The following is a 57671-nucleotide window of genomic DNA, read 5'->3' as shown; positions in this document are numbered from 1 at the left end:
TCAGTGCTGTCACTGTTTCAGTTCTCTGCGCATTAACGGGATGTGACTACATTGAAGAAGGCAAGCCAGAAAGTAGTTTATTGAAACAACAAGAAGAACATAACAATAAAATTGATCTACTTGAAAAACAACAAGCACAGCTAAAGAGTCAACTGGAAACTATTCAAAAACAACAAACTGGCATAATAAGCAGTACAAAGACTTTAACTCACGTAATTAAATCCGTTAAAGATCAACAAAACACTTTTATTTTTACCGAGTTTAACCCAGCAAAAACGAAGTATTTCATCCTGAACAATGGTTCGGTGGCTTTAGCGGGTCGAGTGTTATCCATTGACGCCACAGAGAATGGCAGTGTTATTCATATTTCACTGGTCAACTTATTAAGTACACCTATCTCAAATATTGGTTTTAATGCGACATGGGGTGGTGAAAAACCTGTCGATGCCAAAGAGTTTGCCCGGTGGCAACAATTACTTTTCAACACATCAATGAAATCCACATTGAAATTATTACCAGGTCAATGGCAAGACATTAATTTGACCCTGAAGGGTGTATCGCCCAATAACCTGGGATATCTGAAGTTAGCCATCAACATGGAAAATATTCAGTTCGACAATCTTCCCTCTGCTGAAAATCGGCAGAAAAGAAGCAAAAAATAAATGCAGTTAGTACGCTTATAACAAGGAATAGCGAGCATCATTAATGAACAAAATATTTAAAGTTATCTGGAACCCTGCGACAGGGAATTATACTGTTACCAGCGAAACGGCAAAAAGCCGTGGCAAGAAATCTGGGCGCAGTAAGCTGTTAATTTCTGCGCTGGTTGCGGGTGGAATGTTGTCGTCGTTTGGGGCATTGGCGAATGCCGGGAATGACAACGGTCAGGGTGTTGATTACGGTAGTGGATCAGCTGGCGACGGCTGGGTTGCTATAGGCAAAGGGGCGAAAGCAAATACTTTTATGAACACCAGTGGTTCCATTACTGCTGTGGGTTATGACGCTATAGCTGAAGGCCAATATAGCTCTGCCATCGGGTCAAAAACCCATGCGATTGGCGGTGCATCAATGGCCTTTGGGGTTAGTGCAATATCAGAAGGCGATAGAAGTATAGCACTGGGTGCCTCTTCGTATTCATTGGGCCAATACTCAATGGCCCTCGGCCGTTATTCAAAAGCATTGGGTAAATTGTCTATTGCTATGGGGGACTCTTCCAAAGCGGAAGGAGCAAACGCCATTGCCCTGGGAAATGCCACTAAAGCTACTGAGATTATGAGTATTGCTCTTGGCGACACCGCCAATGCGTCAAAAGCGTATTCAATGGCGCTGGGAGCAAGTAGCGTCGCATCTGAAGAAAACGCAATTGCCCTGGGGCGTAGCAGTGTAGCTAGCGGTACTGACAGCCTCGCATTTGGCAGACAATCACTTGCCAGCGCAGCGAACGCTATTGCGATAGGTGCTGAGACCGAAGCCGCTGAAAATGCAACTGCTATTGGCAATAATGCGAAGGCAAAAGGGACTAATAGCATGGCAATGGGGTTCGGAAGCCTTGCCGATAAAGTCAATACTATCGCATTAGGAAATGGCAGCCAGGCTCTGGCAGATAATGCAATCGCCATAGGCCAGGGCAACAAAGCTGATGGCGTGGATGCCATCGCTCTGGGTAATGGTAGCCAGTCGAGAGGCTTAAACACCATTGCCTTAGGCACAGCCAGTAATGCAACTGGTGATAAGAGTCTTGCGCTTGGTAGTAATAGCAGTGCCAACGGTATTAACTCTGTCGCGCTGGGCGCAGATTCCATTGCGGATTTAGACAATACCGTCTCTGTCGGCAATAGTTCATTAAAACGCAAGATCGTTAATGTGAAAAATGGCGCGATCAAGTCTGACAGTTACGATGCCATTAATGGTTCACAGCTTTATGCCATTAGCGACTCGGTAGCAAAAAGGCTTGGAGGAGGGGCTGCAGTAGATGTTGATGACGGTACTGTTACAGCACCAACCTACAATTTAAAAAATGGTAGCAAAAATAACGTAGGGGCTGCGCTCGCTGTACTTGATGAAAACACCCTGCAATGGGACCAAACCAAAGGCAAATACAGCGCTGCTCATGGTACTAGTAGCCCAACTGCCAGCGTAATCACCGATGTTGCGGATGGCACGATTTCAGCCTCCAGTAAGGATGCGGTTAACGGTTCCCAACTGAAAGCTACCAATGACGATGTCGAAGCCAATACCGCCAATATCGCTACTAATACCAGCAACATTGCCACGAATACGGCAAATATTGCCACCAATACCACCAATATCACCAACCTGACGGATTCCGTTGGTGACCTTCAGGCTGATGCCCTGCTCTGGAACGAAACTAAAAAGGCATTCAGTGCAGCTCACGGCCAGGATACCACCAGCAAAATCACCAACGTTAAAGATGGCGACCTGACGACTGGCAGCACCGATGCCGTTAACGGCTCTCAGCTGAAAACCACCAACGATGCCGTGGCGACGAATACCACCAATATCGCCACTAACACCACCAACATCTCTAATCTGACTGAGACGGTGACTAATCTTGGTGAGGATGCGCTGAAATGGGATAAGGACAATGGTGTCTTCACTGCAGCTCATGGCAACAATACCGCCAGCAAAATCACCAATATCCTGGACGGCACAGTCACTGCAACCAGTTCCGATGCCATTAACGGTAGCCAGCTTTATGACTTAAGCAGCAATATCGCCACCTACTTCGGCGGCAATGCTTCTGTGAATACTGACGGTGTGTTTACCGGTCCAACCTACAAAATCGGTGAAACAAATTATTATAACGTCGGCGATGCACTGGCTGCGATTAACTCCTCATTTAGCACGTCTCTCGGCGATGCTCTGCTTTGGGATGCCACCGCAGGTAAATTCAGTGCCAAACACGGTACTAATGGTGACGCAAGCGTGATCACTGATGTCGCAGATGGTGAAATTTCAGACTCCAGTTCTGACGCAGTAAACGGCTCACAACTCCACGGCGTGAGCAGTTATGTTGTTGATGCGCTGGGAGGTGGTGCCGAAGTCAATGCAGACGGCACCATCACTGCGCCGACGTACACCATTGCTAATGCTGATTACGATAATGTCGGTGATGCCCTGAATGCTATCGATACCACTCTTGACGACGCTCTGCTCTGGGATGCGGACGCCGGTGAAAATGGTGCATTTAGCGCCGCTCACGGAAAAGATAAAACTGCCAGTGTAATCACTAACGTCGCTAACGGTGCAATCTCTGCTGCCAGCAGCGACGCGATTAACGGCTCACAACTCTATACCACCAATAAGTACATCGCTGATGCGCTGGGTGGTGACGCAGAAGTCAACGCTGACGGCACCATCACCGCACCGACTTACACCATTGCGAACGCCGAGTACAACAACGTCGGTGACGCCCTGGATGCGCTTGATGATAACGCCTTGCTGTGGGATGAGACTGCCAATGGCGGTGCTGGAGCCTACAATGCCAGCCATGACGGTAAAGCCAGCATCATCACTAATGTCGCTAATGGCAGTATTAGTGAGGACAGTACCGATGCAGTGAACGGTTCTCAGTTGAATGCGACGAATATGATGATTGAGCAGAACACCCAAATTATCAATCAGCTCGCTGGTAACACCGACGCAACCTATATCCAAGAAAACGGTGCGGGTATTAACTATGTGCGTACTAACGACGACGGCTTAGCGTTCAACGACGCCAGCGCACAGGGTGTTGGCGCTACAGCTATAGGTTATAACTCTGTCGCCAAAGGCGATAGCAGCGTAGCTATTGGTCAGGGCAGCTACAGCGACGTTGATACGGGTATCGCCCTGGGTAGCAGCTCTGTTTCCAGCCGAGTGATTGCAAAAGGCTCCCGTGACACCAGCATAACGGAAAATGGCGTTGTTATTGGTTACGACACCACGGATGGCGAACTGCTCGGTGCATTGTCTATCGGTGATGACGGTAAATATCGTCAAATCATCAACGTAGCCGATGGTTCCGAAGCCCATGACGCCGTTACGGTTCGTCAATTGCAGAATGCGATTGGTGCGGTCGCAACCACGCCGACTAAATACTTCCACGCTAATTCAACGGAAGAAGATTCACTGGCAGTGGGAACTGACTCGCTGGCAATGGGTGCGAAAACCATCGTGAATGGCGATAAAGGTATTGGTATCGGTTATGGTGCCTACGTGGACGCGAATGCACTTAACGGCATTGCCATTGGTAGCAATGCGCAAGTCATTCATGTCAACAGTATTGCGATAGGTAATGGTTCTACGACCACTCGTGGCGCTCAAACCAATTATACCGCCTACAACATGGACGCACCGCAGAACTCTGTCGGTGAATTCTCAGTCGGTAGTGCGGATGGTCAACGTCAGATCACTAACGTCGCAGCAGGTTCGGCTGATACCGATGCGGTCAACGTGGGTCAGTTGAAAGTAACGGATGCGCAGGTTTCCCAGAATACCCAGAGCATTACTAACCTGAACAATCAGGTCACTAATCTGGATACTCGCGTTACTAATATCGAAAACGGTATTGGCGATATCGTCACCACCGGTAGCACCAAGTACTTCAAGACCAATACCGATGGTGTAGATGCCAGCGCGCAGGGTAAAGATAGCGTCGCGATTGGTTCTGGCTCCATTGCTGCCGCGGATAACAGCGTCGCACTGGGTACAGGGTCTGTGGCAACCGAAGAAAATACGATCTCTGTAGGCTCATCTACTAATCAACGTCGTATCACCAACGTAGCCGCAGGTAAAAACGACACCGATGCTGTTAACGTGGCACAGTTGAAGTCTTCCGAAGCTGGCGGTGTGCGTTACGACACCAAAGCTGATGGTTCTATCGACTATAGCAATATCACCCTCGGTGGCGGCAACGGCGGTACGACTCGTATCAGCAACGTCTCCGCTGGCGTCAACAACAACGACGCGGTGAATTACGCGCAGTTGAAGCAAAGCGTGCAGGAAACGAAGCAATACACCGATCAGCGAATGGTTGAGATGGATAACAAACTGTCTAAAACTGAAAGCAAGTTGAGCGGTGGTATCGCTTCTGCAATGGCAATGACCGGTCTGCCGCAGGCTTACACTCCAGGTGCCAGCATGGCCTCTATTGGTGGCGGTACTTACAACGGTGAATCGGCAGTTGCTTTAGGTGTATCGATGGTGAGCGCCAATGGTCGTTGGGTCTACAAATTACAAGGTAGTACCAATAGCCAGGGTGAATACTCCGCCGCACTCGGTGCCGGTATTCAGTGGTAATGATCCATTAAGTTAGTGTGACTAAGGGCAAACGCCAAATTGCCTGATGCGTTACGCGCATCAGGCAAGATAAGGCGCTCCGGGTCAACAATCTAAGGGCAATTCTCTGATGAGGATTGCCCTTTTCTTTACCAGACATCTCCCCCCACAAGAATTGGCCCTACCAATTCTTCGCTTATCTGACCTCTGGTTCACAATTCCCCAATTAAAACTCACATCAATATTGCCAATACATAACATTTAGTTAACCATTCATTGTCATTATCCCTACACAACACAATTGGCAGTGCCACTTTTACACAACGTGTGACAAGGAGATGAGCAACAGACTCATTACACGATGTGCGTGGACTCCAGGAGACCTGCAATGAATCTCTGGCAACAAAACTACGATCCCGCCGGGAATATCTGGCTTTCCAGTCTGATAGCATCGCTTCCCATCCTGTTTTTCTTCTTTGCGCTGATTAAGCTCAAACTGAAAGGATACGTCGCCGCCTCATGGACGGTAGCAATCGCCCTTGCCGTGGCTTTGCTGTTCTATAAAATGCCGGTCGCTAACGCGCTGGCCTCGGTGGTTTATGGCTTCTTCTATGGTTTGTGGCCCATCGCGTGGATCATTATTGCAGCAGTGTTCGTCTATAAGATCTCGGTGAAAACCGGGCAGTTTGACATCATTCGCTCGTCTATTCTTTCGATAACCCCTGACCAGCGTCTGCAAATGCTGATCGTCGGTTTCTGTTTCGGCGCTTTCCTTGAAGGAGCCGCAGGCTTTGGCGCACCGGTAGCAATTACCGCCGCATTGCTGGTCGGCCTGGGTTTTAAACCGCTGTACGCCGCCGGACTGTGCCTGATTGTTAACACCGCGCCAGTGGCATTTGGCGCGATGGGCATTCCAATCCTGGTTGCCGGACAAGTAACAGGCATCGACAGCTTTGAGATTGGCCAGATGGTGGGGCGGCAGCTACCGTTTATGACCATTATCGTGCTGTTCTGGATCATGGCGATTATGGACGGCTGGCGCGGTATCAAGGAGACGTGGCCTGCGGTCGTGGTTGCGGGCGGCTCGTTTGCCATCGCTCAGTACCTTAGCTCTAACTTCATTGGGCCGGAGCTGCCGGACATTATCTCTTCGCTGGTATCACTGCTCTGCCTGACGCTGTTCCTCAAACGCTGGCAGCCAGTGCGCGTATTCCGTTTTGGTGATTTGGGGGCGTCACAGGTTGATATGACGCTGGCCCACACCGGTTACACTGCGGGTCAGGTGTTACGTGCCTGGACACCGTTCCTGTTCCTGACAGCTACCGTAACACTGTGGAGTATCCCGCCGTTTAAAGCCCTGTTCGCATCGGGTGGTGCGCTGTATGAGTGGGTGATCAACATTCCGGTGCCGTACCTCGATAAACTGGTTGCCCGTATGCCACCAGTGGTCAGCGAGGCTACAGCCTATGCCGCCGTGTTTAAGTTTGACTGGTTCTCTGCCACCGGCACCGCCATTCTGTTTGCTGCACTGCTCTCGATTGTCTGGCTGAAGATGAAACCGTCTGACGCTATCAGCACCTTCGGCAGCACGCTGAAAGAACTGGCTCTACCCATCTACTCCATCGGCATGGTGCTGGCGTTCGCCTTTATCTCGAACTATTCCGGACTGTCATCAACACTGGCACTGGCACTGGCGCACACCGGTCATGCATTCACCTTCTTCTCGCCGTTCCTCGGCTGGCTGGGGGTATTCCTGACCGGGTCGGATACCTCATCTAACGCCCTGTTCGCCGCGCTGCAAGCCACCGCAGCACAACAAATTGGCGTCTCTGATCTGTTGCTGGTTGCCGCCAATACCACCGGTGGCGTCACCGGTAAGATGATCTCCCCGCAATCTATCGCTATCGCCTGTGCGGCGGTAGGCCTGGTGGGCAAAGAGTCTGATTTGTTCCGCTTTACTGTCAAACACAGCCTGATCTTCACCTGTATGGTGGGCGTGATCACCACGCTTCAGGCTTATGTCTTAACGTGGATGATTCCTTAATGATTGTTTTACCCAGACGCCTGTCAGACGAGGTTGCCGATCGTGTGCGGGCGCTGATTGATGAAAAAAACCTGGAAGCGGGCATGAAGTTGCCCGCTGAGCGCCAACTGGCGATGCAACTCGGCGTATCACGTAATTCACTACGCGAGGCGCTGGCAAAACTGGTGAGCGAAGGCGTGCTGCTCAGTCGACGCGGCGGCGGGACGTTTATTCGCTGGCGTCATGACACATGGTCGGAGCAAAACATCGTCCAGCCGCTAAAAACGCTGATGGCCGATGATCCGGATTACAGTTTCGATATTCTGGAAGCCCGCTACGCCATTGAAGCCAGCACCGCATGGCATGCGGCAATGCGCGCCACACCTGGCGACAAAGAAAAGATTCAGCTTTGCTTTGAAGCAACGCTAAGTGAAGACCCGGATATCGCCTCACAAGCGGACGTTCGTTTTCATCTGGCGATTGCCGAAGCCTCACATAACATCGTGCTGCTGCAAACCATGCGCGGTTTCTTCGATGTCCTGCAATCCTCAGTGAAGCATAGCCGTCAGCGGATGTATCTGGTGCCACCGGTTTTTTCACAACTGACCGAACAACATCAGGCTGTCATTGACGCCATTTTTGCTGGTGATGCCGACGGGGCGCGTAAAGCAATGATGACGCACCTTAGTTTTGTTCACACCACCATGAAACGATTCGATGAAGATCAGGCTCGCCACGCACGGATTACCCGCCTGCCCGGTGAGCATTATGAGCATTCGAGGGAGAAAAACGCATGATTATTTCCGCAGCCAGCGATTATCGCGCCGCAGCGCAACGCATTCTGCCGCCGTTCCTGTTCCACTATATGGATGGTGGTGCATATTCTGAATACACGCTGCGCCGCAACGTGGAAGATTTGTCAGAAGTGGCACTGCGCCAGCGTATTCTGAAAAACATGTCTGACTTAAGCCTGGAAACGACGCTGTTTAATGAGAAATTGTCGATGCCGGTAGCACTGGCACCGGTGGGTTTGTGTGGCATGTATGCGCGTCGTGGCGAAGTTCAGGCAGCCAAAGCGGCGGACGCGCATGGCATTCCGTTTACTCTCTCGACGGTTTCCGTTTGCCCGATTGAAGAAGTCGCGCCAGCCATCAAGCGCCCAATGTGGTTCCAGCTTTATGTACTGCGCGATCGCGGCTTTATGCGTAACGCGCTGGAGCGAGCAAAAGCAGCGGGTTGTTCGACGCTGGTTTTCACCGTGGATATGCCGACACCGGGCGCACGCTACCGTGATGCGCATTCAGGTATGAGCGGCCCAAATGCGGCAATGCGCCGCTACTTGCAGGCGGTGACGCATCCGCAATGGGCGTGGGATGTGGGCCTGAACGGTCGTCCACATGATTTAGGTAATATCTCAGCTTATCTCGGCAAACCGACCGGACTGGAAGATTACATCGGCTGGCTGGGGAATAACTTCGATCCGTCCATCTCATGGAAAGACCTTGAGTGGATCCGCGATTTCTGGGATGGCCCGATGGTGATCAAAGGGATCCTCGATCCGGAAGATGCGCGCGATGCAGTACGTTTTGGTGCTGATGGAATTGTGGTTTCTAACCACGGTGGCCGCCAGCTGGACGGTGTACTCTCTTCCGCTCGTGCGTTGCCCGCTATTGCAGATGCGGTGAAAGGTGATATCGCCATTCTGGCGGATAGCGGAATTCGTAACGGGCTTGATGTCGTGCGTATGATTGCGCTCGGTGCCGACACCGTACTTCTGGGTCGTGCTTTCCTGTATGCGCTGGCAACAGCGGGCCAGGCGGGTGTAGCTAACCTGCTAAATCTGATCGAGAAAGAGATGAAAGTGGCAATGACGCTGACTGGCGCGAAATCGATCAGCGAAATTACGCAAGATTCGCTGGTGCAGGGGCTGGGTAAAGAGTTGCCTGCGGCACTGGCCCCGATGGCGAAAGGGAATGCGGCATAGTCGTTTGCGCCCCCTCCCCCTAACCCTCTCCCTCAGGGAGCTGTCTCTTGATCAGATCTCCTGATCAAGAGACAGGGGGAGGCCGGGGTGAGGGGAAAAGGCCGCACTGCTCACCAATTTTCTGCTATCCTGCCCCCGCACTAAGGGGGCAGTATGCTAAACATCGTACTTTACGAACCAGAAATTCCGCCAAATACTGGCAACATCATCCGTCTTTGCGCTAATACCGGCTTTCGTCTGCATATCATCGAACCGATGGGATTTGCCTGGGACGATAAGCGCCTGCGCCGCGCGGGGCTGGACTATCACGAGTTTACCGCCGTTACGCGTCATCATGACTTTCGCGCGTTCCTCGAAGCAGAAAATCCCCAGCGCCTGTTTGCCCTCACCACGAAAGGTACGCCTGCTCACAGCGCCGTAAGCTATCAGGATGGCGATTATCTGATGTTCGGCCCGGAAACACGCGGCCTGCCAGCGAGCATTCTTGATGCCCTGCCCGCTGAACAAAAAATTCGCATTCCGATGGTGCCGGACAGCCGCAGCATGAACCTGTCCAATGCGGTGTCAGTTGTGGTGTATGAAGCCTGGCGGCAGCTGGGATATCCGGGAGCGTTGTTGAGAGATTAGTTACTGTATGCCGGATAGATGATTACATCGCATCCGGCACGATCACAGGACATTAGATCCCATCCCCATACTCAAATGTATGGTTAATACCGTTGAAATGCTGGTCCATATCCATTGATGGCTTATCGCTGTCTGGTTTACCGACAATACGAGCCGGAACGCCAGCGGCGGTTGTATGCGGCGGCACCGGTTGCAGCACCACGGAACCTGCGCCAATCTTCGCGCCGCGACCAACTTCAATATTGCCGAGGATTTTCGCGCCCGCGCCAATCATCACACCTTCACGAATTTTCGGGTGACGGTCACCACCAGATTTACCCGTACCGCCAAGCGTCACAGATTGCAGAATCGATACGTCGTTTTCAATTACCGCCGTTTCACCCACAACGATGCCCGTGGCGTGGTCGAGCATAATGCCACGGCCAATTTTTGCTGCCGGGTGAATATCGACCTGGAACGTCACAGAAACCTGGTTTTGCAGAAAGATTGCCAATGCGCGACGCCCCTGATTCCACAACCAGTGACCGATGCGATAGGCCTGCAAGGCATGAAAACCCTTCAGGTATAACAACGGGGTTGAGTATTTATCGACTGCCGGGTCGCGGGTACGCACCGCCTGAATATCACAGGCCGCAGAGGCGATCATTTCCGGGTCAGCGGCGTAGGCTTCTTCCACCACTTCACGGATAGCAATAGCAGGCATAATTGGCGATGACAGCTTGTTCGCCAGCATGTAGCTCAGTGCACTTCCAAGGTTTTCGTGCTTGAGTAGCGTCGCGTGGTAAAAACTGGCCAGCATTGGCTCACAGTCCGCCAGCGTTCTGGCTTCGGCTTTAATATTGTTCCAGACAATTTCCAGTTCTTCACACGACATTGCTTACTCCACACGATGAGATAATGACCGGCCCGTTCTGCGCGGGCCGGGTCATAGCGGTAACAAAGGTTCCCTGGGGTTAGTGGCTGCTGCGCTCGTCCTTGCGTGCACGACCTAATAACGTCAATGCTGCCTCGCGCGCGTTTTTTCCGCAATATAATACTTGATAAATTTCCTCGGTTATTGGCATTTCAACGCCGAAGCGATGCGCCAGTTCGCGGACTTCTTTCGTATTGCGGTAGCCTTCCACCACCTGACCAATCTTCTCCTGCGCGCTTTGTACATCCATGCCCTGACCGAGCATCATGCCAAAACGGCGGTTACGCGACTGGTTGTCGGTACAGGTAAGCACCAGATCGCCAAGCCCCGCCATGCCCATAAAGGTGGCAGGATCGGCACCCAGCGCCGCACCAAGACGCGACATTTCAGCCAGCCCACGGGTGATCAGCGCCGTACGCGCATTCGCACCAAAACCGATACCGTCGGACATCCCCGCGCCAATGGCAATGACGTTTTTCACCGCACCGCCAAGCTGCACACCGATGAAATCCGGGTTGCTGTAAACGCGGAAACTTTTGCCACAGTGCAGCAATTGTTGGAGATCATCGGCAAAGGTCTGGTCGGTAGAGGCCAACGAAATAGCCGTCGGTAAACCTGCCGCCAGTTCTTTCGCAAACGTTGGGCCAGAGATAACCGCCAGCGGAATTTGATCGCCTAAGGCCTCACGCGCCACGTCCTGTAACAGACGTCCGGTTTCCGCTTCCAGCCCTTTGGTCGCCCACACCAGACGCGCATCAGGACGCATCAGCGGTTTAATCTGGCGCAGCACTTCACCAAAGACATGGCTGGGTACGACGACGAGAATATTACGGCTGGCTGCCAGCGCAGTGGCGAGATCGCTTTCAAGATGGAGCGTATCGGGAAAAGGCACATCGGGGAGAAACGCGGCGTTACAGCGGTCGCGTTCAAGCGTTGCGATATGTTCAGGGTCATGGCCCCAGAGGACAACCTCGTGGCCATTTCTTGCCAGGGTGATGGCAAGAGCGGTGCCGTACGAGCCGGCACCGATCACAGTCATTGAAGCATTACGTTGGTTCATCAGGCATCCTGATGTTCTTCAGTACCTTCGCCAGCCTGCTGCTGCAAATAGTTCATGAACAGCGCATCGAAGTTAACCGGCGCAAGGTTCAGTTGCGGGAATGTACCGCGGGATACCATGCTGGTGATGCACTCACGAGCATACGGGAACAGAATGTTCGGGCAGTATGCGCCCAGGCAATGTGCCATCTGGGTGCCTTCGATACCCGCGATGGAGAAAATACCGCCCTGCTGAACTTCACACAGGAACGCGGTTTCTTCGCCCAGGGAGGCCGTTACGGTAACACGCAGTACCACTTCGTAAACGTCATCTGCCAGTTGAGTAGATGCCGTATCCAGATCAAGTTTAACTTCTGGCTGCCAATCTTTCTGGAAAACGTGCGGCGCGTTCGGCGCTTCGAAAGAAATATCCTTGGTATAAATACGTTGGATCTGGAAAGTCATTTCGGTGTTGTTTTGTTCTGACATGTGTAGAAAACCCTTAAGTGTTGTCCTTAAATACTGCGCAATGTAATGCCAACGTTCACACGTTATTTCAGCAGGGGATCCAGTCCACCACGTGCATCCAATGCATACAAGTCATCACAGCCGCCAATGTGCTGTGCGTCAATAAAAATCTGGGGAACCGTGGTGCGACCGCTGCGTTTGATCATCTCTTCACGCTTGGCGGCATTGCCATCGATCGGCAACTCCTGGAAACTCACGCCCTTGCTGCTCAGCAGTGCTTTTGCACGATGGCAATACGGGCAGGTTTCTTTAGTATAGATTTCAACATTGGCCATAAATTAGCTCCTGTTTTTTACCCTGAAATTTCATGTTGCAGGGCGGCAGCAAAATGGAGTGTCCCCAGAAGCTTATAACAATAAGTCGCTGGGGGCCTAATTGCAGCTAACGGCCTGCATCATGAAAGACGACAGGTAAATTATTTGCCGCGCACCAAAGGCAAGTTTTCGCCAGCCCAGCCAGCGACGCCCTCTTTCAGCACGAATACTTGCGCAAAACCAGCTTTCGTCAGCGCATTTGCAGGCTCCTGGCACTGCAGGCCAGAACCGTCTACCACGATAACCGGTTTGTCTTTGTGCTTCTCAAGCTCACCAACATTGTTGGCTTTGATTTCGCTCGGCAACAGATTGATAGAACCTGCGATATGGCCTTTACGGAAGTCATCACGCTGACGTAAATCCACAACCACAGCGTCTTCTTTGTTGATCAGACGCGTAGCTTCACCACGACTAATCACCTTCACTTTCGAGGTCAGGCTCTTAAACGTAGTCACAAGAACCGCCACCAGTAACGCGATCCAGGCGATACTCAGTATGGGATGACGGCCAACAAATTGCATAATTTCTTGCATGGGGGGTAACAACTCCCGACGTAGTGATTAAAAAAACCAGGAAAGGAGTATACCTGCGCGGTGCGGCAAATACAGCCAGCGCGTTAACTGGAATGCAATTTTGCGGGGCGCGACGAAAAAAAAGCGTAAATCTGGCATCGGCTTGCCGCGAGCGGTCGTATATTTTGATCTTCAGAGGCTATTTTATCGATTCAGCTGTAGTAAAATTACGCAAATTTTGACTCTTGAGTATGAGGTTGTCGCAATGTCGGTTTCTAAAAAACCTATGGTACTGGTGATTCTGGATGGCTATGGCTATCGCGAAGAACAGCAGGATAACGCCATTTTTAGTGCTAAAACCCCGGTAATGGATGCACTGTGGGCCAATCGTCCGCATACCCTGATCGACGCTTCCGGTCTGGAAGTCGGTCTGCCTGACCGTCAGATGGGTAACTCCGAAGTAGGCCACGTTAACCTGGGTGCCGGCCGCATCGTGTATCAGGACCTGACTCGTCTGGACGTTGAAATCAAAGATCGCGCTTTCTTTGCTAATCCAGTGCTGACTGGCGCGGTAGATAAAGCGAAAAACGCAGGTAAAGCAGTACACATTATGGGTCTGCTCTCCGCAGGCGGCGTACACAGCCACGAAGATCACATCATGGCGATGGTAGAACTGGCAGCTGAACGCGGCGCAGAAAAAATCTACCTGCACGCATTCCTTGACGGTCGCGACACCCCGCCGCGCAGTGCTGAATCCTCGCTGAAAAAATTTGAAGAGAAATTTGCTGCGCTGGGTAAAGGCCGCGTAGCGTCCATCATTGGTCGTTACTACGCGATGGACCGCGATAACCGTTGGGATCGCGTTGAAAAAGCCTATGACCTGCTGACTCTGGCGCAGGGTGAGTTCCAGGCCGATACTGCCGTTGCTGGTTTGCAGGCAGCTTATGCTCGCGACGAAAACGACGAGTTCGTGAAAGCGACCGTTATTCGTGCAGAAGGTCAGCCAGATGCGGCAATGGAAGACGGCGATGCGCTGATTTTCATGAACTTCCGTGCTGACCGCGCGCGTGAAATCACTCGTGCATTCGTGAACGCTGATTTCGATGGCTTCGCGCGTAAGAAAGTGGTTAACGTCGATTTCGTGATGCTGACCGAATACGCCGCTGACATCAAAACTGCGGTTGCTTACCCACCCGCTTCCCTGGTTAACACCTTCGGCGAGTGGATGGCGAAAAACGACAAAACTCAGTTGCGTATTTCCGAAACCGAAAAATATGCCCACGTTACTTTCTTCTTCAACGGTGGCGTAGAAGAGTCGTTCAAAGGCGAAGATCGCATTCTGATCAACTCACCGAAAGTGGCTACCTACGATCTGCAACCGGAAATGAGCTCCGCAGAGCTGACCGAAAAACTGGTTGCGGCCATCAAGAGCGGCAAATACGACACCATTATCTGTAACTATCCGAACGGCGACATGGTAGGTCACACCGGGGTGATGGAAGCGGCGGTTAAAGCGGTTGAAGCACTGGATCACTGCGTGGAAGAAGTCGCGAAAGCGGTTGAGTCCGTGGGTGGACAACTGCTGATCACCGCTGACCACGGTAACGCTGAACAGATGCGCGATCCGGCAACGGGTCAGGCACACACGGCACACACCAACCTGCCAGTTCCGCTGATTTATGTTGGTGATAAGAACGTGAAAGCGGTTGAAGGCGGCAAACTTTCTGACATCGCGCCGACCATGTTGTCGCTGATGGGTATGGAAATCCCGCAAGAGATGACTGGTAAGCCGCTGTTCATCGTGGAATAATCCCTCCCCATGAGGGGAAAGGCGATTAATACCATGACACGGGCCGTGAAACCGCGCAGGTTTGCAATCAGGCCCATCATCTACGCCAGCGTTCTTAGCGCTGGCGTATTGTTGTGCGCCTTTTCCGCCCACGCGGATGAGCGTGACCAACTCAAATCTATTCAGGCCGATATCGCCGCAAAAGAGCGCGCGGTACGCCAAAAGCAACAACAACGCGCAAGCCTGCTCGCACAATTGAAAAAGCAGGAAGAAGCGATCTCTGAAGCCACCCGTAAGCTGCGCGAAACGCAAAACACGCTCAATCAACTCAATAAACAGATTGATGAGATGAACGCGTCGATTGCCAAACTGGAGCAGCAAAAAGCCGCCCAGGAGCGCAGCCTCGCCGCGCAACTGGATGCCGCATTCCGTCAGGGCGAGCATACCGGTATTCAGCTAATTCTCAGCGGTGAAGAAAGCCAGCGTGGACAGCGTTTACAGGCTTATTTCGGCTATCTCAACCAGGCGCGACAAGAAACCATTGCCCAGTTGAAGCAAACGCGTGAAGAAGTCGCCATGCAGCGTGCTGAACTGGAAGAGAAACAAAGCGAGCAACAAACGCTGTTATATGAACAGCGCGCCCAACAGGCGAAACTGACTCAGGCTCTGAACGAGCGTAAAAAGACGCTGGCGGGGCTGGAATCTTCCATCCAGCAAGGTCAGCAGCAGCTAAGTGAACTGCGTGCCAACGAATCCCGTCTGCGTAACAGCATTGCCCGTGCGGAAGCCGCGGCGAAAGCGCGTGCTGAACGAGAAGCGCGTGAGGCCCAGGCGGTTCGCGACCGCCAGAAAGAAGCGACGCGCAAAGGCACCACCTATAAACCGACCGAAAGCGAAAAATCGCTGATGTCCCGAACTGGTGGCCTGGGTGCGCCGCGTGGTCAGGCATTCTGGCCGGTTCGCGGGCCGACGCTGCATCGCTATGGTGAACAGCTACAGGGCGAACTACGCTGGAAAGGAATGGTTATCGGTGCCTCTGAAGGTACTGAAGTTAAAGCGATTGCCGACGGTCGGGTGATTCTGGCTGACTGGCTGCAAGGTTACGGTCTGGTGGTGGTGGTTGAGCACGGTAAAGGCGACATGAGTCTTTACGGCTATAATCAGAGCGCACTGGTGAGCGTTGGTTCGCAGGTTCGCGCGGGCCAGCCAATTGCACTGGTGGGCAGCAGTGGCGGTCAGGGTCGGCCTTCACTCTATTTCGAAATTCGCCGCCAGGGTCAGGCGGTCAATCCACAGCCGTGGTTGGGAAGATAAGTTTTGTTTCCATTTCGTCGTAACGTTCTTGCATTTGCCGCTCTGTTGGCGCTCTCCTCCCCCGTACTTGCTGGCAAACTTGCCATCGTCATTGATGATTTTGGGTATCGCCCGCACAACGAAAACCAGGTGCTGGCGATGCCCTCCGCTATCTCCGTCGCTGTATTACCCGATTCACCGCACGCCAGAGAGATGGCGACCAAAGCGCATAACAGCGGGCACGAAGTGTTGATTCATCTCCCGATGGCACCACTGAGTAAACAGCCGCTGGAGAAAAATACGCTGCGCCCGGAGATGAGCAGCGACGAAATTGAGCGCATTATTCGTAGTGCGGTCAATAACGTGCCCTATGCCGTGGGGATCAACAACCACATGGGTAGCAAGATGACCTCTAACCTGTTTGGTATGCAGAAAGTGATGCAGGCACTGGAGCGTTACAATCTTTACTTCCTCGACAGCGTAACCATCGGTAATACCCAGGCGATGCGCGCCGCGCAAGGTACTGGCGTGAAGGTGATCAAACGGAAGGTGTTCCTCGACGATTCGCAGAACGAAGCGGACATCCGTGTGCAATTTAATCGCGCAATTGATCTGGCGCGTCGCAACGGTTCAACCATTGCCATTGGGCATCCTCACCCTTCAACGGTACGCGTGCTACAACAGATGGTTTATAACCTGCCGCCAGACATTACGCTGGTGAAAGCCAGCAGCTTGCTGAATGAACCGCAGGTTGATACTTCTACACCGCCGAAAAACGCTGTGCCTGATGCACCGCGTAATCCGTTCCGTGGCGTGAAGCTGTGCAAACCGAAGAAACCGATAGAACCTGTTTATGCTAATCGCTTCTTTGAAGTATTAAGCGAAAGCATCAGCCAGAGCACGCTGATCGTTTACTTCCAGCATCAGTGGCAAGGCTGGGGCAAACAGCCCGAAGCGGCGAAGTTTAACGCTAGCGCAAATTAAAGGCGCTACGCGTAATGCGATGGTGCGACCGCGTTTTGTCGCGCCATTGCCATAAGCGGAAAGACCACAGTAACGCCTGGTAACCGACCTTCACGCTGCGCACATTGGTAATCAGGCGCTTATACATACCGGAAGTAAATATCTCGGCAATCATCCGTTGGCGGGTAAGAATATCCGGCTCTTTGCGCACCGCATGGCAAACACGCAATGCTTCGTAAGTTATTTGCTGATGAAATTCCGGATAAATCGTAATTTTGTCGGCATAATTTCGATTTAATTTCTCCAGCAGGCGGGTAATCTTAATATAGTGACGTTGATAATTAAGGTTTTTATTCCCTTGTCTATGCAACCGACTCACTGACGTATTATGCAGATAATATTTATATAATGATTGCTCGGTATATCGCGCACGCAGCGCGTTAAACATGAATTCTGTTGTCCAGACAATATCCTGATGATGTAATCCGGCAATAAATTTAATGTTATTTTTAACAATAACATCACGGCGATAAACCCCCATCCAGACAACGTGAGTCCAACGGCGCGAAGAAAGCCCCATCCGCAGCCAGTCCGGGCCGGTTAATACGCCGGTTGAGCGAAGGCGATCGCTGGGGATGGATTGCCAGGTTTCTCCCGTTTCACGAAAACACCAGTCAGCGTTACACTGCGCCACGTCGAGGTCATCCTCTAACGCCATGGTCATCAGCGTTTCGTACATGGTGGGATAGACCTCATCGTCAGCATCGACAAAAGCGACATATTTGCCCGTCGCCACCTCGATCCCACGATTACGCGCTACCGATGCGCCAGCATTCGCCTGATGCAACAAACGAACGTGCGGATAGTTTTCTGCGTAATGCTTTGCTATTTCAACAGAATTATCCGTTGAACCATCGTTAATAATAATGATTTCCAGAGCAGTCCAGGTTTGCGTAATTAAAGATTCCATACAAGTGCGGAAATCATCGCCCGCATTATATAACGGAATAATAACACTAAGTTTATTGGTGCTGTTCATCATAAATTACCGACGACCTCTGAAGTTATCCTGACGTTTTACAGGCTTTGTATTAAGAAACTATTAAGCCTGTGAGATATTATTTTTACAGGTGAGAGAGTCACTTCAGGGTAGAGAGATAATGAGAGCAGCTATATAAGAGATCAGCGCAATTACGATATCTTTATTACACTGACAGGATTTTACATATTTAACGGATTATCCTCAGGCAAAAGGGCTGGAATACCAGCCCTTGTTCGTGTTAATCCCAACTCAGAATTACTTTCCCGGACTGGCCCGAACGCATAGCGTCAAAGCCCTTCTGGAAATCATCAATAGAGAAACGATGGGTAATGATCGGCGAGAGATCCAGACCTGACTGAATCAGCGCCGCCATCTTGTACCAGGTTTCAAACATCTCACGACCGTAAATACCTTTAATGAACAAGCCTTTAAAGATTACTTTGGTCCAGTCGATAGACATATCGGACGGTGGAATACCCAGCATCGCAATGCGACCGCCGTGGTTCATGGTGTCGAGCATGGTACGAAACGCTGGCGGCGCACCGGACATTTCCAGACCGACATCAAAGCCTTCGGTCATGCCCAGTTCTGCCATCACATCATTAAGGTTTTCTTTAGCGACGTTGACCGCACGGGTGATACCCATTTTGCGCGCCAGCTCAAGGCGGTATTCGTTAACATCGGTGATCACCACATTGCGTGCACCAACGTGTTTCGCCACCGCCGCAGCCATAATACCTATCGGACCTGCACCAGAAACCAGCACATCTTCGCCCACCAGATCGAACGACAGCGCGGTATGCACGGCGTTACCGAAGGGATCAAAAATGGAAGCCAGGTCGTCGGAGATATTGTCGGGGATTTTGAAAGCGTTGAACGCCGGAATCACCAGATATTCGGCGAAGCAGCCCGGACGGTTAACACCGACACCAATGGTGTTGCGGCACAGATGGGTACGACCGCCACGACAGTTGCGACAGTGACCGCAGGTGATATGGCCTTCGCCAGAAACGCGATCGCCGATTTTGAAGCCTTTCACTTCCTGACCAATACCTACCACTTCACCGACATATTCATGGCCTACGACCATCGGCACCGGGATGGTTTTTTGCGACCACTCATCCCAGTTATAGATGTGAACGTCAGTCCCGCAGATGGCTGTTTTACGGATTTTAATCAGCAGATCGTTATGCCCGAGTTCCGGTACAGGAACGTCGGTCATCCAGATGCCCTCTTCCGCTTTCAGTTTGGATAACGCTTTCATCTCACATCCTCAGGCGATAACGCCCAGTTGTTTACCAATACGCGTGAATGCTTCTACTGCACGCGTAATTTGCTCAGGGGTATGCGCCGCAGACATCTGGGTACGAATACGCGCCTGACCTTTCGGAACGACCGGATAGAAGAAACCGGTGACGTAAATGCCCTCTTTTTGCAGCTCACGGGCAAATTTCTGCGCCACTACTGCATCGCCAAGCATGACCGGAATAATGGCATGATCGGCTCCCGCCAGGGTAAAGCCCGCCGCCGACATTTGCTCACGGAACTGGCGCGCGTTCGCCCACAGACGGTCACGCAGTTCGCTGCCCGCTTCGACCATCTCCAGTACTTTGATGGACGCGGCAACAATGGCCGGTGCCAGCGAGTTGGAGAACAGGTACGGACGAGAACGCTGGCGCAGCCACTCAACCACCTCTTTGCGCGCCGCGGTATAACCACCAGAAGCCCCGCCCAGCGCTTTACCAAGCGTACCGGTGATAATATCGACCCGGCCCATCACATCGCAGTATTCATGGGAACCACGACCATTTTCACCGACAAAACCGACCGCGTGGGAGTCATCCACCATCACCAGGGCATCGTATTTATCTGCCAGATCGCAAACGCCTTTCAGGTTGGCAATCACGCCGTCCATTGAGAACACACCATCGGTGGCAATCAGCACATGACGCGCACCGGCTTCACGCGCTTCTTTCAGACGTGCTTCCAGCTCCTGCATATCGTTGTTGGCATAGCGATAGCGTTTAGCTTTGCACAGACGCACACCATCAATAATAGACGCGTGGTTCAGTGCGTCGGAGATAATGGCGTCTTCCGCACCCAGCAGCGTTTCAAACAGTCCACCGTTAGCATCAAAGCAGGAAGAGTAGAGAATCGCATCTTCCATCCCCAGGAATGCCGCCAGTTTTTGTTCAAGCTCTTTATGGCTGTCCTGAGTGCCGCAAATAAAACGCACCGAAGCCATGCCGAAACCGTGAGAATCCATTCCCGCCTTTGCTGCCGCAATCAGATCCGGATGATTCGCCAGCCCGAGATAGTTGTTGGCACAAAAGTTAATGACGTGGCTTCCATCAGCCACAGTGATATCTGCTTGCTGCGCAGACGTAATAATGCGCTCTTCTTTAAACAACCCTTCCGCCCGTGCGGTTTCCAGATCGTTGGTTAACTGCTGATAAAATTCTCCACGCATTGCGATTCTCCAGACAGGGCAAATTCCAGCACATATTACCCAAACTTATAGGTCGCGACGAGATGACGCGTTAACACTTCTGCAAAATTCAGGATAAATAACGTCCATCAATCTCACTTTTGGCGAATGGCTGAAGCCAACGCCGTGTAGTGATATGATAGAAGTATTCGTGTCTGAGATTGTCTCTGACTCCATAATTCGAAGGTTACAGTTATGATCATCGTTACCGGCGGCGCGGGCTTTATCGGCAGCAACATCGTTAAGGCCCTGAATGATAAAGGCATCACCGATATTCTGGTGGTGGACAACCTGAAAGACGGCACCAAGTTTGTGAACCTGGTGGATCTGGATATCGCGGACTATATGGATAAGGAAGACTTCCTGATCCAGATTATGGCTGGCGAAGAGTTCGGCGATGTCGAAGCGATTTTCCACGAAGGCGCATGCTCTTCCACCACCGAGTGGGACGGCAAGTATATGATGGATAACAACTATCAATACTCCAAGGAGCTGCTGCACTACTGCCTGGAGCGCGAAATCCCGTTCCTGTACGCTTCTTCCGCAGCCACCTACGGCGGACGCACCTCCGACTTTATTGAATCCCGCGAGTACGAAAAACCGTTGAACGTCTACGGTTACTCAAAATTCCTGTTTGATGAATATGTTCGCCAAATCCTGCCTGAAGCGAACTCGCAGATTGTTGGCTTCCGTTATTTCAACGTTTATGGACCGCGTGAAGGCCATAAAGGCAGCATGGCGAGCGTCGCGTTCCATCTCAACACTCAGCTTAACAACGGTGAATCACCGAAGCTGTTTGAAGGTAGCGAGAACTTCAAACGCGACTTCGTCTATGTGGGCGACGTGGCAGATGTAAACCTGTGGTTCCTGGAAAATGGCGTTTCCGGTATCTTCAACCTCGGCACCGGTCGTGCAGAATCCTTCCAGGCAGTAGCAGATGCTACGCTGGCTTATCACAAGAAAGGCCAGATCGAATACATTCCGTTCCCGGATAAGCTGAAAGGCCGCTACCAGGCGTTCACTCAGGCAGATCTGACAAATCTGCGCGCGGCGGGTTACGACAAACCATTCAAAACCGTTGCTGAAGGTGTAACGGAATACATGGCCTGGCTGAATCGCGACGCATAAGAGCTCTGCATGAAAATACTGGTGATCGGCCCGTCTTGGGTTGGCGACATGATGATGTCGCAAAGTCTCTATCGCACGCTCCAGGCGCGCTATCCCCAGGCGATAATCGATGTGATGGCACCGGCATGGTGCCGTCCATTATTATCGCGGATGCCGGAAGTTAACGAAGCTATCCCTATGCCTCTCGGTCACGGAGCGCTGGAAATCGGCGAACGCCGCAAACTGGGTCATAGCCTGCGTGAAAAGCGCTACGACCGCGCCTACGTCTTACCCAACTCCTTCAAATCCGCATTAGTGCCTTTCTTCGCGGGTATTCCTCATCGCACCGGCTGGCGCGGCGAGATGCGCTACGGTTTACTCAACGATGTACGCGTGCTCGATAAAGAAGCCTGGCCGCTAATGGTGGAACGCTATGTCGCGCTGGCCTATGACAAAGGCGTGATGCGTACCGCACAAGATCTGCCGCAGCCATTGTTATGGCCGCAGTTGCAGGTGAGCGAAGGTGAAAAATCATATACCTGTAATCAATTTTCGCTTTCATCAGAACGTCCGATGATTGGTTTTTGCCCGGGGGCGGAGTTTGGTCCGGCAAAACGCTGGCCACACTACCACTATGCTGAGCTGGCAAAGCAGCTGATTGATGAAGGTTATCAGGTGGTTCTGTTTGGCTCGGCGAAAGATCATGAGGCGGGCAATGAGATTCTTGCCGCTTTGAATACCGAGCAGCAGGCATGGTGTCGGAACCTGGCGGGGGAAACACAGCTTGATCAAGCGGTTATCCTGATTGCAGCCTGTAAAGCCATTGTCACTAACGATTCTGGCCTGATGCACGTTGCGGCGGCGCTCAATCGTCCGCTGGTTGCCTTGTATGGTCCAAGTAGCCCGGACTTCACACCGCCGCTATCCCATAAAGCGCGCGTGATCCGTCTGATTACCGGCTATCACAAAGTGCGTAAAGGTGACGCTGCGGAGGGTTATCACCAGAGCTTGATCGACATTACTCCCCAGCGCGTACTGGAAGAACTCAACGCGCTATTGTTACAAGAGGAAGTCTGACGGATGCGGGTTTTGATCGTTAAAACATCGTCGATGGGCGATGTTCTCCATACGTTGCCCGCACTCACTGATGCCCAGCAGGCAATCCCAGGGATTAAGTTTGACTGGGTGGTGGAAGAAGGGTTCGCACAGATTCCTTCCTGGCACGCTGCCGTTGAGCGAGTTATTCCTGTGGCAATACGTCGCTGGCGTAAAGCCTGGTTCTCGGCCCCCATAAAAGCTGAACGCAAAGCGTTTCGTGAAGCGCTACAAGCAGAGAACTATGACGCAGTTATCGATGCTCAGGGGCTGGTAAAAAGCGCGGCGCTGGTGACGCGTCTGGCGCATGGCGTAAAGCATGGATTGGACTGGCAAACCGCTCGCGAACCGTTAGCCAGCCTGTTTTACAATCGTAAGCATCATATTGCAAAACAGCAGCACGCCGTAGAACGCACCCGCGAACTGTTTGCCAAAAGTCTGGGCTATAGCAAACCGCAAACCCAGGGCGATTATGCTATTGCACAGCATTTCCTGACGAACCTGCCTACAGATGCTGGCGAATATGCCGTATTTCTTCATGCGACGACCCGTGATGATAAACACTGGCCGGAAGAACACTGGCGAGAATTGATTGGTTTACTGGCTGATTCAGGAATACGGATTAAACTTCCGTGGGGCGCGCCGCATGAGGAAGAACGGGCGAAACGACTGGCGGAAGGATTTGCTTATGTTGAAGTATTGCCGAAGATGAGTCTGGAAGGCGTTGCCCGCGTGCTGGCCGGGGCTAAATTTGTAGTGTCAGTGGATACGGGGTTAAGCCATTTAACAGCGGCACTGGATAGACCCAATATCACGGTTTATGGACCTACCGATCCGGGATTAATTGGTGGGTATGGGAAGAATCAGATGGTTTGTAGGGCTCCGGGGAATGAGTTGTCTCAATTGACAGCAAATGCTGTTAAGCGGTTCATTGAAGAAAACGCTGCCATGATTTAAATTACAACTCTTTAATAGATAATTTTGAAATAAAATCAGCTTCCTTGCTGATTTTATTTCACATATTCATTACTTCTCAAATAAACATTGGTCCGATTGTGCTTTAAAATAAGCACAAAGCAATATTATGGTGATAAACACAGCAGTCGGAACCGGTTTAGAAAAGAGTATTACATCACTTAGTCCTACTACCAGTAGTGAAAAAAGCAAGATTAAAATATAAGGTTCTTTAGCAGTTCTTAAGGCATATATGAGTATTGCTGAAAATGCTAAAATTGTTAATACAACTCCAGGAATACCACGCGTTGATAACGTATCTATGAGATCGTTATGCAAATGAGAATCTACATAGGGTAAAGCGCCACTCAATCTAGGCTCTTTTTCTTCTAGTTCATGTATTTTTTCCGCACGTTTTTCCAGTGATTGTCCTATTGGAGAATATGTTTTTAAGCCAACTTCATACATTGCCAGACGGGCACCGACTGAAGTTCTGGTGTTATCATGCGAATAATTAACTAAATCGTTATTTAAGTCATTCATTCTCATAAGCAATGTATCTTTAAAAGAAAATACACCTGCTAATAATGCAATCGTAATAAAACAATATAACTTATAATTAATTCGCTTATTAATATAACTATCCATTACGATTAATATTAACGCAAAGAATGGAAACACTAATATGGCTGCACGCGTCTCAGTTACTATGACAGCACATAAACTAAGCATGAAGTTAATTGTATATAATGTTGTTTTATGTCTTAAGTCGGATTTTAAAATGAGAATTGATGCCAGTAAAGAAGGAAAAAGGATGATGTAGCCTGCTGTTGTAGCGTGGGAAGCTGATAATGCAACACGGTCGACGTTTAAATAGAAATGTTGCCACATGGCATGCGCAAAAAAAAGTAACTGCGTTGCCAGGGATGCGAACAGAATTAGTTTCCCAAATTTTATTTTTGTTCTCATCTCATTTTTAGCAAAAAGAACTAAGAAAATAAAAGCGCTACACAAGGCAATTTTTCCAGTTTCCATTGGGCCACGATATGCATTGGTATAAACAGAGCCTGAAACTTTATAATGTGAATACCAGATGATATTTACGATACCCAAAAGACATAATGAGATGAAAATTAACAAAGTAGGATTATTAGTTATTGTTTTTTTTGGTGTCGCAAGAAAATACAATGCAGATATAATTCCAGCTGCATGAAGAAACTTTGTTGCAACATCATCCCATAAAGACAAAGTCATTAAAGAAAAAATACATAATATGAGAATTAAAGACTTTATACCAGAATTAATTTCATTCCAACAAAACGACATATAGTTTCAACCTATGCTACGAGGATGGGTTATTTAATGCAAGATCTAACGTTTATTCTTTTTTCTATTTACCAGTCTTACCATCCTCCAGAGAATATAATTTTTTGATGCTAATATTTTTGCTCGTCTCTTATCTCTCTTGCCAGGAAGATTACAATCTCTTAATTCTTTATCATTGCTTTCAACTAATTGATTCAATAGTTTAAAATCACCATTAAGTAGAACATTCCATAAATAACGAGTTTTATGATAAGCTCTATTTTGACTCAATAATGTATGAATTTCTTCTTTCCGGTTACCTTTGTATAACTGCATCACAGAAGAGTAGATTCTTTCGTGCGCAAATGACTCATGTCGATAATGAGTGATGGTTCTACATGAGTTCATTAAGGAATTTTCTCTATAGTTATGCTTATACATATAATATGGAACCGCATACATATCGCATGTAATTAGCAGTCGATAGATAAAATCAAGATCTTCTCCTAGTCGTAAATCTTCATCAAAAAAAAGATTATTCTCTTCCAGAAGTTGTTTTCTTATAAACAAGCACCCTATATGGAATCTAACCTTTTTATAAAAAAAGTCGAAAAGTAAAGATCCTTCATTAAACTCTGTATTTATAGGTGAGTAAGTAACACCATCTTTTATATAATGGCCATAAAGCCCACAATAAATCGCATCCCCTCCCGTCTCATGTTGTCTGGTATACATCTTCAGCAGATAGTTAGGATCTATCTCATCATCATCATCCATAAAACATATAAACTGTCCTTGCGCCTTGCGGATACCTGTATTCCTGGCAGACGAAACACCGCCATTTTCTTTATTGATAATAATTAATCGAGAGTGGGTTAACCCATACTCTCTCAAAACGTTTGATGTGTTATCTTTAGAACCATCATTAACAATAACAATTTCAAAATTTGGGTAAGTTTGTTTTTCTAATTTCGTTAGAGTTTCAGTAATGTAATCAGATGAATTATACGTCGGTATTATTATGGATACTAAAGGGTAATCATTGCTCATCGTGTTCTCTTGCCTGAACTAATAAAATATGATAGTACTCATCCTTAATTATTATTGTAACTCAGACATCCATGATTTTTATTATTATCCAAATAGTTTTCTTTTATACTTATTTAATTTAAATTTAATGAAGTAAATAAAAGCGTTAAACGTATCACCATTTTTCTTTGCATGTTGATATTTCACTTGATACTGCTTTTCATTCGTGGCTGGAATAAACGCCACATCATTCCAGCAAGAAGCCTGATAAGCCTCATTAAAATACTTCTGGCAGGGATAATTCGTCCAGTCGTTCCAGGGCTTCGTTACGCCAACATAATGAATCAGCTTAGTATCATCGGTAATGGTCTTTTTATAATCTTCATCGCTTTTATTTTTTAACTCATAGTCAATGCCATAAAAGCAATCATAATCGCCGCTAATAAAAATACAATGACCAAAGAACAGAATATTTAAAATATCCTGATCAAGGCATTTATACTTCGTGTGCTGCGGGTCACTTGCCAGCATAGCAATGGCTTTATTCATAAAATCATTTTTCGCCCATGCTTCAAGCTGCAGATATACTACACCGGCGTTGAAATAATTCCCTGGAAGTCCCTCTATAGCCAGACGCTTCGCTGGTTTTTCCTGCATAAAAGGCACATCTTTAATAACAGCTGCGAACTTATCCTCATCAAAATTAATATCAAGCAATCCAGCTAATGAGCCTTTACAGATGACATCAGCATCGATATATAACAGATTTTCAATAGTTTCACTCAAATACTGGAACGCAACTAAACGGAAGAATGTTGCATAAGACCACTGTTTCAGGCTGGGGAAGATATCAATAAAGGCATTGGAGACTTTATAAATTATTACTTCAACGTTAGCATTTTTGCTGGTAAAAGCATTAACACGTTGTAGATAATCTTCATCAATGTAGTCGGTAAAGAGATGAAACTTAACCGCAAGGTCCGGGTTATGCATAACAACTGATTGCATAGATACTGCCGCACCAAATAAAAAGTTACGGTCAATACCGTAAGCGATATTTAACACACGATCGGTGTTAGCAATTTCCCCAGAGACAGCGACTTCAGTAATACTCTCAGCTAATAAATCCATGTTGGTTCCGTTTTGACTGTGTGGTTTACGCTTTGCCTTTTAATTTTTTAATAAATTTGCGTAGTTTGGTTCTGTAGATTACTGAATAGTAGCCATAATCTTTTATTTCGTTGGCAATACCCAGGTGACGTTCCATGGCCAGACGATCACGAGCTTTACGCTCTGCCGTACAGCTTTTACCGGATAGGTCAATTATCCTGACACCATCTTTACTAACGATAAAATTACCCCGGTGTGGGTCGCCCGATAGCATATTTAAGGCATGCAATTTTTCCATTGAAGCCTTAATTTCTGTTTTAACATTTTCTGGAATAATCGGCATATCATTGAGCTCTACGCCCTCGACATACTCGATAAGCATAATAAAAACACTGGCATAGTTGAAAATTTTACGCTCAGCCAGAAAATAAAAATCATTAGGAAAAGTAAGACCTGCACTTCTGACACGATCGGTTTCAACGATCAAATTCTGATAGTAGTCACCTTTTACAAAAGATTTTAAAAAACGTTCATTCCTTTTCGTTTTCGGGGCAAAGACTTTAAAAACATAGCGACCATATTTCGTATCAATCAATGATACTTTGGTATCATCAATATTACGTAATACTTTTACTGTTTTAAAATTATAGGCCAGTATTTCATCAAAGATTTCTTTATATTTATTATCATTATCTTTGTAATAAAATGAGAAGCCGCGATAACGTATACTTGTAATCATAAGAGTAATTTATTTCTTAAGCTTGTACTTAATTAATGAAGTTATGCCTTTTATATACTCACCATGGGCAAACAGATGCTTATATTGTTTCTGCATTTCTGCAACAGTCCGCGCCTCTTTAAGAGGATATTTCTTCCAGGGAGATTGTTCACGCGCGATATTAAAGTATGATGCAGACGGATATCCAGCCCAGCTATGCCATGGTTTAGTTATCCCTGTATAGTGAATCAACACTGTTTTATCGGTAATGGTTTGCTGATACTTTCGATGACTACGATCATAAAGTTCGTTTTTCAGGGTATAAATAGTATCAAAATCCTTCGCAAGGTAGATATTATTCATATTAAATGCGATATTCAACGCATCCTGATCTAAATATTTAAGAGAGCCATATTTAGTTTCCCCTCGTAAAAGTTTGAGTAAATACGGTGTCAAATTTGCTTCATGCCATTTTTTAAGATTGACATAGATAACGCCTGCATTGAAATAACGTCCATTCATTTCGGGAATGTTGAGGCGTTTTGCACATGCCGCCTGAGTACTATCATTGTCAGGAATGACCGCAGCAAACTCATCTTTAAATATAATTTCTGTGAGAGGTTTCAGGCTTCCTTTACAAACAACATCGGCATCCAGATACAGCAGTGTGGAAATACTTTCACTCAGATATTCAAAAGACAATACCCTGAAGTATGTCGCGTACGACCAAAACTGTGACGTCGGCAGATCAGCAAAGTATTTGGGGTCAATTAAATATACAATAATTGAGGTATTAAATTGTTTTGCTGTTTCATTAAATGACTTTAAATAATCATCATCCACATAATCAGTGAAAACATGAAAGACAAAATTAATATCTGAATTATTAATCAAAACGGAAGAAATTGAAACGCCAGCACCATACAAAAAATTCTTATCGATACCGTAGGAAACATTTAGCTCTGGGGCGTTTTCTTTTTTATTATCTGCTAAATACGAAAACCGTTCTTTTATAAATTCATTCATTTAACTTTTCTCAATTTCATTTTATTATCTTTAAATAAAAATAATAAATATAATTCATTATCCCGTTAATTGGTTTGTTTTGTTTAAAATTATGCTTGGCGCAATAACGAGCATAGTTTGAGTTAACTGGCCGCATTAACGGTTCATTTTTCCAGGGCGATGCTTCTTTGGCTTTGATAAAAGGTTGCGCACTTGGATAACCGGCCCAGTAATGCCAGGGTTTTGTCGGGCCGACATAATGAATTAATACGGTTTCATCATTAATTGGACAAACAAATGATTTTTTTAATTCATAATTTAAACTAAATTGCGTATTGTATTTAGCATCAATGAATTTAACTTTCCCTAACAGGATAAGATTAAGGATATCTTGATCCATATAGGTTAAACGGGAAACGATGGCTTTATCAGCAAGCATCGACATCGCTTTAGCAGAAACGGACTCCTGCGCCCACGCTAGTGTATTAATTAACAGGACACCTGAATTAAAGTAACCCTTTTCAAGTTCATTACACTGCAGACTTTGACCCCGTAACGACCACCAGTTAGCATCGCGTTCAGTAACAACAGCAGCAACGTTATTGGCAAGATCCATTGTTATCAGCGGCTTTAAGTTTCCCTGACAGGCGATATCAGCATCCAGGTAAAGGATCTTATCTTGTTGATCAATAAAGTAATCTGCAATTACAAAACGGAAATACATGGCAATAGACCAATTTTTGGTCGTCGGTAATGCCTTAAGCCGTTCACAATTTACCAGATGGATCTGGATACAGGTACGATAGCTTTTCGCCAATTGGGCTAAACGCTGGATATCGGCTTCAGGGATATCATCAATAAAAACGTGGAAAACAAAACTCACGTCGTTGTTATGTAACAAAACTGACGTGATTGAAACACCACAACCAAAAAGAAAGTTTTTATCAATGCCATAAGCAACATGGAATGATGATGCCACTGACGCCGCTGGCCTTTCATCGAAGATGATTGTCTTATTGATCATCTCTTGTGGATTAAAATAGTGGGCACTCATATTTCTCTCCGGAAATTACAACGATTTTCGAATCGTTCTTTCCCTGATTTTTGTGGCTTTTGCTTCTGCTTGCGACAGCAGTCCTTGTTCCAGCTTGAGAATGTCTTTAAGCGGGGCGGCAAAATACACTTTCATAAACCGCCAGATATCCCGCTGAGTCAGGCCGATATTCATCGAAGAAAAATAAAGCCCAATAAGATCTTTATCGCGCCAACGACGTGGAACGCGCGTGCGAAGCTGCGCCCGGTGCAGGTCAATTACCGAAATTTTTAACTCCTCTTCCTTACCGGAAAAAGGCAAGTGCAGCAGGAAATGACAGATATAACAGTCACGGTGATTAATGCCCGCAGCATGCATATCGCGCACCATCGTCGCGACACGCTTAATAAGCATACGCTTTACGCGAACATCTGGTGGGTTGGTCGCCCAGTCAGCACAGTAATCTTCCAGACTTATGGTTGGTGTCAGATCTTCGGTAATAATAAATGAAGTTCTGGTCAGCGGATTCATGCCTTTTTCGCCAAATGCCACCCCATACATAGTATCAACGCCGACATCCCGCAGTCGATGAATCGCATTCCATTCGCGGTCAGCGCCTAATACTGGCATCCGCAATGAGAGTAAATTTTTGATTATCTCTTTCAGGGTCGTGCCGCGATGCCATTTGAGAAAATAGCTTTTGCCCGCCATTTCAAAGCGCAGAGTACGGCGAGTTTCCAGTTCACGAAATACCTCACCCTGCAAGGTTTTAACTTCCTCAAAAGGATCTTTGCCGCGCCATAACGTGGCAAACGGCTCTTTAAGTTCAACCATCCAGACCACCCGTTATGATATCCGCCGCTTTCTCTGGCAGACTGTATAAATCTTGTGTATCAGCATAATGTCGCGCATTTTCCGCCCAAGCCTGGCGCAATGAAGATTGCGTTAACGCTTTGCGTAAAATCTCATTCAATGTTTCCTGGCGGAATGGCTCAGCAATAGCCTCGCCGCAATTAGCGTCGACAATATAATGCGCATAGCCACAAACGGCAGTTGTTAGTACCGGTAATCCTGCAGTAATCGCTTCCAGCAGCACAATTCCCGCCGCTTCCTGGTAGGCAGGATGCAGTAATAAATCCGCCGCCGCCATTAATTCCGAGACATCGTTGCGCCCCGAGAAGAAGTGAACATTACTGCGCACGCCGCGTTTTTCTGCCAGTGCCTCAAATTTTCGCGGTTTATCCTGCCCAACAACATATAGCAATGTGTTGTGGCGCAGCGAATCCGGTAACGAAGCAAGTGCTTCAATGGAACGATCGACACCTTTACGCGTGAAGTCTGAACCGACCTGCAACAATAAATATTGTTGTTCGGTTATTCCATTCTTCTTACGGAAGATTTCACGGCTATTGGCTGGCTGCTGGCTATATTTACGATCAGGATAAATCCCCGGTGGCAGAATATGAAAACGCTCCGCTTCAGTCTGATAATGTTTCTGGAAATCGGCGATTTGCTTATCTGTCAGCATCAGCAGCTGTGTCGGCTTGCCCTGTTCGAAGGTTGCCCGCTCAAAGGCGGCATAATGGCGATAACGTGACGTCAGGCGATAGAAAAAGCCTTTTTCCTGCGCTACTTTCTCGGCATAACAAACATCAGCGGCATAATAAACGTCCAGCCCCGGCATTTTGTTGAATCCAACGACTTTATCGACGGGATGTTCGCGTAAATGTTTTTGCACCCAGGCAAAATACTCCGCATTGCGCCCGTGATTGGTATGCGATTTAACCGGCACTTTGATCAGTTCAAATACATCAGGGCATTCGCCTTCCCACGACTGGGTATAAACCCGAACATGATGACCTCGGGCGGCGACTGTCTGAGCAATACGCATAAAATCACGCTGCAAACCGCCAAAGGGAAAATATTTATATAAACAAAAAGCAACGATCATAACGACGTACCTGTCGTGGAGGAGGGCAGTAATTTATCGACAGCAGCAATGACATCTGCCGCCGGAATAACCGAAAGATACATCTCATTTCGGTCACGCTGATCGCGCGTTGGCATTTCCCGGTAATCTCCCGCCCAGAATTGAATCATGTTATTTGACCAGGGACGCCAGAAAATATGGTCTGTCGCACCAAACAGCGATATCAGCGGCGTATTAACTGCAGCGGCAATATGCGCCGGTGCGGAATCAACGCCAATAAACAGCTGCGCATGATCGATTAACGCACCAAGTTCCGGGAAGGTCACCTTTCCAGCCAGCGCCGTTACTGGTGGCGTCTGGCATCCCTGCGCAATTTCATTGACGCAGGCCAGATCGTCTTTATCCGGGCCGGACGTCAGAACGACTTCATAACCACGAGCATGTAAGGCATCAATCACAGCGGAAAACTTGGCGTTGTCCCAGCATTTGAAGATTTGCCGCGCCGTAGGTTGGATAACCACATAATTTTGTCCAACACCAGCGTGATCAAGTTCGCGACGCATACGTTTCCAGCTTGCAGGCGGGTAACTCATGGTTGTCTGCTTCACCAACGAATCAAGTCCCAATGGTGTCAGCACGGATAAGTTACTTTCCACCACATTTCCACCCTGCAACGGCACCAAATGGGTGAAACTTTTACGCCAAAAAGCAGACTGCCGATGATGATAATCCTGGGAAATTTTCACACGGGCATTTAATAAGCGAACCAGTATAGCAACCATCCATTGATCGGTAAGATTGACGATAAGGTCATACTTATTGGCACGTAATACCTTGATGAGATGAAAAAAGTTGGCAATTTTTTCTGAGGCTTTTGCTTTTTTATTTTTTATGCCGTAGAGCGCGTTAATCTCTGGATTTTCAGACAGGATCGGGATGGTGTCCTGATAAAGCAGCACATCGATTTTTGCGTCAGGGTAATTTTTTTTCAGCGAACTAATGACGGGAGTAGTTAATAACATATCCCCATGAAAACGCATCTTAATGAGCAAAATTCTTCGAAATGGCTTATCCACAAGTAACTCTTTTTGTTGAGATTATCCGATTAAGGTGAAGCAGAAAAAGCACGCTACCGCCCCAGGCTCAACAGCTACCTGAATACTGATACCGCACTGATATTGACGCGCTAGTGTATCACTTCTTTCGCGGCAATCCGACCCGAATGATTTTTAAGCACATTGTTGATTTTCAATAAAGAAATCAATCAAATAAAATCATTAGCAACCATATTCTTTCACTGTTGCTCTGCGATTCCTTCCTGCACGTACAGCAGAAATCAATGAATCGCATAAAAATACAAAAAAAGTATAGATGTTCAGCAAGAATTGGCGGGTAAATTGCTATTTAAGTCAAAAACGGGAAAAGTAATGGTAAAGCCACAGCTAAATACATAGAATCCCCAGCACATCCATAAGTCAGCTATTTACTATGCTCGAATTGCTTTACACCGCCCTTCTCTACCTTATTCAGCCGCTGATCTGGATACGGCTCTGGGTGCGCGGACGTAAGGCTCCGGCCTATCGAAAACGCTGGGGTGAACGTTACGGTTTTTACCGCCATCCGCTAAAACCAGGCGGCATTATGCTGCACTCCGTCTCCGTCGGTGAAACTCTGGCGGCGATCCCGTTGGTGCGCGCGCTGCGCCATCGTTATCCTGATTTACCGATTACCGTTACAACCATGACGCCAACCGGTTCGGAGCGCGTACAATCGGCTTTCGGGAAGGATGTTCAGCACGTTTATCTGCCGTATGACCTGCCCGATGCGCTCAACCGTTTCCTGAATAAAGTCGACCCCAAACTGGTGTTGATTATGGAAACCGAACTATGGCCTAACCTGATTGCGGCGCTACACAAACGTAAAATTCCGCTGGTGATCGCTAACGCGCGACTCTCTGCCCGCTCGGCCGCAGGTTATGCCAAACTGGGTAAATTCGTCCGTCGCTTGCTGCGTCGTATTACGCTGATTGCTGCGCAAAATGAAGAAGATGGTGCACGTTTTGTGGCGCTGGGCGCAAAAAATAATCAGGTGACCGTTACCGGTAGCCTGAAATTCGATATTTCTGTAACGCCGCAGTTGGCTGCTAAAGCCGTGACGCTGCGCCGCCAGTGGGCACCACACCGCCCGGTATGGATTGCCACCAGCACTCACGAAGGCGAAGAGAGTGTGGTGATCGCCGCACATCAGGCATTGTTACAGCAATTCCCGAATTTATTGCTCATCCTGGTACCCCGTCATCCAGAACGCTTCCCGGATGCGATTAATCTTGTCCGCCAGGCTGGACTAAGCTATATCACACGCTCTTCAGGGGAAGTCCCCTCCACCAGCACGCAGGTTGTGGTTGGCGATACGATGGGCGAGTTGATGTTACTGTACGGCATTGCCGATCTCGCCTTTGTTGGCGGTTCACTGGTTGAACGTGGTGGGCATAATCCGCTGGAAGCTGCCGCACACGCTATTCCGGTATTGATGGGGCCGCATACTTTTAACTTTAAAGACATTTGCGCGCGGCTGGAGCAGGCAAGCGGGCTGATTACCGTTACCGATGCCACTACGCTTGCAAAAGAGGTGTCCTCTTTACTCACCGACGCCGATTACCGTAGTTTCTATGGCCGTCATGCCGTTGAAGTACTGTATCAAAACCAGGGCGCGCTACAGCGTCTGCTTCAACTGCTGGAACCTTACCTGCCACCGAAAACGCATTGAGGTTGTTATGCAAAAACGGGCGATTTATCCTGGTACTTTCGATCCCATTACCAATGGTCATATCGATATCGTGACGCGCGCCACGCAAATGTTCGATCACGTTATTCTGGCGATTGCCGCCAGCCCCAGTAAAAAACCGATGTTTACCCTGGAAGAGCGTGTGGCGCTGGCACAGCAGGCAACCGCGCATCTGGGGAACGTGGAAGTGGTCGGGTTTAGTGATTTGATGGCGAACTTCGCCCGTAATCAACACGCTACGGTGCTGATTCGTGGCCTGCGTGCGGTGGCGGATTTTGAATATGAAATGCAGCTGGCGCATATGAATCGCCACTTAATGCCGGAACTGGAAAGTGTGTTTCTGATGCCGTCGAAAGAGTGGTCGTTTATCTCTTCATCGTTGGTGAAAGAGGTGGCGCGCCATCAGGGCGATGTCACCCATTTCCTGCCGGAGAATGTCCATCAGGCGCTGATGGCGAAGTTAGCGTAGCGTTTATGCCGGATGGTATGCCATCCGGCGCGCATGAATTACTTCTGGCACTGCCGACAATAAAACGTTGCCCGCTGCGCATGTTTAGTCGCCACAATCGGCGTACCGCACACCCGACACGGCTCGCCTTTTCGCCCGTAAACCTGCAATTCCTGCGCGAAATAGCCCGGTTTACCATCACTTTGCAGAAAATCTTTCAGCGTTGTACCACCCTGCTCAATCGAACGCAGCAACACCGCTTTAATCACCCGAGCTAACAATTCACACTCTGCCAGCGACAGTGATGACGCCAGCCGATCCGGATGGATCCCCGCCGCAAACAGTGATTCGCTGGCATAGATATTCCCTACCCCTACCACCAGCTTGTTATCCATCAGCCACGGTTTAATCGCCGTTTTTTTCTTCGCGCACTTCTGATGCAGATACTCACCATTGAAATCGTCGCTGAGCGGCTCCGGTCCAAGATGGGCCAGCACATTATGCCCTTCCAGCTCTTTGGTCCACAGCCAGGCACCAAAGCGGCGCGGATCGGTGTAGCGCAGCACTTTACCGTTGCTCATCACCAAATCCACATGGTCATGCTTTTCAGGGGGAAGTTCTTCTGGAAGGATGCGCAGGCTGCCAGACATCCCCAAATGAATGATAATCCAGCCCTCAGGCAGCTCCAGCAGCAAATATTTAGCCCGCCGCTGCACGCTAAGCACTGGTTGGTCGCTTAAACGGTAGATCTCTTCTGAAACCGGCCAGCGCAAGCGTCCGTTGCGCACCACTGCATGAAGAATGGTTGCACCAACGAGATGCGGTTCTATGCCGCGACGGCTGGTTTCAACTTCGGGTAATTCAGGCATAGCATCTCCAGGAATGAACAGATGCAATCAATATGGGGGCAAGCAGATAACAAAAAACCCCGCCGGAGCGAGGTTTTTTGTTACATCAAAGCGAGAATTATTTGATTTTCGCTTCTTTGTAGATCACGTGCTGACGAACAACTGGATCGAATTTTTTCAGTTCCAGTTTTTCCGGCTTAGTACGTTTGTTCTTCGTAGTGGTATAGAAGTGACCAGTACCAGCAGAAGAAACCAGCTTGATTTTCTCACGAATACCTTTAGCCATGATTTATTTCCTCTAAGTACTTAGTACTTTTCGCCACGGGCACGCAGTTCAGCCAGAACTGTATCGATGCCTTTTTTATCGATTACACGCATACCTTTAGCAGATACGCGCAGGGTGACAAAACGCTTCTCGCTCTCAACCCAGAAACGGTGAGAGTGCAGGTTCGGCAGGAAACGGCGTTTAGTCGCGTTCAGTGCGTGGGAACGGTTGTTACCGGTCACCGGACGCTTGCCAGTAACTTGGCAGACTCGGGACATGTCTATTCTCCAAAAATCAAATTAGCTCGAGCTTCGTATGGGGTATTGGCGCCTCGTCAGGCTTTACAGCCCGGTCATCGCAGTTCTATGTGAACTCTCGATTGCCAGGCCCAAATGCCAAACCCGAGATTCTCAAAGGTGGCGTAGTATACGCTGACTCAGCGATGTGCTCAAGTCCCGAACAGACAAAGATCCCGAAGGATCGCGCATAGCGGGTTAAATCCAGCCGCGTTCGGCAAAAGAAACATACTCTCCACGCCCAATCACGATATGGTCGAGCACGCGTAAATCCATGAACTGACAACTCTTTATTATCCGTTCAGTAATGAGTTTATCCGCTTTACTGGGTTCAGCACAACCCGAAGGGTGATTATGTGCAAGGATCAGCGCCGAGGCGTTTATTTTTATCGCTTCGCGGATAATTTCCCGAGGATGGACTTCAACATGGTTTAGCGTGCCGGAAAAAAGTCGGCTATGCGTTATAACCCGGTGTTGTGAGTCGAGAAAGATCACCATAAAGATCTCCCGCTCCTCACCCGTGAGCTGGCTTTGTAAAAATTCCCGCGTCATCTCCGGGCTGAGTAAAGGGCTTTCTTCACGCATCCGCACGTTGTAGTAACGCCGCGCCAGTTCAGCAATCCCCTTTAACTGGGCAAATTTCGCCACGCCAATTCCATGAACGCCACTAAATTGTTCATATTCAGAGGTTAACAAGCCATAAAGAGAGCCGAAATTCTCCAGCATCTCTTTTGCCAGGGTTAATACATCTTTACCGCGCGTTCCGGTACGCAGAAATAGCGCCAGCAGCTCGACATCCGTTAAGGCGCTAATACCAAACTTCAGCATTTTTTCGCGCGGCATCAACAGCTGTGAATTGTTTTTCACCTTCACCTCCTTTGTGGTGCTCGCATCCTGTCATAGCCGTTCCGTTAAATCGACGGCCAGTTTTCAATCCTGGAAAGCGCCTCGCAAAGTGATTCTCAGGTGAAGGCACGACAACAAAAGTATTGTGATAAAATCGCCAACTTCTGGTGTCACCCAACAGGAAAAATCATCATGAGCCTGGCCGGTAAAAAAATCGTTCTCGGCGTTAGCGGCGGTATTGCTGCCTATAAAACCCCTGAACTGGTGCGTCGTTTGCGCGATCGCGGGGCCGACGTCCGCGTAGCCATGACCGAAGCGGCAAAAGCCTTTATCACCCCACTTAGCTTGCAGGCGGTTTCTGGTTATCCCGTTTCCGACAGTCTGCTGGACCCGGCAGCCGAAGCCGCTATGGGCCATATTGAGCTGGGTAAATGGGCTGATTTAGTGATTCTCGCCCCTGCCACGGCAGATTTGATTGCCCGTGTTGCTGCCGGAATGGCGAATGACCTGGTATCGACGATTTGTCTGGCTACACCTGCGCCTGTAGCCGTGCTCCCCGCCATGAACCAGCAGATGTACCGTGCCGCTGCCACGCAGCATAATTTAGAGGTGCTTGCTTCCCGTGGTTTGCTCATCTGGGGGCCAGACAGTGGCAGTCAGGCTTGTGGTGATATCGGTCCTGGGCGAATGCTCGATCCGTTAACCATTGTGGATATGGCGGTAGCGCATTTTTCGCCCGTCAACGACCTGAAACATCTGAACATTATGATTACCGCCGGCCCGACGCGTGAACCGCTCGATCCCGTGCGTTATATCTCTAATCACAGCTCCGGCAAGATGGGTTTTGCTATCGCCGCCGCCGCTGCCCGTCGTGGCGCGAACGTCACGCTGGTATCAGGTCCGGTTTCACTACCGACGCCACCGTTTGTTAAACGTGTTGATGTGATGACCGCGCTGGAAATGGAAGCCGCCGTGAATGCTTCTGTACAGCAGCAAAATATTTTTATCGGCTGCGCCGCCGTGGCGGATTATCGCGCAGCTACCGTGGCCCCAGAGAAAATCAAAAAGCAGGCCACGCAGGGTGATGAATTAACAATAAAAATGGTTAAAAACCCCGATATCGTCGCAGGCGTTGCCGCACTAAAAGACCATCGACCCTACGTCGTTGGATTTGCCGCCGAAACAAATAATGTGGAAGAATACGCCCGGCAAAAACGTATCCGTAAAAACCTTGATCTGATCTGCGCGAACGATGTTTCCCAGCCAACTCAAGGATTTAACAGCGACAACAACGCATTACACCTTTTCTGGCAGGACGGAGATAAAGTCTTACCGCTTGAGCGCAAAGAGCTCCTTGGCCAATTATTACTCGACGAGATCGTGACCCGTTATGATGAAAAAAATCGACGTTAAGATTCTGGACCCGCGCGTTGGGAAGGAATTTCCGCTCCCGACTTATGCCACCTCTGGCTCTGCCGGACTTGACCTGCGTGCCTGTCTCGACGACGCCGTAGAACTGGCTCCGGGTGACACTACGCTGGTTCCGACCGGGCTGGCGATTCATATTGCCGATCCTTCACTGGCGGCAATGATGCTGCCGCGCTCCGGATTGGGACATAAGCACGGTATCGTGCTTGGTAACCTGGTAGGATTGATCGATTCTGACTATCAGGGCCAGTTGATGATTTCCGTGTGGAACCGTGGTCAGGACAGCTTCACCATTCAACCTGGCGAACGCATCGCCCAGATGATTTTTGTTCCGGTAGTACAGGCTGAATTTAATCTGGTGGAAGATTTCGACGCCACCGACCGCGGTGAAGGCGGCTTTGGTCACTCTGGTCGTCAGTAACACATACGCATCCGAATAACGTCATAACATAGCCGCAAACATTTCGTTTGCGGTCATAGCGTGGGTGCCGCCTGGCAAGTGCTTATTTTCAGGGGTATTTTGTAACATGGCAGAAAAACAAACTGCGAAAAGGAACCGTCGCGAGGAAATACTTCAGTCTCTGGCGCTGATGCTGGAATCCAGCGATGGAAGCCAACGTATCACGACGGCAAAACTGGCCGCCTCTGTCGGCGTTTCCGAAGCGGCACTGTATCGCCACTTCCCCAGTAAGACCCGCATGTTCGATAGCCTGATTGAGTTTATCGAAGATAGCCTGATTACTCGCATCAACCTGATTCTGAAAGATGAGAAAGACACCACAGCGCGCCTGCGTCTGATTGTGTTGCTGCTTCTCGGTTTTGGTGAGCGTAATCCTGGCCTGACCCGCATCCTCACTGGTCATGCGCTAATGTTTGAACAGGATCGCCTGCAAGGGCGTATCAACCAGCTGTTCGAGCGTATTGAAGCGCAGCTGCGTCAGGTATTGCGTGAAAAGAGAATGCGTGAGGGTGAAGGTTACACCACCGATGAAACCCTGCTGGCAAGCCAGATCCTGGCCTTCTGTGAAGGTATGCTGTCACGTTTTGTCCGCAGCGAATTTAAATACCGCCCGACGGATGATTTTGACGCCCGCTGGCCGCTAATTGCCGCGCAGTTGCAGTAATATGACGCCGGATGACTTTTCATCCGGCGAGTTTCTTTAAACGCCAAACTCTTCGCGATAGGCCTTAACCGCCGCCAGATGTTCCGCCATTTCCGGCTTCTCTTCCAGATAGGCAATCAGATCTTTCAGGGTGATGATAGAGATCACTTTGCAGTTGTAATCACGCTCAACTTCCTGAATCGCCGAAATCTCGCCGCGCCCCCGTTCCTGACGATCAAGCGAAATCAATACGCCAGCAAGCGTCGCGCCATTAGCCTGAATAATCTCCATCGATTCGCGAATCGCCGTTCCGGCGGTGATCACATCATCTACCAGCATTACGCGTCCTTGTAACGCGCTACCAACCAGATTGCCGCCTTCACCGTGGTCTTTTGCCTCTTTGCGGTTAAAGCAGTACGGCAGGTCAAGGTCATGATGCTCCGCCAGCGCCACGGCGGTAGTGGTCGCAATCGGGATCCCTTTGTAAGCAGGGCCAAACAGCAGATCGAACTCAAGGCCGGAATCCACCAACGCTTCAGCGTAAAAACGGCCTAACAGTGCCAGATCGCGCCCGGTATTAAACAGCCCGGCGTTGAAGAAATAGGGGCTTTTGCGCCCGGACTTCAACGTAAACTCGCCAAACTTTAACACCTGCTTGCCAAGCGCAAATTCAATAAACTGGCGCTGATATGGTTTCATGCCTTCGCTCCTCATCTTACTTTTCTACAGACAAAAAAAAGGCGACTCATCAGTCGCCTTAAAAATCAGTTTGCCAGCGCCGCCTTCTGCGTCGCTACAATGGATTCGATTCCCCCTCGGGCCAGAGCCAACAAGGTGAGTAGCTCTTCATGGGTGAACGGCTCGCCTTCTGCCGTCCCCTGCACTTCAATGATGCGCCCGTCTTCGGTCATCACTACGTTCATGTCGGTCTCTGCGGCAGAGTCTTCAACGTATTCCAGATCGCAAACCGCTTCGCCGTTCACAATTCCGACAGAAACTGCGGCTACCATCCCTTTCATCGGATTGGTTTTCAGCTTGCCGTTTTCCACCAGCTTCTGTAGCGCATCTGCCAGCGCCACGCAGGCACCCGTAATCGACGCGGTACGCGTGCCACCATCAGCCTGAAGCACGTCGCAGTCCAGCGTAATGGTGAACTCACCCAGCGCTTTCAAATCTACTGCCGCGCGAAGAGCACGGGCGATCAGACGCTGGATTTCCATTGTGCGTCCACCCTGCTTACCTTTCGCCGCTTCACGAGCGTTACGGGTGTGGGTAGAACGTGGCAGCATGCCGTACTCTGCGGTGATCCAGCCCTGGCCCTGACCTTTCAGGAAGCGCGGCACGCCTTCTTCAATAGAGGCGGTACACAACACTTTGGTATCGCCAAATTCGACCAGCACCGAGCCTTCTGCATGTTTTGTATAGTTACGAGTCAGGGTAACGGGACGCACCTGATTATTGCTACGGCCTGCTGGACGCATATTGAAATCTCCGGCTTGAAACAAATGTGGCTGCGCATTATACGGACTTCCGGCGGTTATTCCTATCCTGACAAGGCATCGATGGCTATAATCCTTCCACCTCTCCTTTTATAAACAGGAACGTCTATGATCCGCAGTATGACCGCCTACGCCCGGCGTGAAATCAAGGGTGAATGGGGGAGCGCAACCTGGGAAATGCGCTCGGTAAACCAGCGTTATCTGGAAACTTACTTTCGTCTGCCGGAGCAGTTCCGTAGCCTTGAACCTGTCGTTCGCGAGCGTATTCGTTCTCGCCTGACGCGCGGTAAAGTGGAATGTACCCTGCGCTATGAGCCAGATGTTAGCGCGCAAGGTGAGCTGATCCTCAACGAAAAACTGGCTAAACAGCTGGTAACTGCCGCGAACTGGGTAAAAATGCAGAGTGACGAAGGGGAAATCAACCCGGTTGATATTCTACGCTGGCCGGGCGTGATGGCAGCCCAGGAGCAGGATCTTGACGCCATTGCCGCTGAAATTCTCGCGGCGCTGGATGGTACGCTGGACGACTTTATTGTCGCGCGCGAAACCGAAGGTCAGGCACTGAAAGCATTGATCGAGCAGCGTCTGGAAGGCGTCACCGCCGAAGTGGTCAAAGTCCGCGCCCATATGCCGGAAATCCTGCAATGGCAGCGTGAGCGTCTGGTCGCGAAGCTGGAAGATGCTCAGGTTCAGTTGGAAAACAACCGTCTGGAGCAGGAGCTGGTTCTGCTGGCACAACGAATTGACGTTGCCGAAGAACTGGACCGCCTGGAAGCGCATGTCAAAGAGACCTACAACATTCTGAAGAAAAAAGAAGCCGTTGGTCGTCGTCTGGACTTTATGATGCAGGAATTCAACCGCGAGTCGAACACTCTTGCGTCGAAGTCTATCAATGCCGAAGTGACAAACTCCGCGATTGAGCTGAAAGTGTTGATTGAGCAGATGCGCGAGCAGATTCAGAACATTGAATAACTCGTAACGCCAATTCTTACTTTTCAGCCTTCACAAATGCCGCCCACTCAAACAGAGCGGCATTTTTCTTCCCCGCAACTTCAATTCTGTTTTGCGTGCCTGCTCCAGATTTTGCGATGTTTTTTTGCCCAGCACACTGAGAACGTGAGATACTCACAACTGTATATAAATACAGTTACAGATTTACTTTCTTTGCAATCGATATCACATGGAGTGGGCAATGAACGAACATCATCAACCTTTTGAAGAAATACGGCATTATGGCACTGAAGGGCAAGAATTTTGGTCAGCTAGAGAATTGGCACCGTTACTGGATTATCGGGACTGGCGCAATTTTCAAAAGGTACTGGCCCGCGCGACTCAAGCGTGCGAAGCCAGCAATCAAGCTGCATCTGACCATTTCGTTGAAACCACCAAAATGGTTGTATTAGGTTCAGGGGCTCAACGAGAACTTGAAGATGTTCATCTCTCCCGCTATGCCTGTTACCTGGTAGTACAAAACGGCGACCCTGCGAAACCGGTTATTGCGGCAGGGCAAACTTATTTTGCTATCCAGACCCGACGGCAGGAGCTGGCTGACGATGAAGCTTTCAGGCAACTTCGTGAAGACGAAAAGCGTCTTTTTCTGAGAAATGAATTGAAAGAACATAACAAACAATTGGTTGAGGCAGCGCAGCAAGCTGGGGTAGCGACAGCTATCGATTTCGCCATATTTCAGAATCATGGTTACCGGGGGCTGTATGGTGGATTAGATCAGAAAGCCATCCATCAGCGGAAGGGGCTGAAAAAGAGTCAGAAGATCCTGGATCATATGGGTTCAACAGAACTGGCGGCTAATCTCTTTCGAGCTACCCAAACAGAAGAAAAACTCAAGCGGGATGGCGTGAATTCAAAACAGCAAGCTAATACCACACACTTTGACGTGGGTAGCAAGGTGAGGCAAACCATTCAGGAACTTGGCGGAACCATGCCTGAGGAGTTGCCGACCCCGCAGGTCAGCATCAAGCAGTTGGAAAACAGTGTAAAAATTACAGAGAAGAAATAGCAGAAACTAAAAACTCTTTTTGTTGATTGAGATACCCGATGCGTAAGCCAAAGTCCAGGTGCGGTGAACACAATGGCTAAACATTGCACCTTTCTTTTCCACCCCTCAATTTTAACCTATTTTTTCTTATGCATTTTCTCAGACAAGAAGTCAGAAGAATGCATCTACGCTACAGAAAATAGCGATTTCACATAACTACAAGTTATCAATTTCCTCTCACCTTAAAAAATCTCAATCGTGACAATACGCACAAATCGCTACCCTGCCAGACAGATTTTTAGGGAGAGAACCATGCTGTTACACATTTTGTATTTGGTTGGCATTACTGCCGAAGCCATGACGGGGGCTCTGGCGGCCGGGCGACGCCGCATGGATACATTTGGCGTAATTATTATTGCGACCGCCACCGCAATTGGCGGAGGGTCAGTGCGCGATATTCTGCTGGGCCACTATCCGCTCGGCTGGGTCAAACACCCGGAATATGTGATTATCGTCGCTACCGCCGCAGTACTCACCACTATCGTTGCTCCTGTAATGCCTTACCTGCGCAAAGTGTTTCTGGTGCTCGATGCGCTTGGACTGGTGGTCTTTTCTATCATCGGCGCACAGGTTGCACTGGATATGGGGCACGGCCCAATTATTGCCGTTGTCGCGGCGGTAACCACCGGCGTGTTTGGCGGCGTTTTGCGCGATATGTTCTGTAAACGTATCCCACTGGTATTCCAGAAAGAGTTGTATGCCGGTGTCTCATTTGCCTCCGCCGTGCTGTACATCGCGCTGCAACACTATGTTTCTAACCATGATGTGGTAATTATCTCCACCCTGGTATTCGGCTTTTTTGCCCGCTTACTGGCGCTACGCCTTAAGCTGGGATTACCGGTCTTTTACTACAGCCACGAAGGACACTAAGGTTCAAAACCTGTGATCTGCTGGGCAGCCAGCCAACTGCCCAGCTTCTTGATTTGCGCATTTTCCTTCCATTCAATAACCTGTCTGGCGCGCCCCGATCCAGTCCCCGGCAGCTGCTGCCAGAACTGCTCCGTGCTAAATAAAAGTTGCGACCAGGACCGTTCATCACTGGCATTAAGCGCCGCCCGGGTTAGCGGTATTCCCATTGCCATCACCCAGCGAGTAAAAGGCTGCTTACGAGCCAGATTAAACCGATGCCATAGCTGCGCACTTTTACTTTTCGCGATCCCCGGCGTGTTCTGTAATTGCTCTGGCGTTAATAAAAGCCAGGAAAAGATATGCTCAAAGCGATGAGTCTGATGCAGCGCGCGCCAGCCGGCCTCACCAATACCATCCAGCCCCAGAACCTGTTTTGACCCCAGCCAGACTAAGCGTGAAATGAACTGTTCCTGACAAACATCAGAAGCAAAGTAGCAGGTCAACGAGTTAAAGCGGTTTTCTGGTGGTGTCGGTTTTGTACGTTCTGCACCGCGCCAGACCACATCATCAATGCGAGGAATACCCTGACCGGCAAGGCTGACGAGGATCTGATCACCAGGCGCAATATCCCACTCCTGCCAGCGCCTGACGGAACCAATATTCACCCGCTGGACTTTTTTATCATCCAGCATGACAGGTGCGAGTGACGCAACCACCGATATTTTACCGCTCTTACCCACCGCAAACTGAATCGCCTTCACTTCGGCAACCTGAGCTACAGGTTGATATTTCCAGGCCACCAGCCATTCTGCCTGGCCTGGTAGCCAATGGCGGGATTCGGGTTCTTTCGCCCCTCGCACAACCACGCCATCGGTGACGAAGGGTAATTTCGCTTTCCACCACTCATTGCGTACGCGCGCAACCTCATCAGCATTTTTAACCGCACGGGTATACCTCTGCGTTAGAGTAAAACCTGCGGTAGCCAGCTCCTTTAAACGATCGGTCATTAACTGCGGTCCATCCGGCCATGCCCAGACAAAAACGCCCAGAGAATTCAGCGTGTCGCTATCGTCCTGGCGCATCATCAGGCCAGCAACTTTTGCGCGGGCATTTATTCCCCCCATTTGTTGTTGGATATGCCCCTCGCGCTGGAGAAATATTTCCCCCTGAAGCGTACTGTTGGCTAAAGGCCCGCTAACGGTTTGCGGCACAGCGGAAATTAAGCTAACTTTCTGCGTCCAGTCCTCGCCTTTCAGGCCATTACCGCGACTGATTGCTTTGTTCAGTTTCCCGTCCCGATAAACCAGGGTTACCGCAACGCCATCAACTTTTGGCTGCACCCAAAGATCGCTACGTTCTCGCATCCACAGACTTAATGCGTTTTTATCCACCATTTTGCGTACACCCGTATGGGCAACCGGATGCATAACCGCACCATTTAAAGGCGGCATCATCACGTCGCGGGGCTCGCTCCCAAAGCAGCGTTGCCACTGCGTAAGACGGGCGCTTAACTGATCGTAAACACCGTCTTCCACCTCACTTTTTCCTTCCTTCCAGTAGTCATCGTCCCACTGTTTTATTTGCTGTTGCAGGCGGGAAATTTCTTCCTGTGCTCTGGCTGGCGACCAGGCCGGACAGACCGCCCACACAGATGATTGCCAGCACAAGATACTTATTAATATCGCCATCCATACTTTCATCATCACCTCCGCTGTAGGTAGTCAGGCAGATATACAACGTGATGAAAGCAAAGCCGAGTGGCAAAAACGGAGTCTGCGAGGACGCTTCCTGAAAATCGTCTTTATTGCAGTGAATGACAGGCAAATGCGGAAGCAGCTACGCAAAACGCAACAACTTTGCGCAAAAAGTGTGAGCAAGGGCTACGTCACATGGCCGCGCCGTGTATAATAAGCTCGTATGTAGGCTTTATTTCGCTAATCACATACGAAAGATACTCATGGCTCAAGGCACGCTTTATATTGTTTCTGCCCCCAGTGGCGCGGGTAAATCCAGCCTGATTCAGGCTTTATTAAAAACCCAACCGTTGTATGACACCCAGGTTTCTGTTTCACACACCACACGCCAACCGCGTCCTGGTGAAGTCCACGGTGAACATTATTTCTTTGTTAATCATGATGAATTTAAAGAAATGATTAGCAGAGATGCGTTCCTCGAACACGCAGAAGTTTTTGGTAATTACTATGGCACTTCGCGTGAGGCCATTGAGCAAGTACTGGCGACCGGTGTCGATGTTTTTCTCGATATCGACTGGCAGGGCGCGCAGCAAATTCGCCAGAAAATGCCGCACGCGCGGAGTATCTTTATTTTACCGCCGTCCAAAATTGAACTGGACCGCCGTCTACGCGGTCGCGGTCAGGACAGCGAAGAGGTCATTGCAAAGCGTATGGCGCAAGCTGTTGCAGAAATGAGCCATTACGCCGAATATGATTATCTGATTGTGAATGATGACTTCGATACCGCGTTGACCGATTTGAAGACCATTATTCGCGCCGAACGTCTGCGCATGAGCCGCCAAAAGCAGCGTCATGACGCTTTAATCAGCAAATTGTTGGCAGACTGAACCTGATTTCAGTATCATGCCCAGTCATTTCTTCACCTGTGGAGCTTTTTAAGTATGGCACGCGTAACTGTTCAGGACGCTGTAGAGAAAATTGGTAACCGTTTTGACCTGGTACTGGTCGCCGCGCGTCGCGCTCGTCAGATGCAGGTAGGCGGAAAGGATCCGCTGGTACCGGAAGAAAACGATAAAACCACTGTAATCGCGCTGCGCGAAATCGAAGAAGGTCTGATCAACAACCAGATCCTCGACGTTCGCGAACGCCAGGAACAGCAAGAGCAGGAAGCCGCTGAATTACAAGCCGTTACCGCTATTGCTGAAGGTCGTCGTTAATCACAAAGCGGGTCGCCCTTGTATCTGTTTGAAAGCCTGAATCAACTGATTCAAACCTACCTGCCGGAAGACCAAATCAAGCGTCTGCGGCAGGCGTATCTCGTTGCACGTGATGCTCACGAGGGGCAAACACGTTCAAGCGGTGAACCCTATATCACGCACCCGGTAGCGGTTGCCTGCATTCTGGCCGAGATGAAACTCGACTATGAAACGCTGATGGCGGCGCTGCTGCATGACGTGATTGAAGATACTCCCGCCACCTACCAGGACATGGAACAGCTTTTTGGTAAAAGCGTCGCCGAGCTGGTAGAGGGGGTGTCGAAACTTGATAAGCTCAAGTTCCGCGATAAGAAAGAGGCGCAGGCCGAAAACTTTCGCAAGATGATTATGGCGATGGTGCAGGATATCCGCGTCATTCTCATCAAACTTGCCGACCGTACCCACAACATGCGCACGCTGGGCTCACTTCGCCCGGACAAACGTCGCCGCATCGCCCGTGAAACTCTCGAAATTTATAGCCCGTTGGCGCACCGTTTAGGTATCCACCACATTAAAACCGAACTCGAAGAGCTGGGTTTTGAGGCGCTGTATCCCAATCGTTACCGCGTAATTAAAGAAGTGGTGAAAGCCGCGCGCGGCAACCGTAAAGAGATGATCCAAAAAATCCTCTCTGAAATCGAAGGGCGTTTGCAGGAAGCGGGAATACCGTGCCGCGTCAGTGGTCGCGAAAAGCATCTTTATTCGATTTACTGCAAAATGGTGCTCAAAGAGCAGCGTTTTCACTCAATCATGGACATCTACGCTTTCCGCGTGATCGTCAATGATTCTGACACCTGTTATCGCGTGCTCGGGCAAATGCATAGCCTGTACAAGCCGCGTCCGGGTCGCGTGAAAGACTATATCGCCATTCCTAAAGCGAACGGCTATCAGTCGTTGCACACCTCGATGATTGGCCCGCACGGCGTGCCGGTTGAGGTCCAGATCCGTACCGAAGATATGGATCAGATGGCGGAGATGGGTGTTGCCGCGCACTGGGCTTATAAAGAGCACGGCGAAACCAGTACTACCGCACAAATCCGCGCCCAGCGCTGGATGCAAAGCCTGCTGGAGCTGCAACAGAGCGCCGGTAGTTCGTTTGAATTTATCGAGAGCGTTAAATCCGATCTCTTCCCGGATGAGATTTACGTTTTCACACCGGAAGGGCGAATTGTCGAGCTGCCTGCCGGTGCAACGCCCGTCGACTTCGCTTATGCAGTGCATACCGATATCGGTCATGCCTGCGTGGGCGCACGCGTTGACCGCCAGCCTTACCCGCTGTCGCAGCCGCTTACCAGCGGTCAAACCGTTGAAATCATTACCGCACCGGGCGCTCGCCCGAATGCCGCGTGGCTGAACTTTGTCGTTAGCTCAAAAGCGCGCGCCAAAATTCGTCAGTTGCTGAAAAACCTCAAGCGTGATGATTCTGTAAGCCTGGGCCGTCGTCTGCTCAACCATGCTTTGGGTGGTAGCCGTAAGCTGAATGAAATCCCGCAGGAAAATATTCAGCGCGAGCTGGATCGCATGAAGCTGGCAACGCTTGACGATCTGCTGGCAGAAATCGGCCTTGGTAACGCAATGAGCGTGGTGGTCGCGAAAAATCTACAACATGGGGACGCCTCCATTCCACCGGCGACTCAAAGCCACGGGCATCTGCCGATCAAAGGCGCTGATGGCGTGCTGATCACCTTTGCGAAATGCTGCCGCCCCATTCCTGGCGACCCGATTATCGCCCACGTCAGCCCCGGTAAAGGTCTGGTGATCCACCATGAATCCTGCCGTAACATCCGTGGCTACCAGAAAGAGCCAGAGAAGTTTATGGCTGTGGAATGGGATAAAGAGACGGCGCAGGAGTTCATCACCGAAATCAAGGTGGAGATGTTCAATCATCAGGGTGCGCTGGCAAACCTGACGGCGGCAATTAACACCACGACCTCGAATATTCAAAGTTTGAATACGGAAGAGAAAGATGGTCGCGTCTACAGCGCCTTTATTCGTCTGACCGCTCGTGACCGTGTGCATCTGGCGAATATCATGCGCAAAATCCGCGTGATGCCAGACGTGATTAAAGTCACCCGAAACCGAAATTAATGTTTTATGAACCCAACACGTTATGCACGCATCTGCGAAATGCTCGCCAGGCGGCAGCCTGATCTGACCGTCTGCATGGAGCAGGTCCACAAACCTCATAACGTTTCTGCGATTATTCGTACCGCAGATGCCGTTGGCGTACATGAAGTTCACGCCGTCTGGCCTGGTAGCCGCATGCGCACCATGGCTTCGGCAGCGGCGGGTAGTAACAGCTGGGTACAGGTGAAAACACACCGCACCATTGGCGATGCCGTCGCTCATCTCAAAGGCCAGGGAATGCAGATTCTGGCAACCCATCTTTCTGATAACGCTGTCGATTTCCGCGAAATTGATTACACTCGCCCGACCTGCATTTTGATGGGACAGGAGAAAACGGGCATCACGCAGGAAGCATTGGCCCTGGCGGATCAGGACATCATCATTCCGATGATCGGCATGGTGCAGTCGCTGAATGTTTCCGTTGCCTCAGCCCTCATTCTTTACGAAGCCCAGCGTCAGCGGCAAAATGCAGGCATGTACCTGCGTGAAAACAGCATGTTGCCGGAAGCAGAGCAACAACGCCTGTTGTTTGAAGGCGGCTATCCGGTGCTGGCGAAAGTCGCAAAACGCAAAGGCCTGCCTTATCCCCACGTCAATCAGCAAGGCGAGATCGAAGCTGATGCCGACTGGTGGGCTACTATGCAGGCTGCAGGGTAAGTGCCATGAAAGGTCGCCTGTTAGATGCTGTCCCACTCAGTTCCCTAACGGGCGTTGGCGCAGCACTTAGTAACAAACTGGCGAAAATCAACCTGCATACCGTGCAGGATCTACTCTTACACCTTCCCCTGCGCTACGAAGATCGCACCCATCTCTACCCCATCGGAGAACTACTGCCGGGCGTTTATGCCACGGTGGAAGGCGAAGTGCTGAACTGCAATATCTCCTTCGGCGGTCGGCGGATGATGACCTGCCAGATCAGCGACGGTTCCGGCATCCTCACCATGCGCTTTTTCAATTTCAGCGCGGCAATGAAAAATAGCCTGGCGACGGGCCGCCGTGTACTGGCTTATGGCGAAGCAAAGCGCGGTAAATATGGTGCGGAGATGATCCACCCGGAATACCGCGTGCAGGGCGATCTCAGCACGCCAGAATTACAGGAAACGCTCACGCCGGTTTATCCAACAACGGAAGGCGTAAAGCAGGCCACGCTGCGTAAATTAACCGACCAGGCGCTGGATCTGCTCGACACCTGCGCCATTGAAGAACTCCTGCCGCCGGAACTGTCACAAGGAATGATGACGCTACCGGAAGCGTTGCGCACTTTGCACCGCCCGCCACCGACGCTACAGCTTAGCGATCTGGAAACCGGGCAGCATCCGGCGCAACGTCGTCTGATTCTGGAAGAACTGCTGGCGCACAACCTCAGCATGTTAGCCTTACGTGCCGGAGCACAGCGTTTTCATGCCCAGCCGCTGAGCGCCAATGACACGCTGAAAAATAAACTCCTCGCCGCCTTACCGTTCAAGCCAACGGGCGCACAGGCACGCGTAGTGGCGGAGATCGAGCGCGATATGGCGCTGGATGTGCCGATGATGCGTCTGGTGCAGGGCGATGTAGGTTCCGGTAAAACGCTGGTCGCCGCCCTCGCCGCGTTGCGTGCGATTGCCCACGGCAAACAGGTAGCATTGATGGCACCAACCGAATTACTCGCCGAGCAGCACGCCAATAACTTCCGCAACTGGTTTGCACCGCTCGGTATCGAAGTGGGCTGGCTCGCCGGTAAGCAGAAAGGTAAAGCACGGCTGGCACAGCAGGAAGCCATCGCCAGCGGTCAGGTGCAGATGATTGTCGGTACACACGCCATCTTCCAGGAACAGGTGCAGTTTAACGGCCTGGCGCTGGTGATTATCGACGAACAGCATCGTTTTGGCGTGCATCAGCGTCTGGCATTGTGGGAGAAAGGCCAGCAGCAGGGCTTCCATCCGCATCAGTTGATCATGACCGCCACGCCGATCCCCCGCACGCTGGCAATGACTGCGTATGCCGATCTCGATACCTCGGTGATAGATGAGCTGCCGCCAGGCCGCACGCCAGTGACTACGGTCGCTATTCCTGATACCCGCCGTACCGACATCATTGACCGCGTGCGCCACGCCTGCATAACTGAAGGTCGTCAGGCATACTGGGTTTGTACGTTGATTGAAGAGTCGGAATTGCTGGAAGCGCAGGCGGCGGAAGCTACCTGGGAAGAGTTGAAACTGGCGCTACCAGAGTTGAACGTTGGCCTGGTACACGGGCGGATGAAACCTGTCGAGAAACAGGCGGTGATGGCGTCGTTTAAACAAGGTGAGCTACACCTGCTGGTTGCCACAACCGTTATTGAAGTCGGCGTTGATGTGCCTAACGCCAGTCTGATGATTATCGAAAACCCGGAGCGTCTGGGTCTGGCGCAGTTACACCAGCTTCGCGGGCGTGTAGGTCGTGGTGCGGTGGCTTCTCACTGCGTGCTGCTCTACAAAACGCCGCTCTCCAAAACCGCGCAAATTCGGCTGCAAGTGCTGCGCGACAGCAACGACGGTTTTGTGATTGCACAGAAAGACTTAGAGATTCGCGGACCGGGTGAACTGTTAGGTACGCGTCAGACGGGTAATGCTGAGTTTAAAGTGGCGGATTTACTGCGCGATCAGGCGATGATCCCGGAAGTTCAGCGCCTGGCGCGACATATTCACGAACGTTACCCACAACAAGCAAAAGCCCTGATAGAACGCTGGATGCCGGAGACGGAACGTTACTCCAACGCATGACCAGACTCATCACAAGACAAGTCACGCAGTAAATCTTCAATCTGGATAGTGAGGATATCCATTGCCTCATACGCATCCTGTGCAATTCGCGCCGCCATTGCGCCTTCCGGTTCACCACGCAGAATTTCAGCCGCTGCCTGTACGCCAGCCACAATCATTTCAGGTGTTAACATTTGGCGAAGAAAAGCGCGATTATCAGAGGACCAGCCATCTTTATGGCCTAATGGATGCCCCCAGCCTATCCATTCTTGCGACCATAACGGATTGGCTTCTATGGGATAAATTAGATGCGCGGCATACTGAATAGCACACACCGCTTTTCCTGGCGTATCCAGCGCCCACCAGCGCGACCAGAGAGAATGAATTAACGGCGCGGCCCCACCCAGAGTATTGAACACCGCCAGCCAGCAAAGAACGTTATTGAAACCACGCTCGTTATCCATACGCTGCAACGCGGTGTCCAGTAAAAATTGCCGTACCTGCTGGCGTTGGGAAGCATTCATCATCTCCTGCCAGAGATAGGGCCGACACAATGCCTTCATTAAGGATTCTTCGAAGTGATCACCATAACCGCCAGCTAAAACGGTTTCATGCCATTGCGCCAGGCAGAGCGGAAACAGATAGCGAAACAACTCTATTTGCATCGGTTCGTTATAAACGAGATTGAGTACATAGTAAGCACTCAAATCCCATACGCTGATCTGCTGCCACTCTTTAGCCGCCAGCGCCTTGAGTTCGGCATCTGCGTAATCAAATTCCGTTTCCCATACACAGAGCACTGGCGGCTCATCACCAAAAATATGGCGACAGTGTTCACGTAGCGTTTCCGGTTCCTTCCGACGCTTTTTCATTTTTAACCGGCAAAAATCGGCAACATTAAATACAGCTTAATCACCAGCGCATTGACGATATCGATAAAGAACGCACCGACCATCGGCACCACCAAAAACGCCATGTGCGACGGGCCAAAGCGTTCAGTGATCGCCTGCATGTTGGCGATTGCCGTTGGCGTTGCACCGAGGCCAAAACCACAGTGACCCGCAGCCAGCACTGCCGCATCGTAGTTTTTGCCCATCATGCGCCAGGTAACGAAGATGGCATACAACGCCATGAAGATGGTCTGTACCACCAGAATCGCCAGCATCGGCAGCGCCAGCGAAGCCAGCTCCCACAGTTTCAGCCCCATCAGCGCCATCGCCAGGAACAACGACAGGCTTACGTTACCCAGCACGGATACCGCACGCTCAAAGACGCGGTAAAAGCCCATCATTGACAGACCGTTGCTCAGAATCACGCCAACAAACAGTACACAGACGAAGGTCGGCAGTTCAAAAGCAGTGCCAGCCAAAAGTTGCGCAACAATTTTCCCCACCGTCAGGCAGATAGCAATCAGCGCGATAGTTTCAATCAGCACCAGCGAGGTGATCATGCGGCCCACATCCGGCTTTTCAAACGCCGTCGGGACTTCCTGGTCATCCGGAATACCGTTCGGCGTGGTGGAGTGTTTCACCAGATAGCGCGCCACCGGACCGCCAATCAAGCCGCCCAGCACCAGACCGAACGTTGCACAGGCCATCGCCACTTCCGTCGCATTGGTGAAGCCATAACGTTCAATGAACAATTTACTCCACGCAGCGCCCGTACCGTGACCGCCGGAAAGCGTAATAGAACCGGCCAACAGCCCCATCAGCGGATCAAGCCCTAACAGGCTAGCCATACCAATGCCAATGGCATTTTGCATCACCAACAGACCAACAACCACAATCAAGAAGATGCCAACCACACGCCCACCGGCACGCAAACTGGCAATGTTGGCGTTCAGGCCAATGGTGGCGAAGAAAGCCAGCATTAACGGATCGCGCAGGGACATATCAAAGTTGACTTCCCAGCCCATGCTTTTTTTCAGTACTAGTAGCGCCAGCGCCACCAACAAACCACCCGCAACAGGTTCCGGTATGGTGTATTTCTTCAAAAAGGAGACGGAATGGACCAACTTACGCCCGAGCAGCAACGTCAGCGTTGCGGCAACAAGCGTTGCTAAAGTATCGAGATGAAACATAGTTACTCCTTTGTATCCGCATCACTCTTTCATACTCGTCATACTTCATCGCGCAGTGGCAACTTCATGAACTATGACGGGTATCGAGTTATGCTTTCCTGGGTCAAATTCTCAGCTGTTAATGAACAAATGGCATGGATTTTAAGCAGAAAAATACCAAAAGTTATATAAAAAAGTGCATTTATCTCATTTAAATATTTAGATGAGGATGTGGCAAACGTTTGCTTTTCTCTTTCGGTCAGCTAAAATGCCCGCTTTGCTACCACGGGATTGTTTTCGATGTCTGTTTCCACCCTCGAGTCAGAAAATGCGCAACCGGTTGCGCAGACTCAAAACAGCGAACTGATTTACCGTCTTGAAGATCGTCCGCCGCTTCCTCAAACCCTGTTTGCCGCCTGTCAGCATCTGCTGGCGATGTTCGTTGCGGTGATCACGCCAGCGCTATTAATCTGCCAGGCGCTGGGTTTACCGGCACAAGACACGCAACACATTATTAGTATGTCGCTGTTTGCCTCCGGTGTGGCATCGATTATTCAAATTAAGGCCTGGGGTCCGGTTGGCTCCGGGCTGTTGTCTATTCAGGGCACCAGCTTCAACTTTGTTGCCCCGCTGATTATGGGCGGTACCGCGCTGAAAACCGGTGGTGCTGATGTTCCTACCATGATGGCGGCTTTGTTCGGCACGTTGATGCTGGCAAGTTGCACCGAGATGGTGATCTCCCGCGTTCTGCATCTGGCGCGCCGCATTATTACGCCGCTGGTTTCTGGCGTTGTGGTGATGATTATCGGCCTGTCGCTAATTCAGGTTGGGTTAACGTCCATTGGCGGCGGTTACGCAGCCATGAGCGATAACACCTTCGGCGCACCGAAAAATCTGCTGCTGGCAGGCGTGGTCTTAGCCTTAATTATCCTGCTTAACCGTCAACGTAACCCTTACTTACGCGTGGCCTCACTGGTGATTGCGATGGCGGCCGGATATGCGCTGGCGTGGTTTATGGGCATGTTGCCAGAAAGCAACGAACCGATGACGCAAGAACTGATTATGGTGCCAACGCCGCTCTATTACGGTCTTGGCATTGAATGGAGTCTGCTGCTGCCGCTGATGCTGGTCTTTATGATCACTTCGCTGGAAACCATTGGCGATATCACGGCGACCTCTGACGTTTCCGAACAGCCAGTGTCCGGTCCGCTGTACATGAAACGCCTGAAAGGTGGCGTGCTGGCAAACGGCCTGAACTCGTTTGTTTCGGCGGTGTTTAACACCTTCCCGAACTCCTGCTTCGGGCAAAACAACGGAGTGATCCAGTTGACTGGTGTTGCCAGCCGCTATGTCGGTTTTGTCGTCGCGCTGATGTTGATCGTGCTGGGTCTGTTCCCGGCAGTGAGCGGTTTTGTACAACACATTCCAGAACCGGTTCTGGGCGGCGCAACGCTTGTAATGTTTGGCACCATCGCCGCCTCCGGTGTGCGTATCGTTTCTCGTGAGCCGCTGAACCGTCGGGCGATTCTGATTATCGCGCTGTCGCTGGCGGTTGGTCTGGGCGTGTCTCAGCAGCCGCTGATTTTGCAGTTTGCCCCTGAATGGCTGAAAAACCTGCTCTCCTCCGGGATCGCCGCGGGCGGTATTACTGCCATCGTGCTGAATCTGATTTTCCCACCAGAAAAACAGTAATTCACTGGCGGCGGTAAGATAATTACCGCCGCAGTCTCACCTCTTTCACCATTCCCGCCTTGAGGATTGCGCGTAAATCGTGCATAACTCCCTTATGTGCATTTCACGGGATGGAAGACCATGAAATTTATTGGGAAGCTGCTTCTCTACATTCTCATCGCTCTGTTAGTGGTGATCGCTGGCCTCTATTTTCTTCTGCAAACCCGCTGGGGAGCAGAACATATCAGCGCATGGGTTTCCGAGAATAGCGACTATCATCTGGCCTTCGGGGCGATGGATCACCGTTTTTCCGCGCCATCTCATATCGTGCTGGAGAACGTCACGTTTGGCCGTGATGGCCAGCCCGCGACCCTGGTGGCAAAAAGTGTCGACATTGCGCTAAGCAGTCGGCAACTGACCGAACCACGCCATGTCGATACCATCCTGCTGGAAAACGGGACGCTGAATCTCACCGACCAGACCGCGCCGCTACCGTTCAAAGCCGATCGTCTGCAACTGCGTGATATGGCGTTTAATAGCCCGAATAGCGAATGGAAACTGAGCGCGCAGCGGGTAAATGGCGGCGTAGTTCCGTGGTCACCAAAAGCCGGTAAAGTGCTGGGTACGAAGGCGCAGATTCAGTTTAGTGCCGGATCGCTTTCGCTCAATGATGTTCCTGCCACCAATGTACTGATTGAAGGCAGTATTGATAACGATCGCGTTACGCTGACTAACCTGGGTGCCGACATCGCCCGCGGGACATTAACCGGAAACGCGCAGCGTAACGCCGACGGCAGCTGGCAAGTGGAAAACCTGCGCATGGCGGATATACGTCTACAAAGCGAAAAATCGCTAACCGACTTCTTTGCGCCATTACGCTCTGTCCCGTCGTTGCAGATTGGTCGCCTGGAAGTGATCGATGCTCGTTTGCAAGGTCCGGACTGGGCGGTGACCGACCTCGATCTCAGCTTGCGCAACATGACCTTCAGTAAAGATGACTGGCAGACACAGGAAGGCAAACTGTCGATGAACGCTAGCGAGTTCATTTATGGTTCGCTGCATTTATTTGACCCGATTATAAACGCGGAATTTTCCCCGCAGGGCGTAGCGCTGCGCCAGTTCACCAGCCGCTGGGAAGGGGGTATGGTCAGAACGTCAGGGAACTGGCTGCGTGACGGGAAAACGTTGATCCTTGATGATGTGGCAATTGCCGGGCTGGAATATACCTTGCCGAAAAACTGGCAACAGTTGTGGATGGAAACGACACCCGGTTGGTTAAACAGCCTGCAACTGAAGAGATTTAGCGCCAGCCGCAATCTGATCATTGATATCGACCCTGACTTCCCGTGGCAGCTCACCGCGCTCGATGGTTACGGTGCCAACCTGACGCTGGTTACCGATCATAAATGGGGCGTCTGGAGTGGCTCGGCGAATCTGAATGCCGCCGCCGCGACATTCAATCGTGTTGATGTTCGTCGCCCGTCGCTGGCGCTGACCGCCAACAGCAGCACGGTGAATATCAGCGAACTGAGTGCATTTACTGAAAAAGGCATTCTGGAAGCCACCGCCAGTGTTTCACAAACGCCACAACGTCAGACACATATCAGCCTGAATGGACGCGGTGTGCCGGTGAATATTT

At 50.1% G+C, this 57671-nt stretch carries 53 protein-coding genes (2 of these 53 cut by a window edge); 27 read left to right on the top strand and 26 right to left on the bottom strand.

Translation table 11 applies throughout. From position 1 onward, the window contains the following. The 6 genes from ACJHXA_RS09540 to trmL all read left to right on the top strand — a co-directional run. On the top strand, window positions 1-662 hold the 3' portion of the coding sequence (locus ACJHXA_RS09540) for a DUF3251 domain-containing protein (RefSeq protein WP_001049539.1). It extends 22 nt beyond the left edge of the window; only the last 662 of its 684 coding nucleotides appear in the window; its start codon lies off the left edge, out of view; the stop codon is at window positions 660-662. A 43-nt stretch (window positions 663-705) separates the two neighbouring features. Next, window positions 706-5301 carry a YadA-like family protein gene (locus ACJHXA_RS09535; RefSeq protein ID WP_283512294.1) on the top strand — a complete coding sequence of 1532 codons (4596 nt, stop codon included), beginning with the start codon at window positions 706-708 and terminating at the stop codon, window positions 5299-5301. Window positions 5302-5668: 367 nt separating this feature from the next. After that, entirely contained in the window at window positions 5669-7324 is a 1656-nt protein-coding gene (gene lldP, locus ACJHXA_RS09530) for an L-lactate permease (RefSeq protein ID WP_001297977.1), read from the top strand. Next, window positions 7324-8100 carry a transcriptional regulator LldR gene (lldR, locus tag ACJHXA_RS09525; RefSeq protein WP_001307463.1) on the top strand — a complete coding sequence of 259 codons (777 nt, stop codon included), beginning with the start codon at window positions 7324-7326 and terminating at the stop codon, window positions 8098-8100. Before lldP ends, lldR begins: the two co-directional genes overlap by 1 nt. Further along, complete coding sequence (gene lldD / locus ACJHXA_RS09520) at window positions 8097-9287, top strand: quinone-dependent L-lactate dehydrogenase (RefSeq protein WP_000586962.1); 1191 nt, start codon at window positions 8097-8099, stop codon at window positions 9285-9287. Before lldR ends, lldD begins: the two co-directional genes overlap by 4 nt. A 153-nt stretch (window positions 9288-9440) precedes the next feature. Continuing rightward, window positions 9441-9914: a tRNA (uridine(34)/cytosine(34)/5-carboxymethylaminomethyluridine(34)-2'-O)-methyltransferase TrmL gene (gene trmL / locus ACJHXA_RS09515; RefSeq protein ID WP_000932344.1), complete on the top strand. Its 474-nt coding sequence runs from the start codon at window positions 9441-9443 to the stop codon at window positions 9912-9914. A gap of 52 nt (window positions 9915-9966) precedes the next feature. On the opposite strand, the gene cysE is transcribed toward trmL, so the two are convergent. The 5 genes from cysE to ACJHXA_RS09490 all read right to left on the bottom strand — a co-directional run bounded on the left by cysE (window position 9967) and on the right by ACJHXA_RS09490 (window position 13240). Beyond that, window positions 9967-10788: a serine O-acetyltransferase gene (cysE, locus tag ACJHXA_RS09510; RefSeq protein WP_001277561.1), complete on the bottom strand. Its 822-nt coding sequence runs from the start codon at window positions 10786-10788 to the stop codon at window positions 9967-9969. 79 nt (window positions 10789-10867) lie between these two features. Next, a complete protein-coding gene (gene gpsA, locus ACJHXA_RS09505) occupies window positions 10868-11887 on the bottom strand; it encodes an NAD(P)H-dependent glycerol-3-phosphate dehydrogenase (RefSeq protein WP_001076194.1) in 1020 nt (339 codons plus the stop codon). Beyond that, window positions 11887-12354, bottom strand: coding sequence for a protein-export chaperone SecB (gene secB / locus ACJHXA_RS09500; RefSeq protein WP_000003382.1), 468 nt, complete (start codon window positions 12352-12354; stop codon window positions 11887-11889). The genes gpsA and secB overlap by 1 nt, the downstream gene beginning before the upstream one ends. 62 nt (window positions 12355-12416) lie before the next feature. Further along, the gene (gene grxC, locus ACJHXA_RS09495; protein ID WP_000024392.1) at window positions 12417-12668 is read right to left on the bottom strand and encodes a glutaredoxin 3; all 252 of its coding nucleotides are present in this window, start codon (window positions 12666-12668) and stop codon (window positions 12417-12419) included. 140 nt (window positions 12669-12808) lie between these two features. After that, window positions 12809-13240, bottom strand: a complete 432-nt coding sequence (locus ACJHXA_RS09490; protein WP_001315904.1) for a rhodanese-like domain-containing protein — start codon at window positions 13238-13240, stop codon at window positions 12809-12811. Window positions 13241-13484: 244 nt separating this feature from the next. Between ACJHXA_RS09490 and gpmM the strand changes: the two genes are divergently transcribed. From gpmM to ACJHXA_RS09475, 3 genes are read left to right on the top strand one after another with little or no spacing between them, the layout of a single operon-like run. Continuing rightward, window positions 13485-15029 carry a 2,3-bisphosphoglycerate-independent phosphoglycerate mutase gene (gpmM, locus tag ACJHXA_RS09485; protein WP_000116566.1) on the top strand — a complete coding sequence of 515 codons (1545 nt, stop codon included), beginning with the start codon at window positions 13485-13487 and terminating at the stop codon, window positions 15027-15029. A gap of 33 nt (window positions 15030-15062) precedes the next feature. Next, window positions 15063-16322, top strand: coding sequence for a murein hydrolase activator EnvC (gene envC, locus ACJHXA_RS09480; protein WP_000196256.1), 1260 nt, complete (start codon window positions 15063-15065; stop codon window positions 16320-16322). Window positions 16323-16325: 3 nt separating this feature from the next. After that, window positions 16326-17285, top strand: coding sequence for a divergent polysaccharide deacetylase family protein (locus ACJHXA_RS09475; RefSeq protein ID WP_000483856.1), 960 nt, complete (start codon window positions 16326-16328; stop codon window positions 17283-17285). Here the strand turns inward: ACJHXA_RS09475 and waaH are convergent. From waaH to kbl, 3 genes are all read right to left on the bottom strand, one after another. Then, window positions 17272-18306 carry a UDP-glucuronate:LPS(HepIII) glycosyltransferase gene (gene waaH / locus ACJHXA_RS09470; protein ID WP_000982091.1) on the bottom strand — a complete coding sequence of 345 codons (1035 nt, stop codon included), beginning with the start codon at window positions 18304-18306 and terminating at the stop codon, window positions 17272-17274. The genes ACJHXA_RS09475 and waaH overlap by 14 nt on opposite strands. Window positions 18307-18544: 238 nt before the next feature. Next, window positions 18545-19570 carry an L-threonine 3-dehydrogenase gene (gene tdh, locus ACJHXA_RS09465; protein WP_000646014.1) on the bottom strand — a complete coding sequence of 342 codons (1026 nt, stop codon included), beginning with the start codon at window positions 19568-19570 and terminating at the stop codon, window positions 18545-18547. 9 nt (window positions 19571-19579) lie between these two features. Continuing rightward, window positions 19580-20776: a glycine C-acetyltransferase gene (gene kbl, locus ACJHXA_RS09460; protein WP_001213834.1), complete on the bottom strand. Its 1197-nt coding sequence runs from the start codon at window positions 20774-20776 to the stop codon at window positions 19580-19582. A 213-nt stretch (window positions 20777-20989) separates the two neighbouring features. On the opposite strand from kbl, the gene rfaD reads away from it, so the two are divergent. Genes rfaD through rfaC form a run of 3 tightly spaced genes read left to right on the top strand, consistent with a single transcriptional unit; the run spans window position 20990 to window position 23953 of the window. Continuing rightward, entirely contained in the window at window positions 20990-21922 is a 933-nt protein-coding gene (rfaD, locus tag ACJHXA_RS09455) for an ADP-glyceromanno-heptose 6-epimerase (protein ID WP_000587750.1), read from the top strand. A gap of 9 nt (window positions 21923-21931) precedes the next feature. After that, window positions 21932-22978, top strand: coding sequence for an ADP-heptose--LPS heptosyltransferase RfaF (gene rfaF / locus ACJHXA_RS09450; RefSeq protein ID WP_000699244.1), 1047 nt, complete (start codon window positions 21932-21934; stop codon window positions 22976-22978). Window positions 22979-22981: 3 nt separating this feature from the next. Continuing rightward, a complete protein-coding gene (gene rfaC / locus ACJHXA_RS09445; protein ID WP_001264572.1) occupies window positions 22982-23953 on the top strand; it encodes a lipopolysaccharide heptosyltransferase RfaC in 972 nt (323 codons plus the stop codon). A 69-nt stretch (window positions 23954-24022) separates the two neighbouring features. Here rfaC and ACJHXA_RS09440 read toward each other — a convergent pair whose 3' ends face one another. The 9 genes from ACJHXA_RS09440 to rfaQ form a co-directional block, all read right to left on the bottom strand. Then, on the bottom strand, window positions 24023-25276 hold the full coding sequence (locus ACJHXA_RS09440; protein WP_283512293.1) for an O-antigen ligase family protein: 1254 nt from the start codon (window positions 25274-25276) through the stop codon (window positions 24023-24025). Window positions 25277-25321: 45 nt separating this feature from the next. Further along, window positions 25322-26305 (bottom strand): glycosyltransferase family 2 protein, encoded by a 984-nt coding sequence (locus ACJHXA_RS09435; RefSeq protein WP_000064012.1) that lies wholly within the window; start codon window positions 26303-26305, stop codon window positions 25322-25324. Between the two features lie 84 nt (window positions 26306-26389). Next, complete coding sequence (locus ACJHXA_RS09430) at window positions 26390-27415, bottom strand: UDP-galactose--(galactosyl) LPS alpha1,2-galactosyltransferase (RefSeq protein ID WP_000364782.1); 1026 nt, start codon at window positions 27413-27415, stop codon at window positions 26390-26392. A 25-nt stretch (window positions 27416-27440) separates the two neighbouring features. Continuing rightward, complete coding sequence (rfaY, locus tag ACJHXA_RS09425; RefSeq protein ID WP_000633091.1) at window positions 27441-28133, bottom strand: lipopolysaccharide core heptose(II) kinase RfaY; 693 nt, start codon at window positions 28131-28133, stop codon at window positions 27441-27443. Between the two features lie 9 nt (window positions 28134-28142). Continuing rightward, window positions 28143-29138, bottom strand: coding sequence for a glycosyltransferase family 8 protein (locus ACJHXA_RS09420; RefSeq protein WP_001001720.1), 996 nt, complete (start codon window positions 29136-29138; stop codon window positions 28143-28145). A gap of 16 nt (window positions 29139-29154) precedes the next feature. Further along, complete coding sequence (gene waaO / locus ACJHXA_RS09415; protein ID WP_001272734.1) at window positions 29155-30171, bottom strand: lipopolysaccharide 3-alpha-galactosyltransferase; 1017 nt, start codon at window positions 30169-30171, stop codon at window positions 29155-29157. A 15-nt stretch (window positions 30172-30186) separates the two neighbouring features. Beyond that, window positions 30187-30984, bottom strand: a complete 798-nt coding sequence (rfaP, locus tag ACJHXA_RS09410) for a lipopolysaccharide core heptose(I) kinase RfaP (protein WP_001315906.1) — start codon at window positions 30982-30984, stop codon at window positions 30187-30189. After that, window positions 30977-32101, bottom strand: coding sequence for a glycosyltransferase family 4 protein (locus tag ACJHXA_RS09405; RefSeq protein ID WP_000634246.1), 1125 nt, complete (start codon window positions 32099-32101; stop codon window positions 30977-30979). Before ACJHXA_RS09405 ends, rfaP begins: the two co-directional genes overlap by 8 nt. After that, window positions 32098-33156: a lipopolysaccharide core heptosyltransferase RfaQ gene (rfaQ, locus tag ACJHXA_RS09400; protein WP_000360402.1), complete on the bottom strand. Its 1059-nt coding sequence runs from the start codon at window positions 33154-33156 to the stop codon at window positions 32098-32100. The genes ACJHXA_RS09405 and rfaQ overlap by 4 nt, the downstream gene beginning before the upstream one ends. 412 nt (window positions 33157-33568) lie before the next feature. Here rfaQ and waaA point away from each other — a divergent pair, with 412 nt between their 5' ends. Continuing rightward, complete coding sequence (gene waaA / locus ACJHXA_RS09395) at window positions 33569-34846, top strand: lipid IV(A) 3-deoxy-D-manno-octulosonic acid transferase (protein ID WP_000891564.1); 1278 nt, start codon at window positions 33569-33571, stop codon at window positions 34844-34846. A gap of 7 nt (window positions 34847-34853) precedes the next feature. Next, complete coding sequence (coaD, locus tag ACJHXA_RS09390; protein WP_001171866.1) at window positions 34854-35333, top strand: pantetheine-phosphate adenylyltransferase; 480 nt, start codon at window positions 34854-34856, stop codon at window positions 35331-35333. A 38-nt stretch (window positions 35334-35371) separates the two neighbouring features. Here coaD and mutM read toward each other — a convergent pair whose 3' ends face one another. From mutM to radC, 4 genes are all read right to left on the bottom strand, one after another. Beyond that, a complete protein-coding gene (gene mutM, locus ACJHXA_RS09385; RefSeq protein ID WP_001114533.1) occupies window positions 35372-36181 on the bottom strand; it encodes a bifunctional DNA-formamidopyrimidine glycosylase/DNA-(apurinic or apyrimidinic site) lyase in 810 nt (269 codons plus the stop codon). Between the two features lie 97 nt (window positions 36182-36278). Further along, the gene (gene rpmG, locus ACJHXA_RS09380; RefSeq protein ID WP_001051798.1) at window positions 36279-36446 is read right to left on the bottom strand and encodes a 50S ribosomal protein L33; all 168 of its coding nucleotides are present in this window, start codon (window positions 36444-36446) and stop codon (window positions 36279-36281) included. 20 nt (window positions 36447-36466) lie between these two features. Next, window positions 36467-36703 carry a 50S ribosomal protein L28 gene (gene rpmB, locus ACJHXA_RS09375; RefSeq protein WP_000091955.1) on the bottom strand — a complete coding sequence of 79 codons (237 nt, stop codon included), beginning with the start codon at window positions 36701-36703 and terminating at the stop codon, window positions 36467-36469. A 216-nt stretch (window positions 36704-36919) separates the two neighbouring features. Then, entirely contained in the window at window positions 36920-37588 is a 669-nt protein-coding gene (radC, locus tag ACJHXA_RS09370) for a RadC family protein (protein WP_001298959.1), read from the bottom strand. Window positions 37589-37759: 171 nt separating this feature from the next. On the opposite strand from radC, the gene coaBC reads away from it, so the two are divergent. From coaBC to slmA, 3 genes are all read left to right on the top strand, one after another. Beyond that, complete coding sequence (gene coaBC / locus ACJHXA_RS09365) at window positions 37760-38980, top strand: bifunctional phosphopantothenoylcysteine decarboxylase/phosphopantothenate--cysteine ligase CoaBC (protein ID WP_000050139.1); 1221 nt, start codon at window positions 37760-37762, stop codon at window positions 38978-38980. Further along, complete coding sequence (gene dut, locus ACJHXA_RS09360; RefSeq protein ID WP_000976070.1) at window positions 38958-39416, top strand: dUTP diphosphatase; 459 nt, start codon at window positions 38958-38960, stop codon at window positions 39414-39416. Before coaBC ends, dut begins: the two co-directional genes overlap by 23 nt. Window positions 39417-39522: 106 nt before the next feature. Next, window positions 39523-40119 (top strand): nucleoid occlusion factor SlmA, encoded by a 597-nt coding sequence (slmA, locus tag ACJHXA_RS09355; RefSeq protein ID WP_000818601.1) that lies wholly within the window; start codon window positions 39523-39525, stop codon window positions 40117-40119. Window positions 40120-40155: 36 nt separating this feature from the next. On the opposite strand, the gene pyrE is transcribed toward slmA, so the two are convergent. Next, window positions 40156-40797, bottom strand: coding sequence for an orotate phosphoribosyltransferase (gene pyrE, locus ACJHXA_RS09350; RefSeq protein WP_000806161.1), 642 nt, complete (start codon window positions 40795-40797; stop codon window positions 40156-40158). A gap of 65 nt (window positions 40798-40862) precedes the next feature. After that, window positions 40863-41579: a ribonuclease PH gene (rph, locus tag ACJHXA_RS09345; protein WP_001247093.1), complete on the bottom strand. Its 717-nt coding sequence runs from the start codon at window positions 41577-41579 to the stop codon at window positions 40863-40865. A gap of 126 nt (window positions 41580-41705) precedes the next feature. Between rph and ACJHXA_RS09340 the strand changes: the two genes are divergently transcribed. From ACJHXA_RS09340 to ACJHXA_RS09330, 3 genes are all read left to right on the top strand, one after another. Beyond that, window positions 41706-42569, top strand: coding sequence for a YicC/YloC family endoribonuclease (locus ACJHXA_RS09340; protein WP_000621336.1), 864 nt, complete (start codon window positions 41706-41708; stop codon window positions 42567-42569). A gap of 220 nt (window positions 42570-42789) precedes the next feature. Next, window positions 42790-43614: a DNA damage-inducible protein D gene (dinD, locus tag ACJHXA_RS09335; RefSeq protein WP_001297374.1), complete on the top strand. Its 825-nt coding sequence runs from the start codon at window positions 42790-42792 to the stop codon at window positions 43612-43614. Between the two features lie 291 nt (window positions 43615-43905). Next, complete coding sequence (locus ACJHXA_RS09330; RefSeq protein WP_000924289.1) at window positions 43906-44523, top strand: trimeric intracellular cation channel family protein; 618 nt, start codon at window positions 43906-43908, stop codon at window positions 44521-44523. Here the strand turns inward: ACJHXA_RS09330 and ligB are convergent. After that, window positions 44520-46202, bottom strand: coding sequence for an NAD-dependent DNA ligase LigB (gene ligB, locus ACJHXA_RS09325; protein ID WP_000870053.1), 1683 nt, complete (start codon window positions 46200-46202; stop codon window positions 44520-44522). The genes ACJHXA_RS09330 and ligB overlap by 4 nt on opposite strands. A 257-nt stretch (window positions 46203-46459) precedes the next feature. Between ligB and gmk the strand changes: the two genes are divergently transcribed. The 5 genes from gmk to recG are packed head-to-tail and all read left to right on the top strand — an operon-like array spanning window position 46460 to window position 52323. Continuing rightward, on the top strand, window positions 46460-47083 hold the full coding sequence (gmk, locus tag ACJHXA_RS09320; RefSeq protein ID WP_001295237.1) for a guanylate kinase: 624 nt from the start codon (window positions 46460-46462) through the stop codon (window positions 47081-47083). A gap of 54 nt (window positions 47084-47137) precedes the next feature. Continuing rightward, window positions 47138-47413, top strand: coding sequence for a DNA-directed RNA polymerase subunit omega (gene rpoZ / locus ACJHXA_RS09315; RefSeq protein WP_000135058.1), 276 nt, complete (start codon window positions 47138-47140; stop codon window positions 47411-47413). Between the two features lie 18 nt (window positions 47414-47431). Next, the gene (spoT, locus tag ACJHXA_RS09310) at window positions 47432-49540 is read left to right on the top strand and encodes a bifunctional GTP diphosphokinase/guanosine-3',5'-bis pyrophosphate 3'-pyrophosphohydrolase (RefSeq protein ID WP_000280488.1); all 2109 of its coding nucleotides are present in this window, start codon (window positions 47432-47434) and stop codon (window positions 49538-49540) included. A 6-nt stretch (window positions 49541-49546) separates the two neighbouring features. Continuing rightward, complete coding sequence (trmH, locus tag ACJHXA_RS09305; protein ID WP_001070177.1) at window positions 49547-50236, top strand: tRNA (guanosine(18)-2'-O)-methyltransferase TrmH; 690 nt, start codon at window positions 49547-49549, stop codon at window positions 50234-50236. 5 nt (window positions 50237-50241) lie between these two features. Continuing rightward, the gene (gene recG, locus ACJHXA_RS09300) at window positions 50242-52323 is read left to right on the top strand and encodes an ATP-dependent DNA helicase RecG (RefSeq protein WP_000678446.1); all 2082 of its coding nucleotides are present in this window, start codon (window positions 50242-50244) and stop codon (window positions 52321-52323) included. On the opposite strand, the gene ACJHXA_RS09295 is transcribed toward recG, so the two are convergent. Together ACJHXA_RS09295 and gltS are read right to left on the bottom strand one after the other, a co-directional pair. Beyond that, window positions 52308-53174 carry a hypothetical protein gene (locus tag ACJHXA_RS09295; RefSeq protein ID WP_000747337.1) on the bottom strand — a complete coding sequence of 289 codons (867 nt, stop codon included), beginning with the start codon at window positions 53172-53174 and terminating at the stop codon, window positions 52308-52310. The genes recG and ACJHXA_RS09295 overlap by 16 nt on opposite strands. Window positions 53175-53176: 2 nt before the next feature. Then, window positions 53177-54382, bottom strand: coding sequence for a sodium/glutamate symporter (gene gltS, locus ACJHXA_RS09290; RefSeq protein WP_000468836.1), 1206 nt, complete (start codon window positions 54380-54382; stop codon window positions 53177-53179). Window positions 54383-54661: 279 nt separating this feature from the next. On the opposite strand from gltS, the gene xanP reads away from it, so the two are divergent. Both xanP and ACJHXA_RS09280 read left to right on the top strand, forming a co-directional pair. Continuing rightward, on the top strand, window positions 54662-56053 hold the full coding sequence (xanP, locus tag ACJHXA_RS09285; protein WP_001295238.1) for a xanthine/proton symporter XanP: 1392 nt from the start codon (window positions 54662-54664) through the stop codon (window positions 56051-56053). A 120-nt stretch (window positions 56054-56173) separates the two neighbouring features. After that, window positions 56174-57671 carry the 5' portion of an AsmA family protein gene (locus ACJHXA_RS09280; protein ID WP_001307467.1) on the top strand. The gene runs 212 nt beyond the window's last position, so only the first 1498 of its 1710 coding nucleotides appear in the window; it begins with the start codon at window positions 56174-56176; its stop codon lies off the right edge, out of view.

This window comes from Escherichia sp. WS33 (assembly GCF_046486385.1).
Classification (GTDB): Bacteria; Pseudomonadota; Gammaproteobacteria; order Enterobacterales; family Enterobacteriaceae; genus ECMA0423.
This window is presented reverse-complemented; position numbering and strand designations above follow the sequence as displayed.

What these genes read in the sequence shown, in the direction of transcription:
- tdh (WP_000646014.1), bottom strand. Translation starts at nt 19,570, where the DNA reads ATGAAAGCGTTATCCAAACTGAAAGCGGAAGAGGGCATCTGGATGACC.
- ACJHXA_RS09430 (WP_000364782.1), bottom strand. Translation starts at nt 27,415, where the DNA reads ATGGATTTATTAGCTGAGAGTATTACTGAAGTCGCTGTCTCTGGGGAA.
- coaD (WP_001171866.1), top strand. Translation starts at nt 34,854, where the DNA reads ATGCAAAAACGGGCGATTTATCCTGGTACTTTCGATCCCATTACCAAT.
- ACJHXA_RS09420 (WP_001001720.1), bottom strand. Translation starts at nt 29,138, where the DNA reads ATGAATGAATTTATAAAAGAACGGTTTTCGTATTTAGCAGATAATAAA.
- rpmB (WP_000091955.1), bottom strand. Translation starts at nt 36,703, where the DNA reads ATGTCCCGAGTCTGCCAAGTTACTGGCAAGCGTCCGGTGACCGGTAAC.
- rfaD (WP_000587750.1), top strand. Translation starts at nt 20,990, where the DNA reads ATGATCATCGTTACCGGCGGCGCGGGCTTTATCGGCAGCAACATCGTT.
- ligB (WP_000870053.1), bottom strand. Translation starts at nt 46,202, where the DNA reads ATGAAAGTATGGATGGCGATATTAATAAGTATCTTGTGCTGGCAATCA.
- ACJHXA_RS09490 (WP_001315904.1), bottom strand. Translation starts at nt 13,240, where the DNA reads ATGCAAGAAATTATGCAATTTGTTGGCCGTCATCCCATACTGAGTATC.
- lldD (WP_000586962.1), top strand. Translation starts at nt 8,097, where the DNA reads ATGATTATTTCCGCAGCCAGCGATTATCGCGCCGCAGCGCAACGCATT.
- waaO (WP_001272734.1), bottom strand. Translation starts at nt 30,171, where the DNA reads ATGAGTGCCCACTATTTTAATCCACAAGAGATGATCAATAAGACAATC.
- dut (WP_000976070.1), top strand. Translation starts at nt 38,958, where the DNA reads ATGATGAAAAAAATCGACGTTAAGATTCTGGACCCGCGCGTTGGGAAG.
- gpsA (WP_001076194.1), bottom strand. Translation starts at nt 11,887, where the DNA reads ATGAACCAACGTAATGCTTCAATGACTGTGATCGGTGCCGGCTCGTAC.
- recG (WP_000678446.1), top strand. Translation starts at nt 50,242, where the DNA reads ATGAAAGGTCGCCTGTTAGATGCTGTCCCACTCAGTTCCCTAACGGGC.
- ACJHXA_RS09295 (WP_000747337.1), bottom strand. Translation starts at nt 53,174, where the DNA reads ATGAAAAAGCGTCGGAAGGAACCGGAAACGCTACGTGAACACTGTCGC.
- waaA (WP_000891564.1), top strand. Translation starts at nt 33,569, where the DNA reads ATGCTCGAATTGCTTTACACCGCCCTTCTCTACCTTATTCAGCCGCTG.
- ACJHXA_RS09340 (WP_000621336.1), top strand. Translation starts at nt 41,706, where the DNA reads ATGATCCGCAGTATGACCGCCTACGCCCGGCGTGAAATCAAGGGTGAA.
- rph (WP_001247093.1), bottom strand. Translation starts at nt 41,579, where the DNA reads ATGCGTCCAGCAGGCCGTAGCAATAATCAGGTGCGTCCCGTTACCCTG.
- envC (WP_000196256.1), top strand. Translation starts at nt 15,063, where the DNA reads ATGACACGGGCCGTGAAACCGCGCAGGTTTGCAATCAGGCCCATCATC.
- rpoZ (WP_000135058.1), top strand. Translation starts at nt 47,138, where the DNA reads ATGGCACGCGTAACTGTTCAGGACGCTGTAGAGAAAATTGGTAACCGT.
- slmA (WP_000818601.1), top strand. Translation starts at nt 39,523, where the DNA reads ATGGCAGAAAAACAAACTGCGAAAAGGAACCGTCGCGAGGAAATACTT.
- xanP (WP_001295238.1), top strand. Translation starts at nt 54,662, where the DNA reads ATGTCTGTTTCCACCCTCGAGTCAGAAAATGCGCAACCGGTTGCGCAG.
- pyrE (WP_000806161.1), bottom strand. Translation starts at nt 40,797, where the DNA reads ATGAAACCATATCAGCGCCAGTTTATTGAATTTGCGCTTGGCAAGCAG.
- rfaC (WP_001264572.1), top strand. Translation starts at nt 22,982, where the DNA reads ATGCGGGTTTTGATCGTTAAAACATCGTCGATGGGCGATGTTCTCCAT.
- secB (WP_000003382.1), bottom strand. Translation starts at nt 12,354, where the DNA reads ATGTCAGAACAAAACAACACCGAAATGACTTTCCAGATCCAACGTATT.
- gltS (WP_000468836.1), bottom strand. Translation starts at nt 54,382, where the DNA reads ATGTTTCATCTCGATACTTTAGCAACGCTTGTTGCCGCAACGCTGACG.
- ACJHXA_RS09535 (WP_283512294.1), top strand. Translation starts at nt 706, where the DNA reads ATGAACAAAATATTTAAAGTTATCTGGAACCCTGCGACAGGGAATTAT.
- trmL (WP_000932344.1), top strand. Translation starts at nt 9,441, where the DNA reads ATGCTAAACATCGTACTTTACGAACCAGAAATTCCGCCAAATACTGGC.
- ACJHXA_RS09440 (WP_283512293.1), bottom strand. Translation starts at nt 25,276, where the DNA reads ATGTCGTTTTGTTGGAATGAAATTAATTCTGGTATAAAGTCTTTAATT.
- rfaF (WP_000699244.1), top strand. Translation starts at nt 21,932, where the DNA reads ATGAAAATACTGGTGATCGGCCCGTCTTGGGTTGGCGACATGATGATG.
- dinD (WP_001297374.1), top strand. Translation starts at nt 42,790, where the DNA reads ATGAACGAACATCATCAACCTTTTGAAGAAATACGGCATTATGGCACT.
- ACJHXA_RS09330 (WP_000924289.1), top strand. Translation starts at nt 43,906, where the DNA reads ATGCTGTTACACATTTTGTATTTGGTTGGCATTACTGCCGAAGCCATG.
- grxC (WP_000024392.1), bottom strand. Translation starts at nt 12,668, where the DNA reads ATGGCCAATGTTGAAATCTATACTAAAGAAACCTGCCCGTATTGCCAT.
- gmk (WP_001295237.1), top strand. Translation starts at nt 46,460, where the DNA reads ATGGCTCAAGGCACGCTTTATATTGTTTCTGCCCCCAGTGGCGCGGGT.
- coaBC (WP_000050139.1), top strand. Translation starts at nt 37,760, where the DNA reads ATGAGCCTGGCCGGTAAAAAAATCGTTCTCGGCGTTAGCGGCGGTATT.
- waaH (WP_000982091.1), bottom strand. Translation starts at nt 18,306, where the DNA reads ATGATGAACAGCACCAATAAACTTAGTGTTATTATTCCGTTATATAAT.
- ACJHXA_RS09405 (WP_000634246.1), bottom strand. Translation starts at nt 32,101, where the DNA reads ATGATCGTTGCTTTTTGTTTATATAAATATTTTCCCTTTGGCGGTTTG.
- trmH (WP_001070177.1), top strand. Translation starts at nt 49,547, where the DNA reads ATGAACCCAACACGTTATGCACGCATCTGCGAAATGCTCGCCAGGCGG.
- cysE (WP_001277561.1), bottom strand. Translation starts at nt 10,788, where the DNA reads ATGTCGTGTGAAGAACTGGAAATTGTCTGGAACAATATTAAAGCCGAA.
- kbl (WP_001213834.1), bottom strand. Translation starts at nt 20,776, where the DNA reads ATGCGTGGAGAATTTTATCAGCAGTTAACCAACGATCTGGAAACCGCA.
- rfaP (WP_001315906.1), bottom strand. Translation starts at nt 30,984, where the DNA reads ATGGTTGAACTTAAAGAGCCGTTTGCCACGTTATGGCGCGGCAAAGAT.
- rpmG (WP_001051798.1), bottom strand. Translation starts at nt 36,446, where the DNA reads ATGGCTAAAGGTATTCGTGAGAAAATCAAGCTGGTTTCTTCTGCTGGT.
- mutM (WP_001114533.1), bottom strand. Translation starts at nt 36,181, where the DNA reads ATGCCTGAATTACCCGAAGTTGAAACCAGCCGTCGCGGCATAGAACCG.
- lldR (WP_001307463.1), top strand. Translation starts at nt 7,324, where the DNA reads ATGATTGTTTTACCCAGACGCCTGTCAGACGAGGTTGCCGATCGTGTG.
- lldP (WP_001297977.1), top strand. Translation starts at nt 5,669, where the DNA reads ATGAATCTCTGGCAACAAAACTACGATCCCGCCGGGAATATCTGGCTT.
- rfaY (WP_000633091.1), bottom strand. Translation starts at nt 28,133, where the DNA reads ATGATTACAAGTATACGTTATCGCGGCTTCTCATTTTATTACAAAGAT.
- gpmM (WP_000116566.1), top strand. Translation starts at nt 13,485, where the DNA reads ATGTCGGTTTCTAAAAAACCTATGGTACTGGTGATTCTGGATGGCTAT.
- ACJHXA_RS09435 (WP_000064012.1), bottom strand. Translation starts at nt 26,305, where the DNA reads ATGAGCAATGATTACCCTTTAGTATCCATAATAATACCGACGTATAAT.